This window comes from Pseudoalteromonas sp. T1lg22, from assembly GCF_002964645.1.
GTDB lineage: Bacteria > Pseudomonadota > Gammaproteobacteria > Enterobacterales > Alteromonadaceae > Pseudoalteromonas.
The window spans coordinates 57,672-115,342 of the sequence record NZ_PQBY01000002.1; the positions used below are offsets into that span (position 1 = coordinate 57,672).

At 50.1% G+C, this 57,671-nt stretch carries 50 protein-coding genes, 3 tRNA genes and 2 pseudogenes (1 of these 55 only partly in view); 34 read left to right on the forward strand and 21 right to left on the reverse strand.

Going from position 1 to position 57,671, the window contains the following annotated elements; all coding sequences use genetic code 11:
* Positions 1 to 130 precede the first annotated feature (130 nt).
* Genes C2M24_RS00230 through trpA form a run of 6 tightly spaced genes read left to right on the forward strand, consistent with a single transcriptional unit; the run spans position 131 to position 6,673 of the window.
* Positions 131 to 1,726 (forward strand): anthranilate synthase component 1, encoded by a 1,596-nt coding sequence (locus C2M24_RS00230; RefSeq protein WP_105212912.1) that lies wholly within the window; start codon positions 131 to 133, stop codon positions 1,724 to 1,726.
* Positions 1,723 to 2,313 carry an aminodeoxychorismate/anthranilate synthase component II gene (locus C2M24_RS00235; protein ID WP_105212913.1) on the forward strand — a complete coding sequence of 197 codons (591 nt, stop codon included), beginning with the start codon at positions 1,723 to 1,725 and terminating at the stop codon, positions 2,311 to 2,313. The genes C2M24_RS00230 and C2M24_RS00235 overlap by 4 nt, the downstream gene beginning before the upstream one ends.
* A gap of 3 nt (positions 2,314 to 2,316) precedes the next feature.
* Positions 2,317 to 3,321 (forward strand): anthranilate phosphoribosyltransferase, encoded by a 1,005-nt coding sequence (trpD, locus tag C2M24_RS00240; protein WP_105212914.1) that lies wholly within the window; start codon positions 2,317 to 2,319, stop codon positions 3,319 to 3,321.
* Complete coding sequence (gene trpCF / locus C2M24_RS00245) at positions 3,314 to 4,678, forward strand: bifunctional indole-3-glycerol-phosphate synthase TrpC/phosphoribosylanthranilate isomerase TrpF (protein WP_105212915.1); 1,365 nt, start codon at positions 3,314 to 3,316, stop codon at positions 4,676 to 4,678. The genes trpD and trpCF overlap by 8 nt, the downstream gene beginning before the upstream one ends.
* Positions 4,679 to 4,685: 7 nt before the next feature.
* Entirely contained in the window at positions 4,686 to 5,870 is a 1,185-nt protein-coding gene (gene trpB / locus C2M24_RS00250) for a tryptophan synthase subunit beta (protein ID WP_105212916.1), read from the forward strand.
* Positions 5,870 to 6,673, forward strand: coding sequence for a tryptophan synthase subunit alpha (gene trpA, locus C2M24_RS00255; protein ID WP_105199199.1), 804 nt, complete (start codon positions 5,870 to 5,872; stop codon positions 6,671 to 6,673). The genes trpB and trpA overlap by 1 nt, the downstream gene beginning before the upstream one ends.
* Here the strand turns inward: trpA and C2M24_RS00260 are convergent.
* Entirely contained in the window at positions 6,670 to 6,945 is a 276-nt protein-coding gene (locus C2M24_RS00260; protein ID WP_105212917.1) for an HU family DNA-binding protein, read from the reverse strand. The two genes, trpA and C2M24_RS00260, sit on opposite strands and share 4 nt — an antisense overlap.
* Before the next feature lie 134 nt (positions 6,946 to 7,079).
* On the opposite strand from C2M24_RS00260, the gene C2M24_RS00265 reads away from it, so the two are divergent.
* The gene (locus C2M24_RS00265) at positions 7,080 to 7,688 is read left to right on the forward strand and encodes an inner membrane-spanning protein YciB (protein WP_105213133.1); all 609 of its coding nucleotides are present in this window, start codon (positions 7,080 to 7,082) and stop codon (positions 7,686 to 7,688) included.
* A gap of 58 nt (positions 7,689 to 7,746) precedes the next feature.
* A pseudogene (locus C2M24_RS00270) lies at positions 7,747 to 8,384 on the forward strand (CPBP family intramembrane glutamic endopeptidase).
* Positions 8,385 to 8,399: 15 nt separating this feature from the next.
* On the opposite strand, the gene C2M24_RS00275 reads toward C2M24_RS00270, so the two are convergent.
* The gene (locus tag C2M24_RS00275; RefSeq protein ID WP_105212918.1) at positions 8,400 to 9,824 is read right to left on the reverse strand and encodes a sodium-dependent transporter; all 1,425 of its coding nucleotides are present in this window, start codon (positions 9,822 to 9,824) and stop codon (positions 8,400 to 8,402) included.
* A gap of 244 nt (positions 9,825 to 10,068) precedes the next feature.
* Here C2M24_RS00275 and C2M24_RS00280 point away from each other — a divergent pair, with 244 nt between their 5' ends.
* From C2M24_RS00280 to C2M24_RS00295, 4 genes and pseudogenes are all read left to right on the forward strand, one after another.
* On the forward strand, positions 10,069 to 10,371 hold the full coding sequence (locus C2M24_RS00280) for a YciI family protein (RefSeq protein ID WP_105199251.1): 303 nt from the start codon (positions 10,069 to 10,071) through the stop codon (positions 10,369 to 10,371).
* A 164-nt stretch (positions 10,372 to 10,535) separates the two neighbouring features.
* Positions 10,536 to 10,787 carry a PepSY domain-containing protein gene (locus C2M24_RS00285; protein WP_105199195.1) on the forward strand — a complete coding sequence of 84 codons (252 nt, stop codon included), beginning with the start codon at positions 10,536 to 10,538 and terminating at the stop codon, positions 10,785 to 10,787.
* Positions 10,787 to 11,461 (forward strand): response regulator transcription factor, encoded by a 675-nt coding sequence (locus C2M24_RS00290; RefSeq protein WP_105199194.1) that lies wholly within the window; start codon positions 10,787 to 10,789, stop codon positions 11,459 to 11,461. Before C2M24_RS00285 ends, C2M24_RS00290 begins: the two co-directional genes overlap by 1 nt.
* Positions 11,455 to 12,793, forward strand: a pseudogene (locus C2M24_RS00295) (ATP-binding protein). The gene C2M24_RS00290 and the pseudogene C2M24_RS00295 overlap by 7 nt, the downstream one beginning before the upstream one ends.
* Before the next feature lie 244 nt (positions 12,794 to 13,037).
* Here C2M24_RS00295 and C2M24_RS00300 read toward each other — a convergent pair.
* The gene (locus C2M24_RS00300) at positions 13,038 to 14,054 is read right to left on the reverse strand and encodes an AI-2E family transporter (protein ID WP_442792495.1); all 1,017 of its coding nucleotides are present in this window, start codon (positions 14,052 to 14,054) and stop codon (positions 13,038 to 13,040) included.
* A 264-nt stretch (positions 14,055 to 14,318) separates the two neighbouring features.
* On the opposite strand from C2M24_RS00300, the gene C2M24_RS00305 reads away from it, so the two are divergent.
* A complete protein-coding gene (locus C2M24_RS00305; protein ID WP_105212919.1) occupies positions 14,319 to 15,209 on the forward strand; it encodes a TIGR01777 family oxidoreductase in 891 nt (296 codons plus the stop codon).
* A 23-nt stretch (positions 15,210 to 15,232) separates the two neighbouring features.
* Here C2M24_RS00305 and C2M24_RS00310 read toward each other — a convergent pair whose 3' ends face one another.
* The gene (locus C2M24_RS00310) at positions 15,233 to 17,734 is read right to left on the reverse strand and encodes an ABC transporter permease (protein WP_105212920.1); all 2,502 of its coding nucleotides are present in this window, start codon (positions 17,732 to 17,734) and stop codon (positions 15,233 to 15,235) included.
* Complete coding sequence (locus C2M24_RS00315; RefSeq protein ID WP_105212921.1) at positions 17,724 to 18,440, reverse strand: ABC transporter ATP-binding protein; 717 nt, start codon at positions 18,438 to 18,440, stop codon at positions 17,724 to 17,726. The genes C2M24_RS00310 and C2M24_RS00315 overlap by 11 nt, the downstream gene beginning before the upstream one ends.
* Between C2M24_RS00315 and C2M24_RS00320 the strand changes: the two genes are divergently transcribed.
* The 12 genes from C2M24_RS00320 (at position 18,441) to C2M24_RS00375 (ending at position 28,054) form a co-directional block, all read left to right on the forward strand.
* Entirely contained in the window at positions 18,441 to 19,091 is a 651-nt protein-coding gene (locus C2M24_RS00320; RefSeq protein ID WP_105212922.1) for an arylesterase, read from the forward strand.
* A 135-nt stretch (positions 19,092 to 19,226) separates the two neighbouring features.
* A tRNA-Pro gene (locus C2M24_RS00325) sits at positions 19,227 to 19,303 on the forward strand.
* A 214-nt stretch (positions 19,304 to 19,517) separates the two neighbouring features.
* Entirely contained in the window at positions 19,518 to 20,003 is a 486-nt protein-coding gene (locus tag C2M24_RS00330; protein ID WP_158683668.1) for a hypothetical protein, read from the forward strand.
* A gap of 293 nt (positions 20,004 to 20,296) precedes the next feature.
* Entirely contained in the window at positions 20,297 to 20,929 is a 633-nt protein-coding gene (locus tag C2M24_RS00335) for a hypothetical protein (protein WP_105212924.1), read from the forward strand.
* 118 nt (positions 20,930 to 21,047) lie between these two features.
* Complete coding sequence (locus C2M24_RS00340) at positions 21,048 to 21,962, forward strand: zinc dependent phospholipase C family protein (protein WP_105212925.1); 915 nt, start codon at positions 21,048 to 21,050, stop codon at positions 21,960 to 21,962.
* Position 21,963: 1 nt separating this feature from the next.
* The gene (locus C2M24_RS00345; RefSeq protein ID WP_105212926.1) at positions 21,964 to 22,368 is read left to right on the forward strand and encodes a hypothetical protein; all 405 of its coding nucleotides are present in this window, start codon (positions 21,964 to 21,966) and stop codon (positions 22,366 to 22,368) included.
* Between the two features lie 220 nt (positions 22,369 to 22,588).
* A complete protein-coding gene (locus C2M24_RS00350; protein ID WP_105212927.1) occupies positions 22,589 to 23,095 on the forward strand; it encodes a hypothetical protein in 507 nt (168 codons plus the stop codon).
* A 14-nt stretch (positions 23,096 to 23,109) separates the two neighbouring features.
* On the forward strand, positions 23,110 to 23,994 hold the full coding sequence (locus tag C2M24_RS00355) for a LysR family transcriptional regulator (protein ID WP_158683669.1): 885 nt from the start codon (positions 23,110 to 23,112) through the stop codon (positions 23,992 to 23,994).
* Positions 23,995 to 24,079: 85 nt separating this feature from the next.
* Complete coding sequence (locus C2M24_RS00360) at positions 24,080 to 25,108, forward strand: CNNM domain-containing protein (protein WP_105212929.1); 1,029 nt, start codon at positions 24,080 to 24,082, stop codon at positions 25,106 to 25,108.
* Between the two features lie 242 nt (positions 25,109 to 25,350).
* Positions 25,351 to 25,887: a helix-turn-helix domain-containing protein gene (locus tag C2M24_RS00365; protein ID WP_233999470.1), complete on the forward strand. Its 537-nt coding sequence runs from the start codon at positions 25,351 to 25,353 to the stop codon at positions 25,885 to 25,887.
* Positions 25,888 to 25,952: 65 nt separating this feature from the next.
* The gene (locus C2M24_RS00370; protein ID WP_105212930.1) at positions 25,953 to 26,372 is read left to right on the forward strand and encodes a hypothetical protein; all 420 of its coding nucleotides are present in this window, start codon (positions 25,953 to 25,955) and stop codon (positions 26,370 to 26,372) included.
* A gap of 173 nt (positions 26,373 to 26,545) precedes the next feature.
* Positions 26,546 to 28,054 (forward strand): leucyl aminopeptidase, encoded by a 1,509-nt coding sequence (locus C2M24_RS00375; protein ID WP_105212931.1) that lies wholly within the window; start codon positions 26,546 to 26,548, stop codon positions 28,052 to 28,054.
* A gap of 82 nt (positions 28,055 to 28,136) precedes the next feature.
* Here C2M24_RS00375 and exaC read toward each other — a convergent pair whose 3' ends face one another.
* The gene (gene exaC, locus C2M24_RS00380; protein ID WP_105212932.1) at positions 28,137 to 29,657 is read right to left on the reverse strand and encodes an acetaldehyde dehydrogenase ExaC; all 1,521 of its coding nucleotides are present in this window, start codon (positions 29,655 to 29,657) and stop codon (positions 28,137 to 28,139) included.
* Positions 29,658 to 29,813: 156 nt separating this feature from the next.
* On the opposite strand from exaC, the gene C2M24_RS00385 reads away from it, so the two are divergent.
* Positions 29,814 to 30,707 (forward strand): helix-turn-helix domain-containing protein, encoded by an 894-nt coding sequence (locus tag C2M24_RS00385; protein WP_105212933.1) that lies wholly within the window; start codon positions 29,814 to 29,816, stop codon positions 30,705 to 30,707.
* 49 nt (positions 30,708 to 30,756) lie between these two features.
* On the opposite strand, the gene C2M24_RS00390 is transcribed toward C2M24_RS00385, so the two are convergent.
* The 3 genes from C2M24_RS00390 to C2M24_RS00400 form a co-directional block, all read right to left on the reverse strand.
* Positions 30,757 to 31,590, reverse strand: a complete 834-nt coding sequence (locus C2M24_RS00390; RefSeq protein ID WP_105212934.1) for a Tim44 domain-containing protein — start codon at positions 31,588 to 31,590, stop codon at positions 30,757 to 30,759.
* Positions 31,591 to 31,743: 153 nt separating this feature from the next.
* Positions 31,744 to 34,938 (reverse strand): amidohydrolase family protein, encoded by a 3,195-nt coding sequence (locus tag C2M24_RS00395; RefSeq protein ID WP_105212935.1) that lies wholly within the window; start codon positions 34,936 to 34,938, stop codon positions 31,744 to 31,746.
* Positions 34,939 to 35,147: 209 nt separating this feature from the next.
* Positions 35,148 to 35,975, reverse strand: a complete 828-nt coding sequence (locus C2M24_RS00400) for a M90 family metallopeptidase (protein WP_105212936.1) — start codon at positions 35,973 to 35,975, stop codon at positions 35,148 to 35,150.
* Positions 35,976 to 36,066: 91 nt separating this feature from the next.
* Here C2M24_RS00400 and C2M24_RS00405 point away from each other — a divergent pair, with 91 nt between their 5' ends.
* A complete protein-coding gene (locus C2M24_RS00405; RefSeq protein WP_105212937.1) occupies positions 36,067 to 38,433 on the forward strand; it encodes a DEAD/DEAH box helicase in 2,367 nt (788 codons plus the stop codon).
* Here C2M24_RS00405 and C2M24_RS00410 read toward each other — a convergent pair.
* The 6 genes from C2M24_RS00410 to C2M24_RS00435 form a co-directional block, all read right to left on the reverse strand.
* Positions 38,430 to 40,595 carry a ligand-binding sensor domain-containing diguanylate cyclase gene (locus C2M24_RS00410; RefSeq protein WP_105212938.1) on the reverse strand — a complete coding sequence of 722 codons (2,166 nt, stop codon included), beginning with the start codon at positions 40,593 to 40,595 and terminating at the stop codon, positions 38,430 to 38,432. The two genes, C2M24_RS00405 and C2M24_RS00410, sit on opposite strands and share 4 nt — an antisense overlap.
* A complete protein-coding gene (locus C2M24_RS00415) occupies positions 40,583 to 41,287 on the reverse strand; it encodes a ligand-binding sensor domain-containing protein (protein WP_158683670.1) in 705 nt (234 codons plus the stop codon). The genes C2M24_RS00410 and C2M24_RS00415 overlap by 13 nt, the downstream gene beginning before the upstream one ends.
* Before the next feature lie 274 nt (positions 41,288 to 41,561).
* Positions 41,562 to 42,221: a CatA-like O-acetyltransferase gene (locus C2M24_RS00420; protein ID WP_105212940.1), complete on the reverse strand. Its 660-nt coding sequence runs from the start codon at positions 42,219 to 42,221 to the stop codon at positions 41,562 to 41,564.
* Positions 42,222 to 42,471: 250 nt separating this feature from the next.
* A complete protein-coding gene (locus tag C2M24_RS00425) occupies positions 42,472 to 43,512 on the reverse strand; it encodes a Leu/Phe/Val dehydrogenase (protein ID WP_105199175.1) in 1,041 nt (346 codons plus the stop codon).
* 366 nt (positions 43,513 to 43,878) lie between these two features.
* Positions 43,879 to 45,951 (reverse strand): S9 family peptidase, encoded by a 2,073-nt coding sequence (locus C2M24_RS00430; protein WP_105212941.1) that lies wholly within the window; start codon positions 45,949 to 45,951, stop codon positions 43,879 to 43,881.
* 54 nt (positions 45,952 to 46,005) lie between these two features.
* Complete coding sequence (locus tag C2M24_RS00435) at positions 46,006 to 47,532, reverse strand: fumarate hydratase (protein ID WP_105199173.1); 1,527 nt, start codon at positions 47,530 to 47,532, stop codon at positions 46,006 to 46,008.
* A gap of 157 nt (positions 47,533 to 47,689) precedes the next feature.
* Between C2M24_RS00435 and pabB the strand changes: the two genes are divergently transcribed.
* The 3 genes from pabB (at position 47,690) to C2M24_RS00450 (ending at position 51,105) form a co-directional block, all read left to right on the forward strand.
* Positions 47,690 to 49,042: an aminodeoxychorismate synthase component I gene (gene pabB / locus C2M24_RS00440; RefSeq protein ID WP_105212942.1), complete on the forward strand. Its 1,353-nt coding sequence runs from the start codon at positions 47,690 to 47,692 to the stop codon at positions 49,040 to 49,042.
* Between the two features lie 10 nt (positions 49,043 to 49,052).
* Positions 49,053 to 49,631, forward strand: a complete 579-nt coding sequence (locus C2M24_RS00445) for an NUDIX hydrolase (protein WP_105212943.1) — start codon at positions 49,053 to 49,055, stop codon at positions 49,629 to 49,631.
* Positions 49,632 to 49,728: 97 nt separating this feature from the next.
* The gene (locus tag C2M24_RS00450) at positions 49,729 to 51,105 is read left to right on the forward strand and encodes an L-serine ammonia-lyase (RefSeq protein ID WP_105199170.1); all 1,377 of its coding nucleotides are present in this window, start codon (positions 49,729 to 49,731) and stop codon (positions 51,103 to 51,105) included.
* Between the two features lie 72 nt (positions 51,106 to 51,177).
* Here the strand turns inward: C2M24_RS00450 and cysB are convergent, their stop codons facing one another.
* Positions 51,178 to 52,155 carry an HTH-type transcriptional regulator CysB gene (gene cysB, locus C2M24_RS00455; protein WP_105199169.1) on the reverse strand — a complete coding sequence of 326 codons (978 nt, stop codon included), beginning with the start codon at positions 52,153 to 52,155 and terminating at the stop codon, positions 51,178 to 51,180.
* 305 nt (positions 52,156 to 52,460) lie between these two features.
* Entirely contained in the window at positions 52,461 to 53,753 is a 1,293-nt protein-coding gene (locus C2M24_RS00460; protein ID WP_105199168.1) for an NCS2 family permease, read from the reverse strand.
* Positions 53,754 to 53,985: 232 nt separating this feature from the next.
* On the opposite strand from C2M24_RS00460, the gene C2M24_RS00465 reads away from it, so the two are divergent.
* Both C2M24_RS00465 and C2M24_RS16055 read left to right on the forward strand, forming a co-directional pair.
* Complete coding sequence (locus tag C2M24_RS00465) at positions 53,986 to 54,444, forward strand: hypothetical protein (RefSeq protein ID WP_105212944.1); 459 nt, start codon at positions 53,986 to 53,988, stop codon at positions 54,442 to 54,444.
* Positions 54,445 to 54,637: 193 nt separating this feature from the next.
* Positions 54,638 to 55,096 (forward strand): YchJ family protein, encoded by a 459-nt coding sequence (locus tag C2M24_RS16055; protein WP_105212945.1) that lies wholly within the window; start codon positions 54,638 to 54,640, stop codon positions 55,094 to 55,096.
* Positions 55,097 to 55,143: 47 nt separating this feature from the next.
* On the opposite strand, the gene C2M24_RS00475 is transcribed toward C2M24_RS16055, so the two are convergent.
* Complete coding sequence (locus C2M24_RS00475; protein ID WP_105199165.1) at positions 55,144 to 55,680, reverse strand: hypothetical protein; 537 nt, start codon at positions 55,678 to 55,680, stop codon at positions 55,144 to 55,146.
* Between the two features lie 285 nt (positions 55,681 to 55,965).
* On the opposite strand from C2M24_RS00475, the gene C2M24_RS00480 reads away from it, so the two are divergent.
* Positions 55,966 to 56,050 (forward strand) — tRNA-Tyr (locus C2M24_RS00480).
* 38 nt (positions 56,051 to 56,088) lie between these two features.
* A tRNA-Tyr gene (locus tag C2M24_RS00485) sits at positions 56,089 to 56,173 on the forward strand.
* Positions 56,174 to 56,262: 89 nt separating this feature from the next.
* Here C2M24_RS00485 and C2M24_RS00490 read toward each other — a convergent pair.
* The 3 genes from C2M24_RS00490 to C2M24_RS00500 form a co-directional block, all read right to left on the reverse strand.
* On the reverse strand, positions 56,263 to 56,973 hold the full coding sequence (locus tag C2M24_RS00490) for a M48 family metallopeptidase (RefSeq protein ID WP_158683671.1): 711 nt from the start codon (positions 56,971 to 56,973) through the stop codon (positions 56,263 to 56,265).
* Between the two features lie 88 nt (positions 56,974 to 57,061).
* Positions 57,062 to 57,460 (reverse strand): VOC family protein, encoded by a 399-nt coding sequence (locus tag C2M24_RS00495; RefSeq protein ID WP_105199163.1) that lies wholly within the window; start codon positions 57,458 to 57,460, stop codon positions 57,062 to 57,064.
* Positions 57,453 to 57,671, reverse strand: the 3' portion of a protein-coding gene (locus C2M24_RS00500; RefSeq protein ID WP_199774401.1) for an HD domain-containing protein. 420 nt of this gene lie beyond the right edge of the window; only the last 219 of its 639 coding nucleotides appear in the window; its start codon lies beyond the right edge, outside the window — the gene reads right to left on this strand; the stop codon is at positions 57,453 to 57,455. The genes C2M24_RS00495 and C2M24_RS00500 overlap by 8 nt, the downstream gene beginning before the upstream one ends.

Consider the following 57,671-nt stretch of genomic DNA (forward strand, 5'->3'; position numbering starts at 1 on the left):
GCGGGTGGGCCTGATCATGGCTGAGCAATTTTCAAACCCGCTGCTTATCCTTAAGTCAGCGGGTTTTTTATTATGTAGCGTTTAAAACCGAACAAATCGGTTAAAACAAAAGGGAATGAGGACCTTTTTTATGATATTTAGTCACATCTCGACGACCGCCGGGCAAGTGACCAGCATTAGTTTGCGACGGGATTATATTCCGTCGGCGCTAAGCCTGTTTGCCAAGCTGGATAAGAGCAATGCCTTATTGCTGGAATCGGCGGAAATCGACTCCAAAGCCAATTTAAAAAGCCTGGTGCTGGTCGATGCGGCGCTGCGCATCGAGTGCAACGGCAACCAGGTGCAGGTTCAGGCCTTGTCCAATAATGGTGCCCAACTACTGCCTTATTTGCAGCAACACCTAAGCGATGCCAGCACAGAGTTGCAAAATGATACCCTGAATATTTGCTACCCAAGTGTTAACCAAAACCTTGATGAGCATGCCAAACTCAAGGCCGCCAATGCCTTCGATACCCTAAGACAATGTATTGAGCGTATCGACAGCAACGGTGACAACCCCTTCTCGGTATTTCTCGGTGGCGTAATGGGTTATGACATGGTCGCCAATGCGGAGGCTTTACCGAGCGTGCCCACCAAGGAAAACACCTGTCCCGACTATGTTTTTTATCTGGCAGAAACCCTGGTGGTGATTGACCATCAACAAAAAAGCACAGAAATTATCGGCAATGTCTTTAATGGCCCCGAGGTTCATGCCAATTGTTTTGAGGTTGGGCAACAGGTTGAGCGCCTTAATGCGCTCTGTGACGACCTGAACGAATTCACGCTAGCGAGTACAACAAATCCCTTATCGCCAAGCCAGGCTCAGGTCGATATTGACGACGCCCTTTTTATGGCCCAGGTTAGCCAATTGCAGCAGCATATTATCGATGGCGATATTTTCCAGGTCGTGCCTTCGCGCACCTTTACCCTGCCCTGCACTGAGCCGCTGGCCGCCTACGCCAGATTGAAGCAGCAAAACCCCAGCCCTTATATGTTTTACCTGCGCGATCAGGATTTCAGCCTGTTTGGCGCTTCGCCTGAGTCAGCACTGAAATATTGCGCCAGCAGCAACCAGGTTGAGGTCTACCCTATTGCCGGTACCCGACCACGTGGTAAAAACGCCGACGGCAGTATCAATCTCGACCTCGACTCACGTATCGAGCTGGATCTTCGTGATGATGCCAAGGAACGCGCCGAGCATATTATGCTGGTTGATTTGGCTCGTAACGATGTCGCCCGCATCAGTAAGGCCGGCACCCGTTATGTTAAGGAGCTGCTTAAGGTCGACCGCTATTCTCATGTGATGCACCTAGTATCGCGCGTTGTCGGTCAATTAAAGGATGATTTAGATGCCCTGCATGCCTATCAGGCCTGCATGAATATGGGCACCCTGGTCGGCGCCCCCAAAGTCAGCGCCGCCCGTCTTATTCGTGAGGTAGAGCAAAAACGCCGTGGCAGTTATGGCGGTGCCGTGGGTTATCTTACCGGCGATGGCTCCATGGACTCCTGTATCGTCATTCGCAGTGCCTTTGTAAAAGACGGCTATGCCCATGTCCAAGCTGGTGCCGGCGTGGTGTTTGACTCAGACCCACAAAGCGAAGCGGATGAAACCCGTGCCAAGGCCAGTGCCGTGCTAAGCGCTATTGCGGCTAGTCAATCTGCTCGCGAAAAGGAGACAAGGGCATGAAATATAAGATTTACTTCTTAGATAATATCGACTCATTCAGTTATAACCTGGTAGATGAGTTTGCCCAGCTAGGACAAGACCTGGTGGTGTATCGCAATACCGTCGATGCCCAGAGCATTTATCAGCGCATGTGCGCCGAAACCCAGCCCGTGGTACTGGTGCTCTCTCCCGGCCCTGGTGCGCCAAGCGATGCAGGTTGCCTGATGGCCTTAATTGAGCTGTGCCGTGGTCAATTTCCCATACTTGGCATTTGCCTTGGCCAGCAGGCATTGACTCAGGCCTATGGCGGCACTGTCGGTCACGCCAAGGAAACGGTGCACGGTAAGTCATCGGCTATTTCCTTGGCACCACATCCGGCGTTTAGCGGATTTGGCGATACCCTGGTGGTGGCCCGTTATCACTCCTTGGTGGCAACCAGCGTACCACCCCAGCTTGAAGTGATCGCCGAGTACGACGGCATGACCATGGCCATTTGCCAGGCGCAGGATAAGGTGCTCGGGTATCAATTCCACCCGGAGTCGATCCTCACGCCCAATGGCGCCCAATTACTGCGCCAAAGCCTAGACTATTTGACCGCTAAGGAGTAAGCCATGGACCTGTTAGCACAATTATACCAACAGCAGGACCTGAGCTTTGCCCAGGCAGAAGCGCTGTTTAACGACATTATGCAAGGACGTGTGGACGATATTACCCTGGCGGCCATCCTCACGGCACTCAAAATCAAGGGCGAATGCAGTGACGAAATCGCCGGTGCGGCCTCGGCCATGCGCGCCAATGCGGTGCCCTTTCACACCCAGGCCAAGGACTTAATCGACAGCTGCGGTACCGGCGGCGATGGCGCCAATACCATAAATATCAGTACCACCGCCTCTTTAGTAGCCGCTGCCTGTGGCCTTAATGTGGTCAAACACGGAAATCGCAGCGTCTCCAGCAACAGCGGCTCTTCCGACTTGCTTGCAAGCCTGGGCGTCAATATTAATATGACCCCAGAGCAAGCCGCTAATTTGCTTGAGCAAACCGGTTTTACATTTTTGTTTGCGCCCCTGTATCACAGCGGTGTAAAACACGCCATGGCGGTGCGCACCACCTTAAAAACCCGCACCCTGTTCAACCTGCTTGGCCCCTTGGCAAACCCGGCCAAACCTCAGGCACAACTGCTTGGCGTGTACGACCCGGCCTTATGCCTGCCGATGGCAAAAACCCTAAAGCAACTGGGGTGCCAACGCGCCATGGTAGTGCACGGCAGTGGGACCGATGAAATTGCCCTGCACGGCGACACTAAAGTCGTAGAGCTAAATGATGGCCAGTTGCGCGAATATACCTTAAGCCCCAGCGACTTTGGCTTGGCACACTTTATCCTGGACGAACTCAGCGGCCAGGGCCCAGAATATAATGCCAAGGCCACGCGCGCGATTTTAGCCGGCCAAGGGAGCGACGCGCATAACGGAGCCATTATTGCCAATGTCGCCGCCCTGTTGGTTATCAATAATAAGGCGAGCAGCTTTAAGGAGGCCGCCGAGCAGGCGCGCCAGGTTTTGGCCAGCGGCCAGGCACAACACACACTTAATGCCATTATCGAGGTGAGCCATGGCTAATGTTTTAGAAAAAATCGTCGCCGACAAGCGCATCGAAGTGGAAGCGCTTAAACAGGCACGCCCGCTGGCAAGCTTTAGCGCGCAAATCGTGCCAAGTCAGCGCGATTTTTATGCCGCCTTGAGTGCGGCGCCAACGAGTTTTATTCTCGAATGTAAAAAGGCCTCGCCCTCAAAGGGCTTGATCCGCGAGGTGTTTGACCTTGATGCCATCACCTCAGTGTACAAGCACTATGCCAGCTGCATCAGTGTGCTGACCGATGAAAAGTATTTTCAAGGCAGCTATGATTATCTGACCAAGGTACGTACCCTTGTGGATCAACCGCTGATCTGTAAAGACTTCTTTATCGACCCCTACCAGGTTTATCTGGCGCGCCTGCACGGCGGCGATGCCATTTTACTCATGCTTTCGGTGCTTGATGATGACACCTATCAGGAGTTGGCAGCGCTGGCGCACTCCTTAAATATGGCGGTGCTGACCGAGGTCAGTAACGAAGAAGAAGTCACTCGTGCTCTGGCCCTAGATGCCAAGATTATCGGCATCAATAACCGTGATCTTAGGGACTTAAGCACGGACTTGGCCACCACGGAGCGCCTGCGCTCACTTATTCCTGAAGATAAATTGGTGATCTCCGAGTCCGGTATCTACAGCCATCAGGATATTAAGCGCCTAAGTCCCTTGGTGGATGGCTTCCTGGTAGGCAGCTCACTGATGGCCCAGGCAGATTTAGAAGGCGCCTGTCGCAGCCTGATCCTTGGCGAGAATAAGGTCTGTGGCCTGACTCGCATTCAGGATGCCCAGGCCGTGTACCAGGCCGGTGCCTATTATGGTGGCCTTATTTTCTACCCGGGCTCGCCCCGATATGTTGATATCGACTGCGCCTGTGCCATAGTCGACAGCGCGCCGCTGCGCTATGTTGGCGTGTTTGTCGATGCCGATATCGAGCAGGTCAGCGAGTACGCCAATCGCCTTAAATTAGCTGCGGTGCAGTTACATGGTCATGAAGATGAGGCTTATATTCGCACCCTGCGTAACACCTTGCCCCTGACCTGCCAGATCTGGAAGGCCCAGGCGGTGGCCGACACCCTCCCCGTGGGTATTCAAGGGGTGGACAGAGTGCTGTACGACACCTATAGCAAAGCCGCCAAGGGCGGTACAGGCGTGCAATTTGATTGGAGCTTACTCGGCGGCGCCACGGCGCCCTATATGCTCGCCGGCGGTATTCAGGCCGACAATATCCAAAGCGCCCAGCAAACCCAGGCTTTGGGCTTAGATTTAAATTCCGGAGTGGAGTCCACCCCCGGGAAAAAATGTATTAATAAGATTAACGCAGCCTTTGCGGCAATTAGGAATTACTGAGGTAGTTATGAAAAATTCAGCCTATTTTGGCGACTTCGGTGGCATGTATGTGCCGCAACTTTTGATCCCGGCGCTCAAGCAGCTAGAAGATGAATTTAACAAGGCGCAACTGGATGCCAGCTTCCAGAAAGAGTTCCACTCATTGCTAAACGAATATGCCGGCAGGCCAACACCCCTGACTCTGACCCGCAATCTGGTCAAAAACCCTAAGGTAAAGCTCTACCTTAAGCGAGAAGATCTGCTCCATGGCGGCGCCCATAAAACCAACCAGGTGCTTGGCCAGGCCCTGCTTACCAAGCGTATGGGCAAAAATGAGGTGATAGCGGAAACCGGTGCCGGACAGCACGGTGTGGCCACGGCCCTGGCCTGCGCCTTACTGGGCCTTAAATGCCGCATTTATATGGGTGCCAAGGACGTCGAGCGCCAGCAACCCAATGTGTTTCGCATGCGTTTAATGGGCGCCGAAGTGATCCCGGTCACCGCCGGCTCCGGCACCTTGAAGGATGCGGTTAACGAGGCGCTGCGCGACTGGTCTGCCAACTATAAAACCGCGCACTATCTATTGGGCACAGCGGCGGGGCCGCATCCCTTCCCGACCCTGGTGCGTGAGTTCCAAAAAATGATCGGTGAAGAAGCCAAACAACAGGTATTGGCGGCGGAAGGCCGTTTGCCAGATGCGGTGATCGCCTGTGTTGGCGGCGGCTCTAATGCCATCGGCATGTTTAATGACTTTATCGATGAGCCTGGCGTTAAACTAATCGGCGTTGAGCCTGCGGGTAAGGGCCTGGACAGTGGCGAGCACGGTGCCACCTTGTGTAAGGGCACCAAGGGTGTGCTGCACGGTGCCTACACCTATATTATGCAAACCGAGCAGGGGCAAATTGAAGAGTCCTACTCGGTATCCGCAGGCCTGGATTACCCTGCGGTGGGACCGCAGCACGCCTATTTACATGAAACCGGGCGCGCCCAGTATGTGGGCATTACCGATGATGAAGCCCTGGATGCTTTTAAGGCATTGGCTCGCAATGAAGGGATCATTCCGGCGCTTGAGTCCAGCCATGCCCTGGCCTACGCCTTAAAGTATGCCGAGCAGCAAGAGCAGGACACCATTTTAGTGGTTAACCTCAGTGGTCGCGGAGATAAGGATCTGGCCCATGTCCACACTGTGTTACAAGCAAAAGGAGAGCAGTAATGAACCGCTATAGCACCACCTTCGCCAACCTAAGCGCCAACAACGAAGGTGCCTTTGTGCCCTTTGTCACCATAGGCGATCCCAACAAGGAGCAAAGCCTGGCGATTATTAAAAGCCTTATCGATGGCGGCGCCGATGCCCTGGAGCTGGGCATTCCCTTCTCCGATCCCATTGCCGACGGCCCGGTGATACAACAGGCCAATATTCGCGCCTTGGCGGCAAATATCGATACCGATACCTGCTTCGATATCATCAAGCAGGTGCGCGAGTATAACGCCGATATTCCCATCGGCCTGCTGCTGTATTCAAATCTGGTGTTTGCCAAGGGCATAGATAATTTTTATCGGTTGGCCAAAGAAGCGGGTGTGGACTCCATTTTGGTTGCGGATGTGCCTTTGCATGAGTCCAAGGTCTTTCGCCGTGCGGCGATGAGCCAGGGCATAGCGCCTATTTTTATCGCCACGCCCAATGCCGATGATGACACCTTGCGCCAATGTGCCTCCTATGGCCGCGGCTACACCTATTTGCTCTCTCGCGCCGGGGTCACAGGCACAGAAACCAAAGCGCAGATGCCGCCCCAGGAGTTAGTCACTAAGTTGAGTGAGTATCACGCCGCTCCAGCCTTGCTGGGCTTTGGGATCAGCACCCCGGAGGATGTAAGGCAAGCACTGCAAAGCGGTGCAAGCGGTGCCATCAGTGGCTCGGCCGTGGTTAAAATCATTGCCCAGCATCTGGATGATGAAGCGGCCATGTGCCAGGCACTGCGCGAATTTTGCGCCGAGATGAAGGCGGCGACCCGCTAAGCTTGTAATCGGTCTTTAAGTGCCTTGGCGCACTTAAAGGCCACCTTGTTTTGCCCGGCAATTTCAATTTGTTCGCCGGTTTGCGGATTGCGGCCCATCTTGGTCGGATGATAGCTTAAGGAGAAGTTGCCAAATTTGGGAATAAATACCGCATCACCTTCGTGTAATGAACGACTAATGGCATCGAGCATGGCCGTAAGTGCCGCAGCGCATTGCTTTTTCGTTAAACCGCTGTGTTGCCCCATGGCATCAATAAGCTGTTTTTTGTTCACTTGAATCCCTACTAAAAACTTTAAAGGCGCGCAGCCTAAAAGCGCAGCCGTTAAATGTCAAACCCAGCCTTTGCCCTTGAGCTTAGGCGCCGATGCTGGTAAAACACCTGCTACCAGAAGTAATGGATGTGGCTATGAGCACACTAATCGAATATATCCCGCTAATTTTATTTTTTGCCGTTTATAAAATGGTCGATATCTATTGGGCCACTGGGGTCTTGGTCGCTGCCAGCGCCATACAAATGGCCTACGCCTATTTTAAGGAAGGAAAAATCGGCACCCGCCACTGGGTGTTTTTCGCCATAGCCCTGGTGCTTGGCACCATGACCATCTTGTTTCGCGACGAGCACTTTATTCAGTGGAAGGCGACCTTCATCTACGCCATCTTGGCACTGACGCTTGTTATTTCGCGCTGTTTTTTCAAAAAGAACCTGGTACAAAAAGCCTTGGTTGGGCTCTTAAATTCCGTGGCCGAAAAGCAAAATGACAGCAGTGCCGACAGTAACGCCGGCAGCAGTGATGCCAACAACATCTTGGTACCGCAAAAAGTGTGGGAGCAATTGAATATTTTTTGGGTGGTGTTGTTTAGTGCCATTGCCGCCCTCAATATCTATGTGGCCTATAACTTCTCCCTTGATTTTTGGGTGAATTTTAAGGTCTTTGGGCTGATGGGGATCACCTTTGTTGCCATCATCTTTACCATAGTGCGCGTCTACCCCTATTTTCCTGACGAACAGTCATAACCCTGCCTCAATCCATTGCTACACTTAATGCATCACGCTGTAGCAATGGAGCGTTTCCTTGACTAATACCCAGTATCGCTGGCTTGAGCTTTTCTGCGTTTTTATCATATTGCCCCTGGTGGGCCTTGGCTTGCGTGAACATTTACAAAACTGGCTGATCCGGCGCTGATCATTCTCACCGCTGTGTGTTGTTTTATTCTACTGACCGACCCTCATTTTAAACGCTTTCGCATTACCTCCATGGGCCAGTTTCCGGTAGTGAAAAAGCGCATGGCCACGTTTTTTCTGACCGGCGCCCTGCTCTCAGGTGTGTTGTACGGCATTATCAATCAGGAAAACTGGTTTAGTTACCCACTGCAATCGCCCATGAGCTGGTTGATGCTGCTCATCCTCTACCCCTTGCTCTCAGTCTTGCCGCAGGAATTAATTTTTCGCACTTATTTCTTTCATCGCTATAAACCGATTATTCCCAATAAGACCAAACGGGTGTGGCTAAGCGCCGCCGTATTTGCCCTGGCCCATGTGGTCTATGGCAATCTGGTGGCCGTGCTGTTGGCGTTTTTTGGCGGCTTATTGTTTTCTTACACCTATGCGCATTCGCGCTCGACTATCGCCTGCGTGCTTGAACATAGTTTATGGGGCTTGTGGATGTTTACGATTGGGGCGGGCAGTTATTTGGATGCGGGCGCCATATAGGCACCCGCGCTTGATTTAGAAACCAAAGATACTTACGGCGAAGAACTTGGTTGCCACGGTATTAATAAAGATCAGCAATAAGATCACTGGGATAAAGGTCGACAGTGAAAAGTTCACGTACTTTTCCATAAAGCTGCCGGCATAGCCGTCAGAGCCTTGTGAAAGCTCTTCGCTTAGCTTGGCCTTCTTCCAGCGATACATAACGAAAATACAGACCATCAGACCGTTGAGCGGCAATATGGTGTCATAAAAAACATCATAAACCACATCGAACATGCTCTTGTCGCTGCCGCCATAATTGGTCAATTGTGTCAGCCAATCAACCATGCCAAAGGACAGGGTGCAGCCCACGGTCAGAATACCTATGGCGCCGGCTAACACCACAAGCGCTTTTTTACGGCTGTAGCCCTTTTCTTCAATCAAGGTCGCGGTAGGTACTTCAACGATCGACACCAAAGAAGTGATAGCGGCGAAGAACACCAATAAGAAGAATACAAAGGCGACGATGGATGCACCCACGTAACCTATATCGGTTTGCAGTGCCAGCAGAATTTTCGGCAGGTAAACGAAAATCATGGATACAGAAGAGTCGGATAACTCGCTTGGATCCGTGTTCGGATTAAAGCTGAAGATAGCCGGAAGCACCATAAGACCTGCGGTAAAGGCCACCAAGGAATCGGTGATCGCCACCATTTTCGCGCCACTGACGATATCATCTTTTTTCGAGATATAAGAGGCGTAGGTCATCAGGATACCCATGCCCAGCGACAGTGAGAAAAACGCCTGAGATAACGCGCCGTTTAACACACTGGCATTCATTTTAGAAAAATCAGGTACCACATAGTAACGCACCCCGGCCATGGCGTTGTCCAAGGTCAGTACATAGGCCACCAGGGCAATCAATAAAACAAACAGCGCGGGCATTAAAAACTTTGCCGCCTTTTCGATGCCGTCTTTTACGCCACCGACTAGGATAAGGTTGACCACCACGGCCACCACCAGCATATAGGCAAAAACGCTGTATTCATTAATAAAGCGCCCAAAGTTACCCGGATCGGCCAGGGCTTCAAGGTTACCGAAGGCAGTTTGTGCCAGATAGCCGAAGATCCATACGGTGATAACCATATAGAAAACGGCAATCATAAAGGGAGTCAATACTGCTAAAATGCCGGCACCACGCCAACGGGGTGAATTTCCCGATAGCTGGCGATAAGCACCGTAAGGGTCTTTTTGCGCCTTACGACCCATGGCCATTTCCGCCATCATCACAGGAAGACAGATAAAGGCCACAAACAGGGCATAGACGATTAAGAAGGCACCACCACCATTCTTAGTGGCCGATACAGGGAAACCAACCAGGTTACCGATACCAACCGCCGAACCGGCGGCTGCGAGAATAAAGCCCAGTCGCGAGCTAAAGTGTTCACGTTTTTCGCTCATAGAAAAACCTTGTTATTGTTTTAACCCGACTCTAGCAGTGTTAAACCGGCCTTTTCAAGCTTTATAGACGTATTTGCCCGAGTAAATCGGTGTGCATTTGTTTACAGCGTAAATTACGTGCATTCGTGTTAATACATGCCCTTTTATTCGTCAAGCGACTATGTCATTGCACGATAAAAATTTACAAGCGCCCTCAATGCTGGCTATCATAAAAGTAATTCATACCAAATACTTGGTTTTATTTATGTTGTACATGATTTACTCAACCGATGTTGAAAATTCGCTGGAAAAACGCCTTGCTGCTCGCCCTGCTCATTTAGCCCGTTTACAGGAGCTTGATAGCCAGGGTCGCTTGTATGTAGCCGGTCCGCTGCCTGCTGTTGACAGTAACGACCCAGGTGACGCCGGCTTTACCGGCTCACTGGTTATTGCCGAGTTCGACTCGCTGCAACAGGCACGGGAATGGGCCGCCGAAGACCCGTATATCGCCGCAGGCGTTTACGACAATTCTGTGGTTAAACCATTTAAAAAAGTACTCGGCGCATAAGTTCAGTAAAGGTTAATTGGTGTTTCGTATGCTAACCAATATGCCACCGCCTGTAGCTATGCCTACGGCTTAGCCTTTGGGATTATCCTCGGACTAATCCAAAGGATAAACCACAGGTTAACCCATATTAGGTTACCGAAGATTCACCGGGAGCTCTTTGAATCATGTTAAGACTAATCGCAGCCATCTTTATCACATTTACACTGTCTCTCTCTGCGGCCCACGCTGGTTCGCCCGCTAAGGTGGTCGATAAGAAGCAGGCAGTGGCGATTGCGAAAGAAGCCGAAAACGGTAAAGTTTTAAAGATTTCGGAACAAAAGGATAAATTTGTTGTTCGAATCTTAAACCCCAAAGGCCGAGTTATCGACATTATTGTCTCTAAACGCACGGGACAAGTTGAGAAGGAAAATAATTAATGCGTATTTTAGTCATCGAAGACGATTTGCATTTAGCAGATAACTTACGTAGCGCTTTAGAAAAAGAGCGTTATAGCGTGGATTTATGTAATGACGGCGAAGCCGGTTTATTCCACATTTGCGAATATCCGCTGGATATGGCGGTGGTCGACCTGGGTCTGCCAAAAATTGATGGTATCGAAGTAATTAAACAAGCCCGTAAAAACGGCGTTGATATTCCTATTCTAATTTTGACCGCTCGCGACCGCTGGCAGGACAAGGTAGAAGGCCTGGATGCCGGTGCCGACGATTACCTGACCAAGCCTTTCCATGTTGAAGAGTTGATCGCCCGTTGTAATGCCTTAATTCGCCGCAGCGCCGGACAGGCCAACCCGGAAATTAAAAATGGTCCTATCCGTATTCATACCCGCTCGCAGCAGGTCTGGGTTGACGACCGTGAGCTTAATTTAACCGCTTACGAATACAAGGTGTTGGAATACCTTATGGTTAATCCGCAAAAGGTAATTTCAAAATCGGAATTGACCGAGCACATTTACGATCAGGACTTTGACCTGGACTCCAACGTTATCGAGGTATTCGTACTGAGGTTACGTAAAAAGCTTGACCCTGAAGGCACGCTAAACCCTGTTGAGACCCTGCGTGGTCGAGGATACAGGTTGCGCTCCCAGTGGTAGTCAATCAGGTTTCACTGAAAATAAGACAAGGATTTATCCTTGTCTTTTTGTTGATCGTGGCAATGCCAATTCTCTTTGTCTCCATCGGCAATGCCTATCGCGCCTCCTTGATTGAGGCCACCGAAAAAACCCTCGAAGCACACCTCTACTCCTTAATTTCCGAAGTCGAATACTCGGAGCAAGGGGTGGAAATGCCACGCAGTATTCTTGCCCCAGAGCTCAACCGCGTTACCTCAGACACCTATGCGATGATCTACGCCGGTGAGCAACAGCTCTGGCAAAGTGAATCGGCGCTCAATACCGACTTTAAACCGGATCTCTTTATCACAGAAACCGGCAAGTCCGATTTTCGCCTGGTCACCCACAAGGGTAAAAAATATTGGCAGTTATCGCTTACCGGCATTCTTGGCAATCTCGACCAGGATATAGAAGCGCGCTTTATCCTGGTAAAAAGCAATGATGCCATTTTGCGCCTGATGGAAGGCTTTAAACAAACTTCCATTAACTGGATGCTGATCATGGGTGTGGTGATCACTGTATTGATGATTATCAGCTTTATCTGGAGCTCTCGTCCCCTGCAACGTCTGGATAAAGAAATTAAGGCCATAGAAAGCGGCGACAGCATGAGCATTAAGGGCCATTATCCGGTGGAGCTGCAAACCATTAAGGCGGATCTGAATCTGCTACTGGAATCACAGCTGCGACAGAAAGAACGTTATCGCGCTTCCTTAAGCGACCTCCGCCCATGCCCTGAAAACCCCATTGGCGGTATTAAAGTCCAGCCCGCTGGCACAAGATAGTGATGCCCAGGAGCAACTCGACCGCATTAATGTGATGATCGAACACCAATTAAAGCGGGCCGCCACCGGCGCCTCCGATACCTGGAAAAAACAAACCCTGATCAAACCGGTTGCTGACTCCATCTTTAACGCCATGAGCAAGGTATATCGCGATAAAAATATCCAATTTAGCGTCGAGGTTAACAATAACCACTTCTTCCTTGGCGATAAAACAGATTTAATGGAACTGCTTGGCAACCTGGTGGATAACGCCTGTAAGGCCTGCGACTCAAAGGTGAGCCTTAAGGTAGTGCAGAAGAAAAAGCGCCTGCGCCTGATTATTGAAGACGATGGTCCCGGCGTTCCAGAGAATAAGCGTGAATTATTATTGCAGCGCGGTACCCGCCTGGATAGCTATGAAAGCGGGCACGGTGTCGGTATGGCCATAGTTGCCGATTTGGTCAATGGTTACCATGGTCACTTAACCATAGGCGACAGCCCTCTTGGCGGCGCCCTGTTCGAACTAGAGTTTGATTATCAGGAAACCAGTTAAGCGCGGTGACACCCTATACACAGCGCTTTGTAGCTTTCCTGGCCAGCCACAAACTGGAATAAGCGTACTAGGCCAATAAGTCGATGCTATCTAGCTCGACTTATACCAGTTCTGTTAAGTATGTGATCAGAGATAGCGTTGGATAAATGATATGCTAACAAGGCGGAATTTTTCTTATGTAGTTATTCTCCATAGAAAAATTCCAACGCAGTTAGCATGATATTTAGCCCACTAGAATGATTAGCTATTTAAGTGAATTGGTATTATTGGCAACTTGTGCATCGCTGCCTAACAAGGTGGCTATCCAGCGCCCTTCTTCACTCTCTTCAAGGGCAATCTTCACCACCATGGTCAGCGGCACCGACAACAGCATGCCGACACTGCCAAGCAGCCAACCCCAGAAAATTAACGATAAAAACACCACCAAGGCCGACAAGCCCAGGCCTCGCCCCATAAAACGCGGCTCTATCATGTTACCCATCACAGTATTGATAAGGATATAACCACCACCCACTATGGCTGCGGTCAGCGGACTTTGGGTAATAAGCGCCAGCAACACCGCGGGTACGGCGGCAATAATAGAACCTATATTGGGAATATAGTTAAACATAAAGGCAACCACACCCCAAAGCAGGAAGTAGTCGATATCAAGCAGCCACAGCATAAAGGTGACTAAGATACCAGTGGCCAGACTCACCAGGGTTTTAATCGCCAAATAGGAATTGATAGAGGCAAGAAAGCGGTCTATTTGCGCCATTTTCATGTCCGGATCATCCATCGCCAGGTGGATTTTATTGCCTATGCTTGGCCCTTCAAACAGCATAAACACTACAGTGACTATGATTAAAAACAGGTTCGCCATCACGCCACCGAAGCCGGTGAGCATATTGGTGGCTACATCTATCATTTTGGCCGGGTCGAACATGGCCATAATTTGCGCCTTATCAAGAAAAATATTGTATTGCGCCAGGGTATTGACCAGCCATTCAAACTCGTTTTTTAGCTGCTCTTTGTATTGAGGTAATTGCGCCGAAAAGTCATTAACCGACTGCCCTACCAAGCCTGCCAGGCTCAGAATCAAGCCAAAAACCAACATGATCACCAGAACAATGGCCAGCCCTTTAGGAATACGATAACGCCCCAAGGCATTGATCAGGGGGCTGCAGATCACCGCAATAAATACCGAGAGAATAAAGGGCACCACCAAGGGGCTGGCAATTTTAATCCCGGCCAAAACGATCACCAGGGACGCCAACACCATTAAACTTTTACTTGCTCCAATAAAGCTAGGCACAGTTAATTCCTTTTTGTTTTTCTGGGGGTTAATTTGCGGTTTTTGAGCGCTAAATCGAAACAAACCTGATCGCGAAGCGACCTAGGCCCGTATACATCTTTCTTATTAACGCCTAGTTTAGGCGACTTACTAATGAAAATAAACTCTTGATATGGGACAAAAAATAGACGTAATCTACACAGAGCCAGAAATGTCCTACACTTGTATAGAGCGGCTTGGCGTTATAGCGACATGAACATTCTTATTACCGGGGCCACCGGACTAATTGGCTCCGAGCTTTATAAACATCTGTTAAACCATCACAGCGTGACGGTGCTTACGCGCACGCCCGCTAATGCCTATTTGAAACTTGGGCACCGCATCGAAGCGGTACGCAGCCTGGACAAGGTTGATTTCAATGATACCGATGTGGTGATCAACCTGGCCGGTGAGCCCATAGTCAACAAACGTTGGACGCCAGAGCAAAAACAGCGGGTCTATGACTCTCGTATTGCCCTCACAGAGGAAATTGCCGAGCGTATAAACCAGGCCGAGAAAAAGCCAAAAACCCTGATCTCCGGCAGTGCCATAGGCTATTACGGCCGCCAGGGCGAACAGGTGATTGGCGAAGATTATGAACATTGTTATGACGAGTTCAGCCACCAGCTGTGCAAAGACTGGGAGCAAGCGGCACAAAAGGCACAAACCCGAGTCTGTTTGCTGCGTACCGGCATTGTGCTTTCCGCCCGTGGCGGCGCGCTGACAAAAATGTTGCCGGCATTTCGCTGTGGTCTCGGTGGGCCTTTGGGCGATGGTCACCAGTATATGTCCTGGATCCACCTTGATGATATGGTGCAGGTGATCATGTATTTAATCAAATACGACCATATCAGCGGCCCCATCAATGCCACAGCCCCACACCCGGTGAGTAATGAAGAATTCAGCAAAACCCTGGCACAAATACTGCGCCGTCCTGCCTTTTTGCGCATGCCCAAAGCAGTGCTGCGACTGTTAATGGGAGAAATGGCCGATCTTATGCTGTACGGACAAAATGTGCAGCCCAAACGCATGCTCAAAGAAGGCTTTCGCTTTCGCCATCCCGAACTAAGACCGGCTCTTGCCCAAATCCTCAGCCGCCATTAGCGGCCTAGGCAAAAACAACCCCACTACATGATTTTACGCAGCAAACCACTGGTGTTTTTATTCAGTGTGCGGGCGATCATGGTGTAGCCCAGCACAGCCACAAATAAGGCACCGGATAAGGGGCCAATCAACCAGATATCCGGATGCAGCTTGCCCGGCAGTTCAAACAGGGTGCGCTGCACTACAAACAAGGCTAGATCGCTGGAGAGCGCCGCCACCACACCGGCCACCAAGCCGAGCAATAAGAACTCATACAGGGTTGCATGGCGAATAAGTTGTCCACGCGCGCCCAGGGTGCGCAATATCACCACCTCTTGCATGCGTTCGCCCAAGCTCGCCTGCACCTGGGAGATAAGCACCAGGGCGCCACAGACCACAACTATGGCAAGCACAAAGCCAATGGCCAAGGAAACCTGCTCTATGGTCGAGCGAATTTGGTCAACAAAGTTATCGACATCAATGGCGGTGATGGTCGGATACTGGCGCAGCAACTGGGTAAAAGCCTTGCTCTCCCCCTCGTCAATGCGCGCCGCAGCAATATAGGTTGCGGGGAAATCCGCCAGCACATCCGGGCTTAAAATCATAAAGAAATTCGGCTTTAAGGTAGACCAGTTTACCTCTCGGAAGCTGGTGACCTTGGCCTCAAAGCTTTGCGCGCCAATTAAGAAGCTCAGGGTATCGCCAAGTTTTATATCCAAACGTTCGGCCATAGACTGCTCCACCGACACCTCGCCCCGGCTTTCGTCGCTAAACCATTGCCCACCGCTCAAGGTATTATGGTTCGGCATCTCACTGACCCAGGTCAGATTGAGCTCGCGTCCCACGCCGGAGCGCGCTTCCTCGTCTTTTTTCTCATTGTCCTCTAACGACACCTCACGGGCCACCAGCTCGCCATTAATGGCATTAACACGACCGCGAATGGTGGGATAAAAACGCGACACCTCAATGTCTTTAGCCGCCAAATAGTCACTGACCGGCTGTTTCTCTTCCTCGGTGATGTTTACCAAAAATGCGTTGGGCGCATCCGCCGGCAGCTGAGATTGCCAGTCATTGATCATGTCGTTTTTAAGCACGATTAGAAACAGCAGCAGCTTGATGGCCAGCGCAAAACTGATCAGTTGCACCGCATTGGCATTGGCCCGTTTTTGAATGGAAGCAATGGCCAAAGACCAGCTATTTCCAGGGCTTAAACCTAGCTTACGACCCCCGCCAAAGATCAATTTAGAAAGGATAAAGAGCACCAGGACTACGGCCGCCGAGGATAAGAACAAGATAAGGGTGATCATAATCTTACCGCTGAACAGCCACATCAAGGCAAAGACGGTGAAGGCAGACAGGGCCAGATGAATCTTGCTCACCAATAAACGGTCACCCAGGTTACGGCGCAAGACCCGCAGCGGTGGAATATCGAAAAGATCAAGCAGCGGTTTAATGGAGAACATCACCGCACACACCACGCCGATAAACACCGCACTCAACCAGGGGCGCAACGATGCCGGCGGCAATTGTACATCCATGTTGGCGGCCATGTAATTGCCTGCCGCATACTGCAGCCCATAACCTACCGCCAAACCAAGCGCCAGGGAGAAGCCACACACCAATGCCAGATGCAGCAGATAGATATTACGGATTTGCGAGCGCGCTCCCCCCAAGGTTTTCATCATAGCCACTGGGTCGTACTGGCGCTCACAATAACGCTTCGCCGAAACCGCGATAGCCACCGCCGCGAGGATAATGCCCAGCAGGCCCGCCAGCAGTAAAAAGCGCTCCGAGCGCTCCAATGAATTGGAAATGGGCGACTGCCTGTCTTTAACCCCATACCAGCGTTGATTCTCGGCCAGTTGGGGTTTTAACCACTGATAAAAGGCCTCAATCTTGTCGCTCTCGCCGGCATACAACTGGCGATAAAACACCCGACTTCCGGGCTGGATGACCTTGGTTTTTTCAATGTCTGCTTCGTTGAGCAGCACACGACGACTGCCGGAGAAAATATTAAAGGGCGCGTCCGGCTCTTCACTTAAAATGGCACTGACCGTAAAGGTCGCGGCGCCAAGCTCTAGGCTATCGCCCACCGCCAAGTCCAGTGAATACATCACCGACTCATTGAGCCAAACCGTGCCTGGCTCTGGGCCACCTTTGGCCACCTGCTCCTGGGCGTCGAAATCACGCTTGATCAACAGCTCGCCCTTGAGAGGATAGTTTACTGATGCCGCCTTGATGGCCGCCAATTGCATGCGCTCATTGGCAAAGAGCATGGTATCGAAAAAGGTCAGCCGGGCGGTTTGCAACCCCATATTTTGCGCCTGCTCCTGATAATTCTCAGGCAAGGCATGGTTACTGGCTAAGGCACGGTCGGCGGCGATAAAGGCGTTAGACTTTTGCAAAATAGCCTGACCGATACGGTCGGTCACCGACGACAGGGTTAACACTGTCATCACCGCCAGAGCAATGGCGGCACAGATCACAGTCAGCTCGCCACGGCGCAACTCTCTAAAAAATAATCGTATCGCTAACTTAGCCCACATGCGCGCGCTCCTGAGGCTCACGTAGTTGGGTTAGCTCACCGCCCTCAATATGCAAGATGCGCTCACAGCGATGGGCCAGAGCTTCATCATGGGTTACCAGCACTAAGGTGGTGCCCTGCTGCTGATTGAGCTCAAATAATAATTCTTCAATCAGCTTGCCGTTTTTGCTGTCAAGGTTGGCCGAGGGCTCATCGGCAAATAGAATTTTTGGAGTGCCAACAAAGGCGCGGGCAATAGCCACCCTTTGCTGCTCACCACCGCTGAGTTGCGATGGGTAATGTTCAATACGATGACTCAAGCCCACTTTTTCAAGCAGTGCCAAGGCCTGCTCTTTGGCGTCTTTTTGATTGGCCAGCTCCGCCGGTAACATCACGTTCTCAAGGGCACTTAGGCTTTGTACCAGCATAAAAGACTGAAACACAAAACCGACCTTTTGCGCCCGCAAGGCTGCACGGCCTTCTTCATCAAGACTCTCAAGGGCGTCGCCATCTACAATAATGCTTCCGGATGTGGCTCTATCCAGCCCCGCCAACAGGCTTAGCAAGGTTGATTTACCCGAGCCCGAGGCGCCTACTATGGCCACCGACTCGCCCGGCTTGACATTAAAGCTGATGTCGCTGAGGATCGTTAAATCGCCGTCAAGCGTATTAACGGACTTGGTTAATTCTTTGACTTGAATAATGTTTAATTGAGATAACGCTGACATATGAATGCTTTAACCCTACGTATTTTGCTCGTCCTATTAGTTGTCACTAAACCATTTATGGCTTGGGCTGACAACCAAATACTGATCCTAGGAGACAGCTTAAGCGCTGCCTATGGTCTAAAACAACACCAAGGTTGGGTGCAATTGTTACAAGATACGTATGAAGAGCAAAAAAAGCCCATTAAATTAATCAATGCCAGTATCAGCGGCGAAACTACCGGTGGCGCACTAAGGCGCCTAGAGGGAATTTTAGCCAGCCACCAGCCCAGCCATGTGCTGATTGAACTGGGCGGTAACGACGGCCTGCGTGGATTCCCTATTCCCAAGATGCAGCAAAATCTCACTGCCCTGATCAAACAAAGCCAGGCCGCCGGCGCCGAAGTGGCGGTGATGGCCATTCGCATCCCGCCCAATTATGGTCCCCGCTACACACAAATGTTTGAGGCCAGCTTCGCCACCGTGGCCGAACAACAGGGCGCTCATCTGCTGCCATTTTTTGTCGAGCAAGTCGCTACCAAGGGCTCCTTGATGCAAAACGACAATATTCACCCCAATGCCGAGGCTCAGCCGCTGCTGCGCGATATTATGGCCGAGCATATCGAGACCTGGTTAGCCGCTCCCCGATTAAGTTCAACTAACGCGACTAAATAAGACGCAAAAAGCGCTGTGATAACAGCGCTTTTTCAATAGAGGATAAAAAACCTTATCGATATGAATAATTTATAGGCAAACGATTCAACACCCACTTGCAATTGCAAAAATTATCCGTACTATTGCAGTCCTAGTCGGCATATAGCGCAGCTTGGTAGCGCACTGTCATGGGGTGTCAGGGGTCGCAGGTTCAAATCCTGCTATGCCGACCATTCTTCTCCCCCTAAAATCAATAAGTTATATCAAATTCTACCTTCTCAAAGTTATTCAATTTGTAGCTCTAATCTTTGCTGTGTAGCCAGTAACAGCCTATTATTTTTTACAAGCTAATCAATATCTATACACCCTTATATCTTTGGGGTAACCTCTAAAAAGAACATCACCATTACTTTTTCATCTTCTAGTGTGATTTTTTTAAATGAAGTAATGGCGGTAAATGGCGAAACTGCCTTTTTAGGGAAAAATAATATGAATACTTTCGCGATCGTTAAAAACAACGTAGGTGAAATTATAGCTATTGAAGCAGGTAAGGCCGAAAATAGGATTGTTTATGGCACATACGAAGCCATAAACTCAATAGATGCCATATCCCAACATGTAACAAAGACAGGCGGTGGGCTTAAAACCAAAGAAAATATGCCTGATAAGACAGAGCACAAACAAAATAAGCTTCATGAATCCAGTTTACGCATGGTTCTTTTACATATTATTCATTTGATAGCACTTGTTGGGGTCAACTTCGATAGGCAAATCGAAGTATCAGGGACGTACTTCAAATCTACATCAACATCTTGGGAATTTATAATTAACCCTGTAGGAATTTTAGCGGTAATAATATCGTGGATAGTTTGCAGCATCATAGGTTCAATATTGAAACGTGTGACAATGACTTACAACAACTCACTCAGATAACAAACAAGACACCCACTCTAAAATTGAGCTTTCACAGTGGGCTCTACCTCATGCCTTTCAATCGGATTTGGCTCAGTTAGTCGACCTGCATATCGACAATTCTCCTTTAGTTTTATCGTCTTCGTGACTTTTGGGCGTGCGAAATCACCACTGTAGTTAAGAGCTCAGACATAAGAAAGAAATGCAGTGATAATAAGGGGTATCGCCAGACTGGTCTGATATTTTCGGGGCGTTGCCATGATTCATTCCTCCTTGAGCTAAGCTATCAAAGTGTAGCTAAAAGGCCTGGAAATATGGAATCTAAAAGTGGGTGTCTTACTTATTTTTTCTTTTTGATAAATGACACGATATTTTATAACATTTTGAAAAAATTGCTAATTGATTTGGCCAAAGCAAAGGTTATTTGGCAAAGTAATAGTCATCAAAGGATTGTACGGGCGACAAAGGAAATGAAGAAGTCTGCTAAACCAAAACTCTTATTCAATGAATGTATATCCGCCATTATATTGGGCTCAGTCCCCTGTACTATTGTAATGTACTTTGACGGCATAGAAGCGCTAATTAGCTTCCTCAAGTCCATTACTCCCCCCAATATAATCACCTACTACTTCTTATTCCTTGTGGCAGTTCACTTTTTAATATGGGGGATAAATCGATATTTCTATTCGCCCAACGCTAAAGTAACCAAACTTAAGCGCCGACTACACCAAATCTCAGAGCAAGTAGGCTTTAGTCTATTGGGTATGTACAGGGTACTTGCTGGCTCTCTTTTTACGGTCGCTTTATCCTCTACCCTTGCCGAACCCACAATAGAAACTTTGAACTGGACATATAAATCAGCATTGTTGTCTCTTGCAAGCCTAATGACCGCGTACATCTTGTCTGGCTGGCAAATTAAAACCGCTGCTCGAAAGCCTATCTTTTAAACCAGAGCTTCCGGAACATAAATTAAGAAGAGACTAGATTGGCTATTAATTAGGCCATTGCAAGCAGAGCTAGTTACCAATATATTGGGGAAAAGCTAATAATTAAAAGGAGTTACGTATGCCTGGTGCATTTGCTCATATAACTGCAGCTAATTTAGCTACTGCAAATAACGCCCTCATGACTATGGATATTCCAAACAGGGCAAAACTCATATTAAGTAAAAATCAAAAATATGTTGAGCTGGGATGCGTCTCTCCTGACTATCCTTATTTAGCCGTAGGTAAATCACAGCAAAACAAATGGGCTGATTTAATGCATTACGAAAAAACCGGTGATGTAATTAAAGAAGCCGTTACCTATTGCAAAAGTCTCGAGGGGTCAGCACAAGAAAAATGTTTTGCTTGGCTTTGCGGATATATGTCACATGTAGCAGCCGATATCACAATACATCCAGTGGTGGAACGCAAGGTTGGCCCGTATGAGCAAAACCAGGCAGCACATCGCACCTGTGAAATGAATCAAGACTCCTTTATTTGGCAAAGATTGAATATCGGTGAAATCGGCCTTGCCGACAGAGTCGAACTCAATATCGGCTCGTGCACAAGCCAAGACAACTGCCTGGATAAGGATATCAAAGGCATCTGGCAGCATATTTTAATTTCTATACACCCAGATTACGCAAAATCAGCTGCCCCCGACTTCGATGCCTGGCATGCTGGATTTCAAATGATTGTGAATAATGCGGAAGAAGGCTATCGACTTTTCCCATGGGCTAGGCACGTTGCCGCCAATAGCGGCCTTCTCTACCCTCGCCCCGATGAAATCGATTATGACTACATAGAGAATCTCAATACGCCTAAAAGCCCTATGCATTATGATGAGATATTTGATTTAGCCATTGAAAACATCAAGCATTTTATAACGATTCTTGCCAATGCCGTTTTTGAAAATGAGGAATGTTCCCAAATCTGCAATTGGAATTTAGACAACGGACAAGATGAAGCCGGTAACTTAACTGCATGGAATATTTAAAATGAAATACCTTTCTTTACTCATCACCACTTTGTTTGCCGTCGGTTGCTCCAGCTTTGCTCATAGCCATGATCCAGAAAGAATGGCCGACCTTGCATCACAGCTGAAAGATATCTCTGCAGCCGTTGATGGCACGTTAAAGTTTAGCTCTGAAAAATATCTCAGCTCACAAGCGCTCCTTTTGGCTGCTATTGATAATGACAAAACCAGACTCCAGGCGTTTCAAAACTATCAACTGATCATTGAAATCCAGGATAATAACGCCATTTTGTTGTTGTGTGAGAATGAAATCGCCTTGATCGAAGATGCAGGCTGCACCGCGCAATCGGATATTCAACACTGGCAGTCGCTAAATAAGGTCGCCTGTACCGTAAGCATTAATTCAAGCGAGGTTTGCGATTTTTAGTCCAACAAACAAAACCTATGAGGGCTAAGCCTCTTTTGCAGTCGCCGTTTACTAACTCAACTAATGGCAACTCCAAAATATTTAGCTCAATGAGAGCTTAACCGAATCCTTGGCTTAGCATTGTTGCAAATCCGCACCAGGGTAACGACAAAACAATCCACACCCTTGCATCATTAAGTTGGTACGCTTAAACGGTCAATTTTGCTCCAAGGGGAACCTGATGCGTTTACCTAACTTACTGTTTCTACTCTTAACACTATTTTTAGCGCCGCTGTTTTGCTCGCAGGCTTCGGCCACTGGCTCGGCGCAGCAAGCAGAGGACGAGGCCGCTATTAAAGCCCTCTTTGCCAGCTATATGAATAAGTACAATGGCTATATACAAGGCAAGTCGCTGGAACATGTGGAGCAGTTATATATGCCTCAGGTCATGCTCATGTCCAGTGCCAACCCACCGGTGGCCATGCCCGCCAAAGACTTCAGCAAACAGGTGGTGGTCTTTCTCGATGGTTTAAAGTCCAAGGGGGTGGCCTCGGTCAACTGGCAACAGGTTAATGTGCGCCTGATAGATACAAACATTGCCATCGCCACCAATCTGGCTGTTCGCTATCGCGATAATGGCGAGGTATTCAATAAAGTCGGAGCAACCTACTTCTTGTACAAAACAGATGAAAATTGGCGTATTGCTAGTTTTGCGGTACATGAGCATACTGGAGTGCAAACTCTTTGATGTGATACATGGTTATGGAAGATTGGGATGCATATCGCCTGATACTGGCAATTCACCGGGGCAAGACGCTACGCAATGCGGCAAAAATACTGGCGGTGAACCACAGCACGGTGGCAAGACGATTAGCACAACTCAATCACAGCCATGGCTATACCCTAGCGGAGTCTGCCCCCTCAGGGTACGCACTCACTCTGGCAGGGCATGCCTTATTGCAAACCGCGCAGCAAGTTGAGGCACTGGTACTCGCAGATAGGCATGCACAACGCGCAAAACACCTAGAACACAGCGGTCAAATTACCCTGTCTCTTCCCCCTGCCATTGCCCAGTACCTGCTTCTTGAAGATTTGGGAGCCTTTGCTAAACGCTACCCACAGATTCGCCTGGTGATGCAATGCAGTTATCACCTTGTTGATATCGATAACTGCGAGGCGGATATTGTCATTCGCGTCGCCAATGAACCATGTGAGCATCTGGTTGGCCATCGCGCCGGCGCCGTGTATTTAAATTACTACGCCCAACGGGATTACCTCCTTAACAAAACCAGTGACGAGTACGCATGGCTGGTTGGCACAGCCGATAGTGCTCAAACAGATTGGATTAAGAACAGTCCATTTCCACACGCACCGGTGAGCTTAGTGATTGATGATTTAATAGTGCGCCATGATGCCGCCAGCAAAGGGCTTGGGCTTATACGCGGAGCCTGTTATATCGCCGATACCATGGAACAACTTACGGTAGTTGGAGATTCTGAGCCCCATGAATTTGCCCAAATATGGGTTTTAACACATCCATCGCTTGTTGATGTTCCCAGAATCAAATTGCTAATGGGCGAACTCTACACTTTACTTAAGCAGAGACAGCATCGATTAATGGGGCGCGCCGCAAAGTTTATCTCTTAGGACCCTTTATTTATGGGTTTTAACCCAAAGATCGTTAACTAAACTAACAATAAGTCACTTTGCTAACAGGCCTATACAACCTACTATGCTATTGCTCATTGCTTTCGCCGTACTCTCTATTGCCGTGTCGTTTATGTGCTCTATTTTAGAAGCCGCATTGCTCTCCATTACACCCAGCTATATTGCTAAACAAAAATTAGAGAACCCGGGTCGCTATCAGGCACTGAAAAATCTCAAAGAAAGGATTGATCAACCGCTGGCGGCAATTCTCACCCTCAATACGGTGGCGCATACGGTCGGGGCTGCCGGGGTTGGCGCCCAGGTCACGGTCGTCTTCGGTAATGGCTATCTGGGTATCGCCTCAGCGGTCATGACAATTCTTATTCTCGTGCTATCAGAAATTATCCCAAAAACCATAGGCGCCCTGTTCTGGCGCCAGCTAGCCGTGGTATTGCCGCCAATACTCGCCTTCTTAATCTGGATACTCAAACCCTTTATTTGGATTTCTGACAAAATAACGCGTTTACTCGGTGGCAGTGCCAGTGAAGAAGATCTGCGCTCAGAAATTAAAGCTCTGTCCTCTCTTGGCACCGAGCTTGGTAGTGTCGATGAGACCGAGCACAGAGCGATAAGCAACATTCTCGATTTACATACCATCAAGGTGCGCGAGGTTATGACGCCTCGCATCGTCTGTGAAACGCTAAAACCTGACTTGCCCCTTGATGACATTCGCGACAAGGTGCTCAAAAGCCAGTTCACCCGCTTTCCCATCCTGGATGAAGAGGAGGCTCCCCACGGCATGCTTTTTAAGTCAGATCTGATTATGGTAGGCGACAAAAAATTCGCGATTGAGTTTGCTCGACCAGCTAAGGTCGTCTCTGACAACACCAGCTTGGAGCAATTGCTTACCCAACTCCTAGAAGATCAGCATCATATGTGTTTGGTGTATGACGAGTACGGCTCGTGGCAAGGATTAATAACCATGGAAGATATTATTGAGACCATTATCGGCCGCTCAATTGTCGATGAAACGGATCAAATTGCCAACATGCGTCGCTATGCCCGACGACGCTGGCAGAAGCAGAAAAAAGCACAAAAGAAATCACAGGAATAGTGTTTAAGGCAGGTCATCTCGCCAATTAGGATAAGTTGTCGATAACTAAAGCGTTTAAAAATGGCATTTTGGGGCGCTGATTTATTGTGCGTAAAATTTAAAAAATCTTTTTAAAACAACATTCATCACCTATAGTGTCGTATTCGTTACGTAATGATTTCGGGTGCATGTCGCAACCCTAACGTATTGCTGGAGAGGGTCTCTTGCTAATTTGAAGTCCAGTTAGCAAGGAGACCCACAAGATGAAAATGAAAGTAAATGTTCAGGTCATAAAAACCCTGCGTGATAGCCGCTGTTACTCGCAAGAGCAGCTGGCGGAGATGGCAGGATTGAGTTTACGCACGGTACAACGAATCGAGGCGAAGGGCGTTGCCTCATTGGAGTCGATAAAAAGCATGGCCGCGGCGCTGGATATCGATTGCCAGCAATTATTGGCTTTGGATCACAGTGTCCATATGCAAGACAGCGCATGTGCTGCCGGTGCGCCTGAGCACACTCAACCCTCTTCCACAGAGACTGGCTCAGAACCTGTCGCTGTGCAGGCTTCACAAGACCCGACTGCCGCTAAGCCGAAAACCAACAGGCACACCTATCTGTGGAGTATACTATTGGTCATTGCCGCCAATGCCTTCGGCTTTTGGGGCATTTTTGATGCCTACAATGCCGGGCGCATAGATCAGGATACCATGCGTTTACTAAAAAACCTGGTGTCGCTGGCGCTGCTCTTTTCGGTGGGCCTGCTGGCCTACAAGGGCTACAAAGAAGGTATCTTTAAGTAATAGTCGCTTAACCAAAGCATCGGCGTTCTCCTTGCTAACTCCACTTTAACCAAAGGAGAAAACCCATGTTTAACAATAAATTAAATATAAAACTTATCAGCGTAACCCTAGCAGCCTTTTTCATATACGTGCTTGTTGCAGGCATAGTATTGGTTCAGTTATGGCTACCCGATGGCATCGCCCAAGAGCAAGCCATGATACTGGCCGAGCAGGACGTAGGCTTGCAAATTCAGAGCATGCTTGCAGGCCTTATTGGTTGTCTGCTTGTTGCTGCGATGAGTGTGCGTTTTGGTAAGGAGCTGGGATATAAAAATACCCTGGTGTGTGGCATCTTCCTCACCCTTTACGGAATCTTAGGAGTGTATTTGCACCCGCAACATGCTCTTTGGGCGCAATTTATAAAGGTGCTGGCACCATTGCCTATTACCCTGCTCACGGCCATGCTGCTTTGCAACATGCGTAAATGCTCCCTCAAAACCGCATAATACTTTATCCGCCCAACTAGGTGGCGACACAAGATGGCATAGCCATGTGTCGCCCCGCTCGCACACCCAGCACCGACGTTAAACTGTAATTCTCGTTCATTCACCGCCAATTGGTTAATTTTAATAGTGAAATAAGGTAAAAAGGCGCAACTTTGCGAATCTAGGAGAGCAATATGTCGCGTATTTTTAGTCTTAGTGCGGTTGCCGCCACACTCTTGAGTGCTCATGTTTATGCAGCAGATTTTAATTTTACTGGCCTAAGCGGCGCAAAAACCTTAGTGGTTATGCAAACCAAAGGGCAAGACTTACCTGCGGGTCAATTATCTGCAGCAACTCAGGCGCAACTGAAAAAAGCAGCGGACGCCGCTCAATTTGATGCCAGCCAGGGTAGTACATTTGAGCTTCTAGCACCTATTGACTCGAACTATGAGCGCATTTTGGTTGTGGGTTTGGGTGACAAGGATGAGTTAAACGCTGCCAATCTGGCAAAGCTGGGTGGTGATATTCATGGCCAACTTAAAGCCGATAAAATCACTCAGGTTGACTTGGCCTTTGCCGAGGTACAAGGCCAATTAAGCAATGCGCAACTGGCAGCCCAGTTTGCCCACGGTGCCAACCTTCGCGATCACAGCTTCGATGTCTATAAAAAAGACGCCGATAAAACCACCGTCAGCTACCACTTTAGCGTTGCCAACGCCGAGCGCGCTCAAGCGGCCTACCAAGCCCTGAGTCATATCGAGCAAGGCGTATTTCTAGCCCGCGATCTAACCTCAGAAGTGGCCACAGAAATGACCCCGGTCGAATTTGCCAAAGCCGCTAAAGAGCTTGAGCAATACGGTGTCAAGGTAACTGTACTCGGACCAAAACAGCTTAAAAAGCTGGGCATGGGTGCCTTAGAAGGCGTTGGCCGTGGCAGTGAGCATGGCGCTCGCCTTGTTGTTGCCCATTACAAGGGGTCAGATGAAGCGCCTATCGCCCTGGTAGGTAAAGGCATTACCTTTGATTCCGGCGGCTACAGCATTAAAAGCGGCCCGTCTATCGCACGCATGAAGTCAGATATGGCCGGTGCCGCCGCGGTACTGGGCACGGTTAAAGCCATGGCGCTGAGCAAGGCCGATGTCAATGTCGTTGCCGTCATGGGTATGGCAGCGAACATGGTTTCTCAATACGCCATTGCCCCGGGTGATGTACTGCGCACCGCCGAAGGCTTAAGCGTTGAAGTGGTGAACACCGACGCCGAAGGCCGCCTGGTGCTAAGCGATGCCATGTGGTACGCCCGCGAGCATTATAAGCCGGAGATCATGGTGGATGTAGCCACATTAACCGGCTCTAAGGTACGCGCCCTTGGCGATCGCTACAGTGCCGTATTCTCTGAAGATGATCAGCTTATCAGCGAGCTTACCGCCGCCGGTAAGGTAGTGAATGAGCAGGTATGGCGTCTGCCGCTGGGCTACAAAGACATGCTGAAGTCGGATATTGCCGACTTACAAAATGTCGGCTCGGGCGGTCCGGGTGCAACTACTGCCGCTTCTTTCTTACAACACTTTGCCGGTGACACCCGTTGGGTACATATAGATATCGCCGGTAATGCCCTGTCCAGCAAGGCCAAAGGCGAAGTGAATGTGGGCGGCACAGGTTACGGTGTGCGCCTGCTGAGCGAGTGGATTTTAAAAACCAAATAAGCGCACAGATGAAAAAGGTGGCTAAGGCCACCTTTTTTGTTGGTTGGGTAACCAGCTGGAAAGCCTAGCTAAAAAGCCCGGGTTAGAAGAAACCCAAGGCATTGTCTGAGTAGCTGACCAAGAGGTTTTTGGTCTGCTGATAATGTTCCAACATCATCTTGTGGGTTTCTCGCCCTACTCCGGACTTCTTGTAACCACCAAAGGCCGCATGAGCAGGATAATGGTGATAACAGTTAGTCCAAACGCGACCCGCTTCTATGGCGCGGCCCATGCGATAAGCGCGGTTCATATCCCGTGTCCATAAACCGGCGCCCAGACCAAACTCGGTGTCATTAGCGATGGCAATGGCATCGGCTTCATCCTTAAAGGTGGTAACACTCACTACCGGGCCGAAGATTTCTTCACGGAATACCCGCATCTGATTGGTGCCCTTAAACAGAGTCGGCTGAATATAGTAACCCTGACTAAACTCGTTATCGAAACGCTCCGCATCACCGCCAATAAGCACCTCAGCGCCCTCGTCGCGGCCAATGCTAAAGTAGCTCATGATCTTATCGAATTGCTGCTGCGATGCCTGGGCACCGACCATGGTTTCGGTATCAAGCGGATTACCGCGCTTAATTTGTTTGGTCCGCTCGACCACCTTGGCGATAAACTCATCATAGATACTCTCTTGCACCAATAAACGCGATGGACAAGTACAGACCTCGCCCTGGTTGAAAAACGCCAGCACAGCGCCTTCCACACATTTATCGATAAACTCATCCGATTGCTCAAGCACATCTTCAAAGTAGATATTGGGTGATTTACCGCCAAGCTCCACCGTTGACGGGATAATGTTTTCGGCGGCACATTTTAGGATATGCGCACCCACAGGGGTGGAGCCAGTAAAGGCGATTTTGGCGATGCGGGTACTGGTGGCCAGGGCTTGGCCGGCCTCGGCGCCATAGCCGTTAACCACGTTAAGTACACCCGGGGGCAGCAAATCGCCAATTACCTCGACCAGCTTTAAAATCGACGCCGGAGTTTGCTCGGCGGGTTTTAGCACCACACAGTTACCAGCAGCCAGGGCCGGCGCAAGTTTCCATGCTGCCATCAGCAGCGGGAAGTTCCACGGGATGATCTGTCCGACGACACCCAGGGGCTCATAGAAATGATAGGCCACGGTGTTTTCGTCGATATCACCGATACTGCCCTCCTGAGCACGAATACAACCGGCAAAATAACGGAAGTGATCCACCACCAAAGGAATATCCGCATTCAGGGTTTCTCGCACCGCCTTGCCGTTATCCCAGGTTTCCGCCACCGCCAACTGTTCCAGATTGGCCTCGATACGGTCGGCAATTTTCAGCAGCAGATTGCTGCGCTCGGTGACAGAGGTTTTGCCCCAGGCGGCTCTGGCCTGATGCGCCGCATCCAATGCCAGCTCTATGTCTTTGTCGTTCGAGCGCGGCACGCGGCAGAAGACCTCACCGGTAACCGGCGTGGTGTTATCAAAATAATTACCATCCACAGGCGGCACCCAGGCCCCACCAATGTAATTCTCGTATTGGGCGGCAAAAGACACCAGGGCGTCGGTTGAATTAGGTTTTGCATAGATCATTGTTATTGTCCTTCTTTGCTGCAATCCCTTTAACGCTAGACCAATTTGCCGATAAAAACTTGATTGTCATTCCATCTTGCTTGACTCCAAGTACACTTTTGGGCCATGCTAGAGCACGCCTTAAACAAGCTATGGTCATAGCAAAGGAGCCTAGCCATGCCAGCAGCCACACACCCAGATGCACTCGAGCGCCTCGATACCTTGGTCGATCACCGCTCGGTGTTTAACGCCGATGGCGTGCAACTGTGTTTATACGACACCTATGAGCACAGTGACGGTGTGCCCTTTAAGGCAGACGAAATTATGTTTTGCGCCATGATCCAAGGGCGTAAGGTGATGCACCATTCGAGCCTGAGTCAGGGCCAGGACTTTATCCCCGGACAGAGCTTTGTAATTGCGCCACAAGAGCATGTAGCCATAGACTTCCCCGACGCCACCTTGAGCACACCGACCCGTTGTTTGACCATAGAAATAGACACCCAAAAGCTGCATCAGGTAGCCGGGCAAATGCGCCTGCAAAGCGATAGTGAGGCGTCCACGCAAACCGCCACCTTGCAACTGAATCACAGCGCCAGCACCCAGGGCGTGTATCAAAGATTAATTGAGGCATTTAGTGAAAATGAGAAAGACAGAGGCTTACTCATTGAGCTTGCCAGCACCGAATTACTGGTGCGCTTACTGCGTGAGCAAGAGCATAGCAAGTTACTAAGCTGTGCCCAGCAAGACCCTCAAGCCACCCTATGGCATGCTGTGGTCGCTCATATTGAGCACAACCTCGGCGGCCTTATTGATGTCGATACCCTGTGCAGCCTGGCCTGTATGTGCCGCAGCAAGTTTTTTAACGCCTTTCGCCAGCGCTTTGGGGTCAGCCCTCAAGCCTATATTCTTAAGCGCCGCTTAGAGCGGGCGCAGCTGTTGCTCAATCAGGGCAAGTCGGTGACCAATGCCTGCTTTGAAACCGGCTTTAACAGCGTCAGTCATTTTAGCCGTAGCTTTAAGGGCCATTTTGGGGTGTCGCCGCGAGGCTACCGCCAGCAAGGTGTGAGTTAAACGAAAAAGGCCGCAGATGCGGCCTTTTTAAAGCAAATTAGCGCTTGGCTTAGTCAACCAAGTCTTCGGTGCCGACAATCAACCAAGGCGCCGCTTCGCTGTTTTTACGCTCCATATGCCAAATCTCATCGATACGCTCCTTGGCATGGGCAATACGGTCCTGATACTGGCCGCTAAAGTGGATGCTGATAGCCCACACATCATTGTCGCAGCTGGCGCGAACAATATTGGCATCAACAAACAACACTTCGGTCAGTACTTCGCCCTGCTCGGCGCGCAGCGCCTTAAATTCCTCGATAAGCTCGGGAGCCAAATACTCCGACACCACGCCAAAGTTATTGTCATTCCATGCCTGTTGAATGGTGACATAGTGCTCTTTGGCAGCGCGTATAAAGCCGACCTGGTCAAAGTTTGGCGGTAGTTGCATGGGCACAGAGCTAGGTTGCGGCTGAGGCTGAGCCGAGGCGCTGCTTTGCTGCCACTGACCCTGGCTCGCATAGGCCTGGCCATGCGGCGTCGCCATCATGGGACGCGGCTGGTTTTTACGCATCGCCGAGCGAATAAACTTAAAGAGTAAAAATCCGATACCTGCAAGTAATAGAATTTCCAGCAGTTGCACGCCTTCAAAGTCATCACCCATCATGGCGGCAATTAGACCACCGGCCAGCAGGCCGCCAAGCACACCGGCCATAATGCCTTTTTTGCTCGAGGTTTTCTTCGACGCCACCGTGCTGGTGTCCGTGGTTTGCTGTTTTTGTGTGGTCTGAGTTTGCTCGGTCTTACCGGTCGTGCGTTTCGAGCCAAACTTTTTACGCGCCTGGGCATCGAAGCTGGCGGTAAACAACACGCTCAATAGCGTTAACATAATTACCAGATTTTTCATGGTTATCCTTAAAAATAAATACTGGCGTCAGTGTACCTTAGCAGCCCCCTAAGGCAAGCAATTCGGGATGTCTGGCAAGCTATATGCCCAGTTTTTAAGCATAAAAAGGCCCGTAAAATACGGGCCTAAATGCTCTGAAAAACCTAGAAGGAGTTATTCAAAAAACAGCTTAGTACGTGCTTTTTTACCCACTTCCGTCATGGTTTCGGAGTCATATAAACGACCGTTTATCATGGTGTATTGCACCTTATCGGACTGACGAATATCGCTGAGGATATCGCCGTCAATCACAATTAAGTCCGCCAGTTTACCTGCTTCCAAAGAGCCCAGGTTTTTATCCAAACCTAAGGTTTTGGCTGGGTCTATGGTGGCGGTGCGGATCACCTCAAGGGGCGTCATGCCGCCTTGGGCAAACATCCACATTTCCCAATGCGCTGCCAGGCCTTCACGTTGACCGTGGGCACCCACATTCACTAACACCCCCTGGTCTTGCAACTCGCCGGCAACACGGGCGTTATTGAAGTGGTTGTAGTGATGTTCAGGCGCCTTGGTGCGACGCATAGAGCGTGGCAATAACTGGTTTTTAGGGACAAATTTACTTAGACGCGGGTGGTTCCACACCTCGGTTTTATCGTACCAGTAGTTCTCACCCCAGATACCGCCGTAAGCCACGCCAAGCGTAGGCGTATAAGCCACGTCGCTTTGCGACCACAGCTGACGAATATCATCATAGATATTGGCCGCCGGAATAGAGTGCTCTATGGTGGTATGGCCATCGATCACCATGGTGAGGTTATGCTGCAATAGTGAGCCCCCTTCAGGTACCACCATCATGCCCAATTCGCGTCCTGCTTCAACCACCTGCTGGCGCTGATCGCGGCGCGGCTGGTTGTAGGATTTGACGCTAAAGGCACCGACCTTCTGCAAGCGCTCAAGATGGAATTTGGCATCATCCAGAGAATCAACGTGCGAGGTGTAACCCGGCATATTAGCACCATAGAGGATAGTACCGGTCGAGAAGATACGCGGACCGACGATCTCGCCGGCTTTTTGCATTTCGCTGGCAGCGAAGATTTCCGTGGTGTCGTTACTTGGGTCGTGAATAGTGGTGACACCCAGGGATAGACCGGCCAGGTTTTTCCAGTTCTGCTCGGGAATAATTTCATCACTACCCTGGCCGCCGTGGGCGTGGGCATCGATGATCCCCGGCATAATAGTTTTTCCGGCCACATCAATTATCTTAGCGCCTTCAGGGATCTGCACATCGGCCTGTGCACCTACGGCTTTAATATGCTTGCCATCTGTTAGCACCACGCCGTTTTCGATAACCTGCTCACCCTTCATGGTGATCACCTTGGCACCAACCAGGGCAATCATACCCTTAGGCTCGGCCATGGCTTTTTTGAAACCAATATTTTCGCCGCTTTTCACCTTAAAGTCGGCATCGGCATCGCCTTTAATATTGAACATACCGTCGAGAGAGGCATGGTAAAGCTCAGGGCCTAAGCTCCAGTACAGGCGATCGCTGCTACCGCTCCAGCTGATGTTCTCACCAGCGCGCACAGAAAGCTGTTCAACCGGGAACTGGCTGTCTTTCGGGCCTATACTGATGGTTTTGCCACGCTCAACGAAAGGCGTTACATATACCTTGAAGCGCTCGGCAAATGCCAGGTACTGACCATCGGGCGAGATGCGGAATTCGGTGGCATGCTCGGACTCATACAGCTTACGAATTTTCTTACTCTTAAGCTCAACCACGCTGAAGGTCGGCTTAGGCCAAGGGCTCATCACATAAACGCGGTCATTGTCTTTACCGAATTGCGGCTGATAGCCGTGCTCGGTGATTAGCTCAGGCTTTTTCGGCTTATCTATATTGACCGCATAGATACCCGGTTTAAGCGACCATTCTGGCGCCAGCAAACTGCTGCCGGATGACTTTCTAAAGACCAGGGTTTCACCATCCGGGCTAAATGCCGGTTCCACATATTTGCCCGGCTCTGTGGTTAGGGTATCACCGCGGCCCGAGCGTGCAGAAACAACACGCACACTGCCCTGCTTTTCGTCGTCCCAGGTAACATAGGCGATTTGCTTACCATCACGTGAGAAGGTTGGGAAAAACTCAAAGTGATCGTCTTGCTTGGTCAGGCGTTTAACCTTGCCCGATTCTAGGTCGCGCTTGTAGATATGACCCATGGCCTCGAAAATCGCGGTTTCACCGTCCGGCGACACCTGCACATTGCGCAGCATTTTTACGTCAAATTCATCGGTATCCAGGTTTTGCGTAAAACGCAGCGCCTTTTGAATCGACTTGGTGGTTTCAACCTCAAAAGCGATTTCTTCGCTCTCGCCATTGTCTACGTCCAGCTTATGGATTTTACCGCCGGCCCAAAATACCAGTGAGTCATTATCCGGCGTCCAGGCCATGGTTGGATACACGCCGTGAATGGCCCAGGTTTCCTGCATATCACGCTCAAGCTTATCGTACAGCTTGGTTTCTTTACCTGACTCTAAATCATACAGATAAAGCGTGCTTTGGAAGTCATCGCGCTTGATATAAGCCAAGGTCTTGCCATCGGGCGATGGCGTTGGACGAATGGCGCCGCCTGTGCCGCTTAGTATGGTCTCGATTTCACCGGTTTCGCGGTCATAACGCTTAATTTTGTAGATGCCTTGCACCGAGTCTTTGGAATAGTGGAAGGTCTTACCTGGGGTGTCATCCTGAGAGAAATACACATAACGGCCATCCGGTGAAAACGCCGGCTCGCCCAGGTCTTTTTGGTCATTTGGGCGCTCCGTTAACTGCACGCCCGAGCCACCGGCCTTGTGATACATCCATACTTCACCGGCACCCAGCGAACGACTGGCGGTAAAGTGTTTGCGGGCAACGATAAAGTCGCCGTCCGGGCTCCAAGCGGGGCTGTTCAGGAGGCGGAAGGATTCTTTGGTCACTTGAGTTTGGTCTGAGCCATCGACCTTCATCACCCAAATATTGTCGCCACCGCCTTGGTCTGAGGTAAAGGCGATATGTTGGCCATCAGGGCTAAAGCGCGGCTGCATTTGCCAGCCTATATCCGAGGTCAGCTGAGTGGCCTTACCGCCGCTAATGGGCATGGTGTAAATATCACCGAGCAGGTCAAATACCAGAGTTTGACCATCTGGGCTGATATCCACGTTCATCCAGGTGCCCTGGTTGACGCTGATTTTCGCATCCAAAAATTCGCCCTGTGGGCTGTCTACTTGCCATTTTTGTTCTTCTTTTGCGGCTTCCTCGGCAAACGCACTTGGTTGTGCCAAGGGCAGCGCCAGAGAAATAGCCAGTGCCAGCGCACTGTATAATGGAGTCTTCATAGAGTTCTCATCGGATTTAGTTATTATCACCCCCTACTAAAGCAAAATGTGTGACAAAGGGAAAGTCAGTTGGGGTTAATGGGCGAAAATGAGGGATGGATGTCCCCCCATTGCTCTCATTGCTAGGTTTGTGTTTAATCAAGCTTAGCTTATGCGTCAACCGTCAACCGTCAACCGTCAACCGTCAACCGTCAACCGTCAACCGTCAACTAACGCTGCCAGTCACTGGGATCAAACTGATAGTAGTCTTTAAGGACATTAAAAAGCTCGGCATCAAACTGGCGCATGGCGGCGGGCTTCTCGATAAAGGTTTCGGTGGCCACGGCAAAGAATTCCGCCTCATTGGTGGCACCATAACCGTGCATCACATGCGGCATATTGTAGGCGATATGGCTCTTAAGCTTATTAAAGGCACGTGAACACACCTCGCCCCAACGCTGGTAGCTTTGCTTATCTGCCAATAAGGGAGTGCCATTGGTTTGTCCGGTCACCTGGTCGAGTTGATGGGCAAATTCATGAAACACCAGGTTGTGACCATCGCCGGGTAAGCGATTGCCCTCAAGCACATCATGCCAGCTTAAAACCAGGGTGCCGCCAGGCCAGGATTCGCCTTCACGTACCACCTGGTGGTAACTGACCAGACCCGCCATATCGCGCTCGGTCACATCGGCATAATAGGCACTGGGGTACAGCAATATCTCTTTAACATTGGGATACAGCGGCCAGGGTTTATTGAGCATAAGCAGACTGGCATTGGCCGCCACTACCAGCTTCATGGCCTCATTGACCCTTAAGCCATCGCGACCTAAAAAACGTTTTTCCCCTAAAAACCAACAGATATGACGCTCCAGCTTAGCCCTGTCCGCATCCGTCATGGCGCGATAGATGGGCATGGCCCTTTGCAGTAACTGCTGTTGTGCCTGGTTTAAAGCGGCACCTTGATATTTACGTCGCCATAGACGCAAACGCAACTCGTCCTGGCGCCAATACACAAGCACAAACACCAGCATCAGGCCTATCAATACGACATTTATCATCTGTTAATTCCTTGACATAGTTACTTGTAAATATGACCCTTAGCCCGCTATTTCAATCTCAACGACACAAATTCACGTATAAAAACACATCATGACGCTTCCCATCTACGCGATAGAGCAGGCCTTTTTAGCCGCCCTAGAAAACCACAATGTCATAGTTCATGCTCCCACAGGCAGTGGTAAATCAACCTGCTTACCCCTTTGGGCCAAGGCTCGAGGGCGCGTTTTGGTGGTGCAGCCTAGACGCATCGCCGCCACTTCTCTGGCGGACTATCTGGCGATGCAAAGGCAGCAAAAGCCTGGGCAAGACATTGGCTTTGCCATTCGCTTTGAGGCCCAACTGAGTGAGCAGACTCAGGTGGTGTTTGCCACTCCAGGGGTGGCCTTGCGCTGGTTTTTCGAAAATAAACTAAGCGATTATGATGTGGTGATGCTGGACGAATTCCACGAGCGTCGCTGGGATACAGATCTGTTATTGGCACTGCTAAAGCAGCATAACAGCCATCGCCTAATTGTCACCTCGGCCACCCTCAATGATGATCGATTGGCCGGCTATTTAGGCGCCAAAACCCTGTACAGTGAAGGCCGAATTTTCCCAATAGACTGTGAATTTCTGGCTGACAACAGCCAAAGTATGCCCTCGCGTTTTGACTTGGCCCCACGGGTGCGCCAGGCCTGCGCTTATGCGTTAGAGCACAGCAACAAAGATATCCTGGTATTTTTACCCGGCCGCGCGGAAATTAACAGCTGCCTCAGTGCCTGTCGCGACCTGCCCGCCGAGGGCATTGCCCTGCATGGTGCCAGCCCAGTGAGCGAGCAACGCTGCGCCATGCAAGAAGGCACGCTGCGCCGCATTATATTCGCCACTAACGTCGCCGAAACCTCACTGACGGTACCGGGAATAGAGTGTGTGATAGACTCCGGCCTTGAACGGCGCACTCATCTACGCAAAGGCAAAACCGTGCTTGGGCTCGATGCCATAGCCAGAGACTCGCAGCTACAGCGCAAGGGGCGGTGTGGGCGCACCGCACCGGGTCTTTATATCGCGCTTTTTGGTGAGCATGCGCCGCTATTGGCACAGACGCCGGTAGAGATAGAGCGCGAAGCTCTGGATGAGCTGGTTTTGGCCAGCGCCTGTGCTGGTATCGCCATAGATAATCTTGAGCTGCTGACGCCGCCGGCACCTTCCAGTCTGGCTCGGGCAAAACAGACCTTGAGCAAGCTCGATGCCATTGATGCCCAAGGCCTGGCCACCGAGTTGGGGCGACGCATTTATCCCCTGCCCGTGGATGCAGAGCTAGGTTACTTGATAGAAAAAATGCCCAGCTCCACCTTGCGCCAGGCCATGATAGACTTGGCTGCGGTTATCGCCACACCGGCGCAGCTTTATTCGCTGCCAAACCAAGACACACTTGCCGAGTTAGCCAAGGCCTTGGGTGAGCACCTTAAACACAGTGATATCGCCCTGTGCATTGCCGTGCTACGCGGACAGTGCAATGAGCACCTGCACATAGAAGAGACGGCTCTGACTGAAGCACAAACCTACAGCAATTATTTACGCTCGGCCTATCAATTGCCCGAGATTGAACGCTGCGCCCGTTTCGATTATCAGGCGCTGATACAGGCCATAGCCAGGGCGCGCCCGGATTGTATTTTTGTGCGCCGAGATAACCGCCGCGGCGGCTTTGGCAATGGCGAACTGGAAATTCGCCCGGCAAAAAACTCCTTGTTAACCGAGGACCAAGAAGCTGCTCTGGTCCTGGCCACCTTTGCACTGGCGGGCAAAGGCAAAAAACACGCCGATACTTTGGCAACCTTATGCGCGCCTTTGACCTTAAAGCAGGTGTTGGAATTTGCCCCGACCACACCAAGACTCAGCAACTATTACTGGCATCCTGATGAGGTAAATACGGACGAAGGACTGGCGGGTGAAATAAGAGCCACCCTGACATACAGCTACGCCCAAGTTACCCTTACAAGCATGGATACCCGGGTAGACGATGAGCAGCTACTGCCAGCGCTAACCGAGTTGATATCAGATGGCAGCTTATTTCCCGGGGTTGCTCAGCAGGTGAGCGACGCCCTTGCCTACCATAATCTCTATCTGCTTTATCACCAGCAGGAGCAAGGCCTTGCCACCGCTGGCGAGCATTTACGAGCCAGACTTGTTGAATTAGGAATTCAAAGCCAGGAAGATTTAATGCTTATTGAGGCGGAAGATCTATATTACCAAGGGCTTGAACCCTGGCAGAGCAAGGAGTTTATGGAGCGTTTTCCGCTGCAACTGGTGTTGCCGGGGATGACTCTAGATATTGAGTATTTATTTAAGGCCAAGCGGGTCATAGTCCATTATCACAGCGGTGAGCGCAAAGAACCACCCAAACGCTGGGAGTTACCCAGTTGGAGTGGTCTGCAAATTCGTTATAAAAAAGCCAGTAAGGTGGTAGATATTCGCTAGGGCAGCTCTTCGCACAAGAGGTAATCCCGGCGATGACCCAGGCAGCGATTGCGGCCTTGCTCTTTGGCCAGATACAGGGCTTTATCGGCGTGTGATAACAATCTATCGGCATTGACCGCGCAGTCGATATCGGCGGCGCCAATACTGACACTGACCTGCAGACCGTGGGCCAGCACCGAGTAATCATAACTGGCTATCTGATGGCGAATGCGTTGTGCCCAGCACAGCGCCCCATCCTCATCAAGGCCTGGGAATAAGATGGTGAACTCTTCACCGCCCCAGCGCGCAAACAGGGCTTGTGGCGGTAAACAGCGGGCGATAATCTGCACCACGGTGGCAATGACCTGATCACCAACCAGGTGCGAATAATGATCGTTAATTTGCTTAAAGTGATCTATGTCTAATAACAGCAGGCTCAGCGGCTGCCCGTCACGTTGAGCTTGGACAAAATGCACCACCAGCCACTGGTCGAAGGCACGGCGGTTAGCAATGCCGGTCAGCTGGTCGTGAGTGGCCTGATGCTCAAAGGCCTGCGCTTGCTTCGCCAGCACCTGAGTTTGCTCCTTCACCCGCTTTTTCAATCTCGCTTCGGAGCGTTTAAGGTGATAAAAACGCAGTCGATAAACAAGCAGCAAGAGCAATAACAAGAGCGCCACAACAAATATTTTGAAGCCTAAAGTTTGCCAGACCTTGGGCGCTACCTTAATCTCTACCGCAGCACCGCTTGCTTGCCAGATGCCATACGGATATCGGGCGCGCACCTCGAAGCGATAACTTCCCGGTGGCAAGTTAGTGTATTCGGTAATATGCAGGTTGCCACGGTCAACCCAGTGTTGCTCGTAGCCCAATAAGCGGGTTTGATATTCAATACGCTCGGTCATCACATAACCGAGTCCCGCATAGGTAAAAGAAATACGGTTATGCTCCGGGGGCACATCAACCACGGTATTTTGATAGGCCTGTTGCGGATGGCTATCGAACTGCACCGCCTCTATGCTCACTGGCAACGCCATATTAGCCATACGGGTGAGTTTATTGGGGTCCACCATGACGGCGCCACGCGCAGTGGCTACCCAGACATTATTGTCGTTATGCAAAATAGCCGGATACTGAGAACCGCCATTGGCTTGCGAGCTCAGCATGCCATCCCCCTGATCAAACAAGGTGTATTCCATTTGCCGCGCGGGCTGCTCCATACTGGCGATGATACTTGCACGGCTAACGCGCATAACGCCTCGGTTACTGCTGAGCCAGAAGTAATCGAATTCGTCCACCACCACGGCAAACAGTTTATCAACGGGTAAGCCTTGCTCCTTGCCCACCTTCTGCAATTGTCCGGTCTCGCCGTTATAGCGTACCAGGCCGCGGTCAGTGGCCATCCATACCTGCCCTGGCTCCATTAGAAAGCCAAAGGCATACTCTGTATCGAATTGCTCATCTAACGACAACCGATAAAACTGGCCCTGCTCGAAGTAGCCCAAGCCAACCCCAGTACCAACCCAAATACGCCCCTTATAATCTTCGCTTAAGGCCATAATAAAGTTGCCCGGCAAACCGTCCTCATCGGTAAAGAACTGCAACTGCCCGTGCCTATCTCGGTGCACTAACCCCCCTGCGGTGCCTATCCAAACACCACCGTCATCCTGCTCCAAAACGGCGCGCACTTCATTGCTGGGCAAGCCGGTATCACGGTTTAAATAGCTGGTTAACTTCCGCCCATCGAAATACATCAGGCCGTCGGTATAGGTGCCGACAAAAATACCGCCGTCACTGCCCGAGGTCAGACTTAATACCGAAATGGGCGCGCCAGGGCGCTGTCCCAGGGGCGTGGCTCGGCCATTTTGATAGCGATTTAAACCATTGCTGGTGCCTAGATACAGATATCCGTCGCTATGACTTAACAGGGTTCTTACATAATCGCCGGAGAGCCCCCGCGAGTGGCTTAGAGTGGTAAAAGGAGCCTGACGCAGGCGAAATAGTCCGGCATTGGTGCCAATCCAGATACTGCGTTCCTGGTCTTCTAATAAAGAAAGAATACGGTTGCTCGGCAGGCCAACATTGGCATCGAGTTTTTCTAGGCCGAACTCACTGTAGCGAAACAAACCGTGGTTAATGGTGCCAAACCAAATATCACCACGGTAATCGACCATCACCGCCGACACAGACTCATGCTAAGCGCTTTATCCAACAACTTGAAGCCTCTGTTCTCCTCACGCCAAATGCCCTGCTCAGCACCCACAAGCAAGCGCTGGTTATGATCCAACGCCAGCTTATAAGTCATGCCATTGAGGGCATTGTTAGTCGTTTCAGGGCGCTGCATTTGCCCGTTTTGATAAACATATAAGCCATCACTGCTGGCCACCCACACCTTATCGCCCTGCTCGAGAACATGGTAAGTGCTGGCTCCGGTGAGAAAATGCAGATCTTGCCCTTGATAGCGACGCACTACGCCTCCGTCTTCAAGCGCCAGCCATAATGCGCCATCGCTTACACGCAGCGCAAAGTTGATCATATAGGCTGCAGCAGGCAAGGCCTGCCAAAAGTTGCCCTTGACGCTGCTCACACCGCCGCGAGAGCCGGCTACATACAACTCATGAGTTTGACTATCCAGGCTCAGGCTGCGTATCCCGGAATCGGGTAAACCCGTTTCCTCACCGCGAGTAAACAAGGTGAATTTACGGCCATTAAAGCGCGCCACCCCTTCCCAGGTACCAGCCCAAATATAGCCATCAGGAGTCTGTGCTAGGGCATTAATACTGTTGTGAGGGAGGCCATCACGGGTATCCCAGGTTTCAGCAAAATAATGACTCAGGGGGACATTTTCAGGGACGTTAACAGCCGCATTTGCAAACACGGGGGCAACTTCAGAGCCGGGGGAGCTCGTAGGGATCTGCTCAACTGCCTGTAAAGAAGCAGCAAGAGTCAAAAATACAAAAGTAAATATGCTGAAAATTAACGTCATGGAAATAAAAGTAAAGCGCACCTAGCCTATTTGAATTCTTAATTCTTGGTTTGAGGCAACATTAACATAAGATGAACGTATCACTTTACACGCTTGTGGCTTAATTACAAAGGATTACCTGATCATTTAGCGTCCACCTTCACATTTTTAATGGCTTAACTGTTAACTAGCCGGTTAGGTAGCGCTGCGGATCGCGAAATTTTTGCTGTAATTGTCCAATAAACTGGCCGCTATGCAGGCCATCCATGAGCGCATGGTGCACATCTAAAGATAAGGTCATGCTGCCCGTGCCCTTATCATATTGGCCAAATACCAGCTTAGGCACACCGCTGGCATTACCCTCATGGGTGGCATGAGAAAAGGCGGAAAAGTTAAGCCAAGGCAGCACAGACACATGAATTAAATCACAGCGCCCTTCACTTTCGGCAAAGCCTTCACTAAACAAGGGCTGTTGTAAGGCTCGGGTCTTTGCCTGAGCGTGCTGCTGACAATACTCGCTAAAACCTTGCACCGAAGGCAAATAACTAAAACGAAAGGTGTCATCGTCCGCCAATTGCACCACGCTGATACTGGGGTTGGCACAATGCACCGGACGGCCATCGACAATGCGCAGACCCATGGGCCAATATTCGGCGGCGCTAATATGTGCTAAATAAAGATAGGCTAAGAAAAAAGACTTTTGCTGAACACGACAATAATCGTACAAGGGTTCGGCCCTGAGGCTGACGCACACATTAAAGTAAGGTTGTTGGAAATCTTTAAAAAAGGAAAAGTGCTGCTGCCTTTCCCAGTTATCTAAATCGACATAAGTGTAGGATGTTGACATAAGGTAATTACGTATAAAAAAGGCACGCTCTGGAGCATGCCTTATTCATCATTGCGGCGCAATCTATTACGCGCAAGTAATACCAATTCACTTAAATAGCTAATCATTCTAGCGGGCTAAATATCGTGCTAACTGCGTTGGAATTTTTCTATGGAGAATAACTACATAAGAACAGTTCCGCCTTGTTATCACATCATTTATCCAGCGCTATATCTGATCACATACTTAACAGAATTGGCATAAGAAAAGATTAAAGCCCGTTGGCAATAATTTCTTCAGCCAGTTCGTCAGCAACCACGTGCGTAGAAACCTGTTCAACGTCTGAACGTTGGAAGATTTCGATAAGGGTATCGTAAATGCCCTCAACGTGCTTGGTAGCCGCTTCTGCGCTGTAACCTTCTTCTTTCGTCTCGTAGTATACGTTGATGATACCACCAGCGTTGATCACGTAATCCGGTGCGTAAAGAACGCCCTTCTCACGCAGAATTTCACCGTGACGAGACTCGGCTAGCTGGTTGTTTGCACAACCGGCAATGATGCCAGCCTTAAGGCGTGGAATGGTATTGTCGTTTACCGTTGCGCCCAGGGCACAAGGTGCGTATACGTCTACATCCAGGTCATAGATTTCATCGATGCCCACGGCAGTCGCATTGAACGCATTAACAACACGGGCAACAGACTCTTCATTGATGTCTGTTACGAATAGCTCAGCACCGGCATTGTGCAGGTGTTTACATAGGTCGTAAGCAACCGCGCCCAAACCTTGTACTGCAACCTTGACGCCCTCAAGGTTTTGGTGACCGTGCTTGTGCTGATACGCTGCTTTAATACCTAGGAATGTACCTAGCGCGGTGAAAGGCGAAGGGTTACCACTTTTACCTTCAAGACCCATTACATAGTTGGTCTCTTTGTGCATAACCATCACATCACCTGTGGTGATGTTTACGTCTTCGGCCGAGTAGTAGCTACCACCCATACGCTCTAGTTGCTTACCAAAGGCACGGAACAAAGCTTCCGATTTAATCGTTTTCGCATCACCTATGATCACCGACTTACCACCGCCGAACGGTAAACGCGCTACCGCGTTTTTGTAAGTCATACCCTTAGACAGGCGCAGAACGTCTGTTACTGCGTCTTCATCACTGGCGTAGTTCCACAGACGACAACCGCCTACCGCTGGACCTAGCTTGGTGTTGTGAACTGCGATAATTGCCTTAAGGCCTGATTCTTTATCGCTACAAAATACCACCTGCTCGTGGTTATCGAAGTCAACTTGATTAAAAACAGCCACTATTATTCTCCGAACTTTATACCCGAGATACGGGTGCGCTGAAATTGCCGCTGACTCTATCACTAAGTCACGTCTCTTACCACTCAATGAGATGATAAAGTCTCGACTGGTTAACAATGCAAATATTGCTTCCCACTTACCTTAATTATTTGAAAAAATTATGCAGGTAAATACCAAAAAGCAAATTTAGGAACCACTTCAAGCCAGCTTAGTAATAACATCTACCCCTTAGCTAGTGACGTTTACGTCAACGGCAATAATGATGTAAATATTTTAATACGCATTGGGGAATTGTCTAACCCCGAGGTGGCGGGAGCTGGCGCCGAAAAAGCGCCAGCCCAAGGTTACTGGTCAGACTAGGTGATATTACTGAGTGTATTTCGCCATCCAGGTAAATACTTGCTCATACCAGTGTTTAAGATTATCCGGATTGCGGATCCAATGGTTTTCATCCGGGTAAACCACCAGGCGCGAGTCGATGCCCTTGCGCTGCAAGGTAGTAAAGGCACCCAGGCTTTGCGCATAAGGCACACGATAGTCCTTCAGGCCCTGAATCACCAACATAGGAGTTTGCCAGTTTTCAACAAAGTTGGCCGGGTTATAACGCTTATAGTCCGCGTCTTTAGCCCAAAATGGCCCGCCCATTTCATGCTCGGCAAACCATAGCTCTTCGGTGCTTTGGTGGAAACTCGGCATATCGAACAAACCGGCGTGGTTTACCAGGCAGTTAAAGCCGGTCGGCCAGTTGCCTGCTATCCAGTTCATCATATAACCGCCGTAAGAGGCGCCGAGCGCACAACCATTATCGGTATCAAGCCACTTATAGTTGCTCTTCACATAGGCCAGACCTTTTTGTAAGTCCTCAAGCGGCTTACCGCCCCAATCCCGGGAGATAGAGTTGGTGAATTCCTGGCCGTAGCCCACCGAGCCATGGAAATCTATCATCACCACGCCATAACCTTGTGCCGCCCACAACTGCGCATTCCAACGGCTATGGAACATATTGCCGAATGAACCCTGCGGGCCGCCGTGCACTAAAAACGCCAGCGGGTAACGTTGCTGCGGGTCGAATAAGGCCGGTTTAACCAAATAGCCATACACCTGCTCATCGTTGGCGCCGGTAAACGAAAATTGCTCCGTCTCACCCAGTTGCAGGGTTTCTAGGTTGGCTTTATTCACCTGAGTCAGTTGACTTAATCCGGCACCATCGCGATTAATACGATACAGCTCTTTGGGAGAATTAAGGGCGTGGCGGGAGAAGATGATCTGCTGACCCTGCACCTGCACATCGCCGACGTAACCGTCGGAGAACAGGCTGCGCACATCGCCAAAGGCGGTGCTGATTTCAAATAAGCTGGTTTGTCCTAAATCTTTGGCGGTGGCATAGATTGCACGGCCATTAGGGCCAAAGCTAAAGCTGTCGACGCTTCTGTCCCACTGCTGTGCCATGGACTGGCGCTCACCAGTGCGCAGGTCAATCAATTGCAGGGTAAACTTATCCGCTTCAAAGCCGGGTTTACTCATGGCCTTATAGGCAAGATAACGACCATCACTGGAAAACTGCGGGCTTGAGTCCCAGGCTTTATTTTCCTCGGTCAGGTTACGCACCGCACCGCCTTCAATGGCTACTTCAAACAGATCGAAGTTGGTGCTCCAGGCATTGTCCTTGGCCTTCACCTTGGCGCTAAACACCACCTTTTGCCCATCCGGACTGATGGCTACTTCTTCCATGCCGGAAAATGGTTTGGCCGGCACATCAGTTTGCCATTGCGGCGTCAGGTCTTTGGCATCTTTAATGATCTCCTTGCCCATGCTGGCAACAAATAAATGTCTGACCTTATCATCATTCCAGTGATCCCAATGACGCACCATCAGGCTATCGTAGACCTGTGCATTATGGGCAACACTCTGCTGTTGCTTTTCTTTGTCGAGTGAGCAGGCAAGCGTGTCGCATTCGGGATACACATCAAACGTCACCACCAAGGAGCGGTTATCAGCGCTCAAACGATAGCCTTCGATATCCAGCGGGAATTGGGTGATAGGCTTGGCTTCACCGCCGGCTAATGGCAAATACCAAAGTTGCTGTGAGCCGGAACGCGACGATAGAAAATAGATGCCCTTGCCGTCGGCGCTAAAGCTGACATCCGACTCGGTGCCGGCGCTGTAGGTTAATTGCTTTACTTGTGGCGGTTGCGCTTGCAGCGACGAGGCCATCGCACCAATTGCATTTAGCGTCTGGGCGTAAAGCTCACTACCCTCAGGCGTTTTAATGGCGTAGATCAGGGTATTACCATCGGGTGACAGCGCCACGCTGTGAATTTTGTTTAGGTTATTAAGTTTATCTACCGTCAGTACATCGGCCTGAGCACTTTGACTGAAACCACTGAGGCTGAGACCACTTAGCGCCAATGCGGCGGCGATACGAGTTGTTGTTATCATTATTTTACTCCATAAAAAAGAGCGCAAAAGCGCTCTTTTTCTAAGGTTTAGACATTACTTTAAAGCGCCGTCCAATTCTTCGATTTTTGCTTTCCAAATAGCTGGACCTTGAGTGTGCGCATTGGCACCTTCGCTGTCTACCGCTACGGTTACAGGCATGTCTTCCACTTCAAATTCGTAGATGGCTTCCATACCCAGGTCTTCAAACGCCACCACGCGGGCTTTCTTGATTGCTTTAGCAACCAGGTAAGCGGCACCGCCGACGGCCATCAGGTAAACCGCTTTGTTTTCTTTGATTGACTCAACGGTTGCCGGGCCACGCTCTGCTTTACCTATCATGCCGATAAGGCCGGTTTTCTCCAGCATCAGGTCGGTGAATTTATCCATACGCGTTGAAGTTGTTGGGCCTGCTGGGCCTACCACTTCGTCGCCAACGGCATCAACCGGGCCCACGTAGTAGATAAACTTGTTGGTGAAATCCACCCCCTCTGGCATGCCTTCACCGCTTTCGATCATGCCTTGCAGGCGTTTGTGCGCAGCATCACGACCGGTGAGGATTTTACCGCTTAGTAGCACGGTCTCACCCATTTTCCACTCTTTGATATCGTCTTTGGTCAGGGTATCAAGGTTTACGCGACGCGTGTCTGCACCCACTTCCCAAGTCACTTCTGGCCAGTCTTCAAGCTTTGGCGCTTTAAGGTCGGCCGGGCCGCTGCCATCTAGCGTGAAGTGTACGTGACGGGTCGCCGCACAGTTAGGGATCATCACCACCGGCTTAGAGGCCGCGTGCGTTGGCGCAGTTTTAACCTTGATATCAACAACCGTGGTTAAACCGCCCAGACCTTGTGCGCCAATACCGGTTTTGTTAGCGCGCTCGAAGATTTCCAGACGCAGTTTTTCTTCTGTAGTCTCGGCGCCACGCTCCATTAGCTCGTGAATATCAACCGGGTCCATAAGAGATTCTTTTGCCAGTACCGCGGCTTTTTCTGCGGTACCGCCGATACCTATACCCAGCATGCCCGGCGGACACCAGCCTGCGCCCATGGTTGGTAAGGTTTTTTCAACCCACTCGGCGACATCGTCAGACGGGTTAAGCATGACCATCTTGGTTTTGTTTTCAGAGCCGCCACCCTTAGCAGCGATCATCACTTCCACTTCACCACCTGGTACCAGGTCGATGTGCACAACAGATGGCGTATTGTCCTTGGTGTTCTTACGTGAACCAGCAGGATCGGCAACGATAGAGGCACGCAGTGGATTATCCGGATTTAGGTAAGCGCGACGGGTACCTTCGTCAACCATTTGCTGCACCGTCATGTCCGTTTTATCCCACTTCACGTCCATACCCACTTTTACGAAACAGGTCACGATACCCGTATCCTGACACAGTGGACGTTTGCCTTCAGCAGACATACGAGAGTTAATTAGGATTTGTGCAATAGCATCTTTTGCCGCTTTGTTTTGCTCTTTGTTATATGCTTTTTCAAGCGCCTGAACAAAATCCAATGGGTGATAAAACGAAATGTACTGCAACGCATCGGCAATGCTGTCGATGAAGTCTTGCTGACGAATAGTGCTCATAAATCTTCCTTCATACTGGGTCGTGGTGCCATTAACAAGCAATGGCAGGCACGACAACTCGGTGACGTGCGCACGGTGAGAGACCGCGACTTCTGAAAAAGTGTAACTTATGATACCCTCCCAGCCCGTTTCGGGCTAGCTCTTCGAGTTGAAGATAATGACAAAATCGCAATTGCACTGCATCAAGGCGCCAATACAGGCACAACCCTGTGATGTTTTTACCCATTTTCACCATTTGCCGGGGGCTATTTTCCTCGACTCGGCAAGCGATAGCCATGTCAATAGTCGCTATGACATCATCGCCTTTGCCCCCACCAAGTGGCTCAGTGTTGAAGATGGCAAGGCTATGTTGGACAACCAGCCCCTAGAACAAGACGTTTTTGTGCAAATGCAGGCCGAGCTCGGCGCACTCTGTCAGGACAGAGCCCCTTATGGCCTGCCCTTTAACGGCGGTTGGCTCGGCTATTTTGGCTACGACCTGGGTCGCTTATTGGAGCGTCTGCCCGAAACCGCCGAAAAAGATATTCACCTGCCCGAGATGCAAATTGGTTTGTATCTCGATGCGCTTATTTTTGATAAGACCGCCAAGCAATGGTATTACCTGGCGCAGCCTAGTATCGACGCCGAAGCCGGATTACAAAAATACCTCAACCAGCTTGAAAAGACCCCAAAGGCCGGTGGCTTTGCCCTGAGCTCAAAGTGGCAATCGAATATGAGTTATGCGTTTTATGCGCAGCAATTTGCGAAAATTCAGGACTATTTGCGCAGCGGCGATTGTTATCAAATCAACCTGGCACAGCGCTTCTGCGCCCAGTACCAGGGCTGCGAATGGCAAGCCTATCAGCGTCTGCGCGAGCATAACAAAGCACCCTTTTCCGCTTTTATTCGCCTAACCCAAGGCGCCATTTTGTCCATCTCGCCGGAGCGCTTTATCGAGGTAAAAGGCAAGCAGGTGGAAACCAAGCCCATCAAGGGCACACTGCCGCGCAGTAAGGACGCGCAAGAAGACAAGGCGCTGGCCGAGCAACTTGCCAGCTCGCCAAAGGATCGCGCCGAAAATGTCATGATAGTGGATTTGCTGCGTAACGATTTAGGTAAGGTGGCTAAACCCGGCAGCGTCACCGTGCCCTCACTGTTTGCTATCGAGAGCTTCCCGGCGGTACACCACCTGGTCAGCACGGTGCAATCCCAACTGGCCGAAGGTAAAACCGCCATAGATCAGCTGCGCGCCGCTTTTCCAGGAGGCTCGATCACCGGAGCGCCGAAAATCCGCGCCATGGAGATCATCGAAGAGCTGGAGCCACACAGACGCAGCGCCTATTGCGGCTCTATCGGTTATCTCAGCGCCTGCGGCGATATGGACACCAGCATTACCATTCGCACCTTGGTTGCGAACGAAAATAAGCTCTACTGCTGGGCCGGCGGCGGCATAGTCGCGGACTCAAATGTTGATTTGGAATACCAGGAAACCTACCATAAGGTAAATAAAATCTTACCCGTATTAGAGTGAGTATCGCCTTTTGCCAGCCAGTACCTGTGCCCAGTTGATCAGCCGCTTTAACCTCTCGCAGGTTACAGATCCGCAGCCCAAGCGCCACCCAAAACGTCGCAGCGCTGTGGTTATGCTGCTTAGCGACTCGCCCCAGGGCGCTCAGGTCCTGCTGTGTAAACGCCCTCGCCATTTACGCAGTCACCCCAGTCAACTATGTTTTCCCGGCGGCAAGCAGGAGCGCCAGGACGCCAGTCTCAGGCACACGGCACTGCGAGAATTGCATGAAGAACTCAATATTGCCCCGCGCGAGGTGGATATTATCGGTCACCTCGAGGACATCGAAACCCTGGGCGGCATGGTCATTACCCCCTATCTGGCCTATCTGCACCCAGGTGCCCATTGGCAACTGGATCGCAATGAAGTGGATGCCGCATTTTTTATGCCCTTTTCAACCCTGGTTGAGCGCCAAAACTGGTACCCTCTTCGCGTTGAGCGCAGCGGTTCCCCCTTAGAATTCCCTTTACTGAACACGCCCTACGGAGTGCTATGGGGCGCTACCGAGCGCATCATCAACCAATTCATTCAACAGCTTGGCCTGAACAGCTAAAAAACACCGCAAAGAAAATCAGTTCCCGGGATTACATCTATAATTATTTAACGTTATCATGGCCGACCGTTCAAAGGTTATGTGAGTAATAGGTTATATGATCAGTGCATTCGATATGTTCAGCATTGGTATTGGACCCTCCTCGTCGCACACAGTAGGCCCTATGCGTGCCTCGCGACTGTTTGTCCAAGCTCTTGAGCAGCAAGGTAAGCTTAAGGATGTTACCGAAGTTAAAGCCGAGCTGTTTGGCTCGTTAGGCCAAACGGGGGTCGGCCACGGCTCGGGTAAGGCGGTGATCTTAGGATTAGCCGGCTATGATCCTGAAACCGTTGATGCCGATGCGGTACCGGATATCCTAGACAAAATCGAGCAAGAGCAAGTCATTCACCTCGACAAAAAGCATCAGGTCAAATTTCCCAAGCAAGGCGCGATTGTCTTCCATCGCCGTAAAACCTTGCCCAAGCATTCGAATGCCATGGAGCTGATAGCCTTTAAAGACAAAGAGATTATCGCCTCCCAGGTGTACTACTCCATCGGCGGCGGCTTTATCGTCAGCGATGAAGATTTCGATAAAGAAAAACAGGCGGCACTGGATATTCGCGAGCAAAATCCGGCGCCCTACCTCTTTGATAGCGCCCAGGAGCTTTTAGAGCTGTGTAAAGAGTCAGGGCTAAGCGTCTCCAGCCTGATGATGGCCAATGAAAAAACGCTGCGCAGCGAGAGCGATATTCGCGATGAACTCTTCCATATCTGGGAAGTAATGAAAGCCTGTACCGAGCGCGGCATACGCACGGAAGGTATTTTACCCGGTGGTCTTAAGGTACGCCGTCGTGCCCCAAGCCTGTATTTAAAGCTCAATGTTGAGAGCAATAACGACCCACTGCGTGCCATGGACTGGGTTGATTTATTCGCCTTGGCGGTGAATGAAGAAAACGCCGCCGGTGGCCGTGTGGTTACGGCACCGACCAATGGTGCGGCGGGTATTTTGCCTGCGGTGCTTATGTACTACCACACCTTTATCAAGGAAGTGGATAAGGAAATCGCCACCCGTTACCTGCTCACCGCAGCGGCTATTGGCATCCTGTATAAGAAAAACGCTTCTATCTCCGGCGCCGAAGTAGGCTGTCAGGGCGAAGTGGGCGTGGCCTGCTCCATGGCCGCCGGTGCACTCACCGAAATCATGGGTGGCAATGCCACTCAGGTTGAGAATGCTGCGGAAATCGGCATGGAACACAACCTGGGCCTAACCTGCGATCCGGTTGGTGGTCTGGTGCAAGTACCTTGTATCGAGCGTAACGCCATGGGCGCGGTGAAAGCCATTAATGCCTCTCGTCTGGCCATGCGTGGCAGCGGCGAGCAAAAAGTGTCCCTGGACAAGGTGATTAAGACCATGTGGGATACGGGCAATGATATGAAAACCAAGTACAAGGAAACCGCCCGTGGTGGTCTTGCGGTTAATATTATTGAGTGTTAATTCGGCTTCGAGTTACAAATAAAAAAGGCGACCTAAGGTCGCCTTTTTTAATACGCTCAAAAGCGCCAGCGCTTAGCGTACCGGCAGCTCAATATTGGCAAACATGGCATCCACATCGTCCTGGTTGCGCAACAAACAGGCTTTTTCTACTCTGTCTTTAGTCAGATGCGGGGCAAAACGCTCGATAAAGTCGTACATATAGCCGCGCAGGAAGGTGCCCTTTCTAAAGCCAATCTTAGTGGTGCTGGCTTCAAACAAATGACTGGCATCGATACAGACCAGATCTGTGTCGCTCACCTGATCTATGGCCATAGAGGCAACCACACCCACTCCCAATCCTAAACGCACATAGGTTTTAATCACATCCGCATCGGTGGCGGTAAAGACGATATGCGGCTCGTGACCATGGGCGTTAAAGGCCTTGTCCAGCTCGGAGCGACCGGTGAAACCAAAGACATAGGTGATAAGTGGATATTGGGCAATATCGGCTATGGTGAGGCTATGGGCCTTTTTCGCCAAGGGGTGATCCTTAGCCACGACAATACTGCGATTCCAGTGATAACAAGGCAGCATCACTAGATCCGAATACAAATGCAATGCCTCGGTGGCAATGGCAAAATCCGCATCACCGCGGGCGGCGGCGTCAGAGATTTGCTGTGGCGTGCCCTGATGCATATGCAAGGACACCGCCGGATACTTTTTCATAAAGCCCTGGATCACACCGGGTAAGGCATAGCGGGCTTGAGTATGGGTGGTGGCAATATTGAGTTTACCCTGATCCGGCAAGGTATGCTCATTGGCCACGGCTTTAATGCCCTCAACCTTAGAAAGAATTTCTCGAGCAATATTAATAATGTCGTTACCGGCGCTGGTAACATGGGTCAAATGCTTACCACTGCGGCCAAATATCTGCACACCGAGCTCGTCTTCAAGCATACGAACTTGCTTAGAAATCCCCGGCTGGGAGGTATAAAGACTCTCTGCGGTGGCGGACACATTGAGGTTATGATTAAGCACCTCAACTATGTACTTTAGCTGCTGTAATTTCATGATATTTACTTTCTTTTATTATTTTACTTAAAAACAAACACAAGCAGCGGCCACAAGGGGCAGCGCTGGGCGCCGCAACATGTCAATTTAGACAGCCAAACGACGAATCGGTAAACGTCAAAATGAGCCAACTATTGCGGAGGGTTAGGCTAGCATATTTAATTGCCACTCGGTACTGTTGATTTAGCTGTCAGCTCCAGAGGTCTTACCATTACGCACACTGTGCTTACGCTAACACCCTCATGTTAACAGCGAGTGCATTATCGCAAGGGAAGAAAAAAGCCGCTTAACAGCGGCCTTCTTAATTAAGACAGGAAGATAAACTTGAGCACAAATAAGGCACTGAGTATCCAGACACTGATACTGACCTCGTTGGCCTTATTACAAACCACCTTCACGGCCGTATAAGCGATAAAGCCTAGCGCAATACCATGGGCAATCGAGAAGGTCAGCGGCGTCATTAGTAATACAACGGCCACAGGGATGGCGTCTGTCATATCGTCCCAATCAACCAGTTTCAGGTTTTGCAGCATCAAGATAGAAACATACAAAATCGCCCCCGCAGTGGCATAGGCCGGCACCATGGAGGCTAATGGCGCAAAGAACATCATCAATAAGAAACACAGGCCCACCACAACGGCGGTTAAACCCGTGCGTCCACCGACGGAAACACCGGCCACCGACTCAATATAAGAAGTCGTAGTTGAGGTGCCCAGCATGGAGCCGGCTATGGTAGCGCTACTGTCGGCGCTTAATGCACGACCCAAGCGCGGCATACGCCCTTCATCATCGGCTAGGCCCGCTTTTTGCGTTACCGCAACCAAGGTGCCCGAGGTATCAAATAAATCAACGAATAGGAATGCAAAGACCACGCTGAGCATAGAGAGCTCAAGGGCACCGGCGAAATCCAGTTGCATAAAGGTCGGCATAATAGAAGGCGGCGCCGAGACAACACCCTGATACTCAACCAAGTCCAACCCAAGGGCCACCAAGGTAACCAGCATAATACTGATCAAAACACCGCTTTTGATATCGCGATACAGCAAGGCGGCAATAATAAAGAAGCTCAAAATAGCCAAAAGCGGACCACTGCTGGTGATATCGCCCATCTGCACCAGGGTCGCCGGGCTGGCAACAACAATGCCGGCATTTTTTAAGGCGATCAAGGCTAGAAATGCACCGATACCCGTGGCGATGGCTCTTTTCAACACTAAGGGAATGGCGTTGATAATCCATTCCCGCACCTTAAACAGGCTTAGCAGTAAAAAGATACTGCCCGACATAAAGACCGCGCCCAATGCCGCTTGCCAGGTGTAACCCATGCCCAGCACCACACCATAAGTGAAAAAGGCGTTCAGCCCCATTCCCGGCGCCAAGGCCAGCGGGTAATTGGCCCAAAAACCCATAATAAAACAGCCAATTGCTGCGGCAATACAGGTAGCGACAAAGGCCGCGCCTTGGTCCATCCCCGCTTCCGCCAGCATCGCCGGGTTAACAAAAACAATGTACACCATGGTGATAAAGGTAGTGATACCGGCAATCACCTCACGTTTCACAGAGCTTCCATGCGCTTTGATCTTAAAAACACTCTCTAGCATTGGTCTTTTTCGAGCTAATAAACAAGCCGGCAATGCTAGCACAAATACGGACAAATGACCGCATAAATAGCGGCTTTAACCCATATTTCCGTGCAAACTTTTAATCTCGGCTAAAAAATACCGTTTAAAAAAGAGGAAAAAAAAGCTTGCACCCAACAACTGTATAAACTACTGTATATGAATACTGTATAAAACACTGTATATCGTTTACTTTACCCCCAGCGAGGCAATTATGTTACATACAGCAGCGGTTCGACACGTAAAAAGCTATCAGCAAGAAAACCCGGCGGCCATTAACCTGGTACATACAGAAGATGAGATCTCGGCGTCTTTTGAATTACTGAAAATTATCCACCGCTACAATAGCAGTAATGGTTGGACCCTGCTGGTTGCACCGGATCATATCCCCAGCCGCGACCTGCTAGATTCTTGCTCTATCGACACCAGTAAGCTCTTGGTGATCCGCCGCAAACACATTGTTGATTGCGAATATATGCTTAATTGTGCACTGCAAAACGGTCGCTTCGCCGCCATTGTTACTTGGACGGATATTGTTACCTTGGAGCAACTTGAAGCCATGCAACTCAATACCCATCAGGCCAAGGCGCAATTATATTGCTTTGCCTCCGATGCTGACGCGGATTCCGATGCCGTTCAGACCACGCTGCCCCAAGCCATGCAAATTTGCTAATACCAATTCTGTTAAGTATGTGATCGGGTATAGCGCTGGATAAATGATACGCTAACAAGGCGAAATTTTTCTTATGTAGTTATTCTCCATAGAAAAATCACAACGCCGTAAGCATGATATTTACCCCGCCAGAGCGATTAGCTATTTAAGTGAATTGGTATAAAATGCGGCTTTTGCCTTTGTGGGATCATGTATGTGTTATTGTGGGTCTGAGAAACAGTATGCCGATTGTTGTGGCCGCTTTATCAGCGGGAGTGAACAAGCTGGTGATGCCCTTACTCTGATGAAATCGCGCTACAGCGCCTTTTGCACCCAAGCCATTGAGTATTTAGTTGCCACTTGCTCGGCGGCAGCCCTCAAGAAGAATCAGGCAGAAGATGTCGCCGAATTTGCCGAAGCGGCTAAATTCACCAAACTTGAGATAGTCGACACCGACCTCTCTGCCTATCCAGCCGAGGTTGAATTTAAGGCCTATTATCTATTTGCTAATAGCCTGTGCTGTATTCATGAGCGCTCGACCTTTATCCAACAAGATGGTCATTGGCTTTACGACGCGGGCACCCTGATGCCCACACCAGAACGTAAACTCAGTCGCAATGACTCCTGCCCCTGTGGCAGCGAAAAGAAATTTAAAAAGTGTTGTGGAAGCTAGAATAAAAAACGCCCTCACTGGGGTTGTGTGGGCGTTGAGAAGAGCACTTATTCTCTTGGGCCAACCGGCACCATAATGTGCGCATAGGGAGTTCCTTTCCACATAACATAGGGGCCACCTGCATAGGGATCTGTGGGTAAGCTATCCAAAAGAGCGTTATCCGGCATAATAATCATCAAATGTGGACCTTCTACGATCCATTGATTATCTTCCGTCTCCCCTTCTGCATAAGGGTCGGTATTACTGGCACCACCATCTCCGGCCAGCATATAGGAAATACCTACCGCTTTAGCCTGAAACGGCTTTTTATTGGTCCAGGCATCCGCCCACTCCATCCAAGGCCCATCCATACACATGGGTGCGGTGCCGCTTAGGCTAGGTGGTGTAGGAAAACAGGTGTAATTACTGCTGCCTTCTTGCAACACATTTTGTTGCCAGTCCATCACTGTTACCTTATCTCTTAACGTCGGCGGTGCGGCGCTCAAAGCATCCTCTAATAAGGCTTGTTTATCTTCATCAGCAATGGCTGAGCCGGCCAAAGCGGCCAGTGAAGCACTCAGCAGTAGAGCGTTTGTTTTGTTCATAACACTATCCTCAGGTGAGTTTTACTACCTTTAATACTGCCTTAATGAGTATAGACCTACCTGACCCAGTGCCCAGTATTTATGGTTTGTGTTGGCGTGTTATGCGCTGACAAATTGTTTCTGTGCTTTCATATCGTGATTTTATCTTAAAAAGCGACAACCTTGATTTGCATAAACTTTCGACAAGATGACTTATATCTATGCGGTTATCGGCATAATTTAGTATTTCTTTAGTTTTTTTCTTTACTTGAAAGCTCAGTTTGCTATTATCGCCGCCGTTGCTTAGGAGGGGTTCCCGAGCGGCCAAAGGGATCAGACTGTAAATCTGACGGCATTGCCTTCGCTGGTTCGAATCCAGCCCCCTCCACCACTTTTCTAAAGTTTAATAAGCGCGCATCCATTTTTAGTGGAGGGGTTCCCGAGCGGCCAAAGGGATCAGACTGTAAATCTGACGGCACTGCCTTCGCTGGTTCGAATCCAGCTCCCTCCACCACTTCTTTCTTACTAGTTTCCAGTAAATAAAGCCTAGCTCATCGGTAACGTGCTATAACGCATCGAGCCTAACCATGGCATCGCTTGGTATTAAAACGCCAATTCTAAACTCGTTCCCTGCTCTCGTAACCAGGCCTTAGCTTCTTGCGTCTGTGCACAATGTTGATTAACCAAATGCCAAAACCTTGGACCATGATCCATATATCGAATATGGGCCAGCTCATGCACTAAAACATAATCGATCACCCAGGTTGGTGCCCCCGCCAGCAGAGTATTAAAGGTCAGCCTGTGCCGACGATCACAACTGCCCCAGCGGCGTTTATATACACGTACCTTAATGTCCACAGCCTTTACGCCCATGCGCGATTGCCAATAATCTAATCGCATATAAATAAAGCGCGCTAACTCCTCGGCCATAAATGCCAGTAAGAGCTCTTTGGCTTTCTCCTGCTGATGTCGGACTCGAGCGCTAATACACAGCTCAATGCTGTTATCTTGTAATCTCACCGAGCTGGCCTTAGCACCTTTGATCACCACAGGCACAGACCTACCGAATAAACTTAAGGTTCCATCATCCAGGGGGCGACTTTTAAGCCTGTACAGTTCACCCTGACGATCTAGTTGTTTGCTGATCCAATCTCGTTTACTGGCGACAAACTCGGCGATAAAGCGCTCACAGGTGCCCGTTGGCGCCTTAACCAGAAGTTGTTGGCGTTTGACTATGATGGCGACGGTCGAGCGTTTCCCGCTGTAGGTGATTTGATAGTCCATCGGCACATCGGGTGCCAAATTTCGGAGCACAATAAGGCCTTGTCTAAAATGTTAGCTAATCGTTCAGATGAATGATATCAGGCTTTTGCAGACAGTGGTTAGCCGCTCCAAGCCAAGGTTAAAGCAATTTATGCACCGCTTCATATTCAAAGCAGGTGATCTCATGCATATTGGCACTGGGATCGCGAAAATAGAGTGAATGTGAAACCTGGTGATCCGCCAAAGTTACCTTAACGTCCTGCCCTTCAAGGTGGCGAAGCCAGTGGACAAAGGCCTGCGCATCAGCGGCAAAGGCAATACCATTGCTGCTGCGGCTGCCTTCAAACAATGCCAGGCAAATGGTCTTTGCCTGATCTTGCAACATAAGTGGACCATCGTCCTGATGGTGATACCAAAATTCCAGCTCCGGGACTATCTCAAAGCCCATCACATTACGATAAAACACCAGGGCCTGCTGCATGTCTTTTACCTGCAGGTGACAATGATGTACTCCTCGTAGTAATGGTGCCTTAGTCATAACTCATCCCAATCTCGTGTCCGAGTTGACGTAAAAAGTCCTGCATATAGGCGGTGCGATGCTCGGCTTCAATGCGAGCACTGTGAGTGTTCATGGTGCTGGCTAAACCCAGTAACTTAACGAAGAAATGATCGAGCGTGTATTTGCCATCATCCGCCTCGCGCTCATGGCAAAAAGGATCGTTAGGATGATACAAACCGCGGCAAATGGC

Coding starts and splice junctions, on each gene's coding strand:
- C2M24_RS00230 (WP_105212912.1), top strand. CDS start 131: ATGATATTTAGTCACATCTCGACGACCGCCGGGCAAGTGACCAGCATT.
- C2M24_RS00235 (WP_105212913.1), top strand. CDS start 1,723: ATGAAATATAAGATTTACTTCTTAGATAATATCGACTCATTCAGTTAT.
- trpD (WP_105212914.1), top strand. CDS start 2,317: ATGGACCTGTTAGCACAATTATACCAACAGCAGGACCTGAGCTTTGCC.
- trpCF (WP_105212915.1), top strand. CDS start 3,314: ATGGCTAATGTTTTAGAAAAAATCGTCGCCGACAAGCGCATCGAAGTG.
- trpB (WP_105212916.1), top strand. CDS start 4,686: ATGAAAAATTCAGCCTATTTTGGCGACTTCGGTGGCATGTATGTGCCG.
- trpA (WP_105199199.1), top strand. CDS start 5,870: ATGAACCGCTATAGCACCACCTTCGCCAACCTAAGCGCCAACAACGAA.
- C2M24_RS00265 (WP_105213133.1), top strand. CDS start 7,080: ATGAGCACACTAATCGAATATATCCCGCTAATTTTATTTTTTGCCGTT.
- C2M24_RS00275 (WP_105212918.1), bottom strand. CDS start 9,824: ATGAGCGAAAAACGTGAACACTTTAGCTCGCGACTGGGCTTTATTCTC.
- C2M24_RS00280 (WP_105199251.1), top strand. CDS start 10,069: ATGTTGTACATGATTTACTCAACCGATGTTGAAAATTCGCTGGAAAAA.
- C2M24_RS00285 (WP_105199195.1), top strand. CDS start 10,536: ATGTTAAGACTAATCGCAGCCATCTTTATCACATTTACACTGTCTCTC.
- C2M24_RS00290 (WP_105199194.1), top strand. CDS start 10,787: ATGCGTATTTTAGTCATCGAAGACGATTTGCATTTAGCAGATAACTTA.
- C2M24_RS00300 (WP_442792495.1), bottom strand. CDS start 14,054: ATGGTGTTGGCGTCCCTGGTGATCGTTTTGGCCGGGATTAAAATTGCC.
- C2M24_RS00305 (WP_105212919.1), top strand. CDS start 14,319: ATGAACATTCTTATTACCGGGGCCACCGGACTAATTGGCTCCGAGCTT.
- C2M24_RS00310 (WP_105212920.1), bottom strand. CDS start 17,734: ATGTGGGCTAAGTTAGCGATACGATTATTTTTTAGAGAGTTGCGCCGT.
- C2M24_RS00315 (WP_105212921.1), bottom strand. CDS start 18,440: ATGTCAGCGTTATCTCAATTAAACATTATTCAAGTCAAAGAATTAACC.
- C2M24_RS00320 (WP_105212922.1), top strand. CDS start 18,441: ATGAATGCTTTAACCCTACGTATTTTGCTCGTCCTATTAGTTGTCACT.
- C2M24_RS00330 (WP_158683668.1), top strand. CDS start 19,518: ATGGCGGTAAATGGCGAAACTGCCTTTTTAGGGAAAAATAATATGAAT.
- C2M24_RS00335 (WP_105212924.1), top strand. CDS start 20,297: ATGGAATCTAAAAGTGGGTGTCTTACTTATTTTTTCTTTTTGATAAAT.
- C2M24_RS00340 (WP_105212925.1), top strand. CDS start 21,048: ATGCCTGGTGCATTTGCTCATATAACTGCAGCTAATTTAGCTACTGCA.
- C2M24_RS00345 (WP_105212926.1), top strand. CDS start 21,964: ATGAAATACCTTTCTTTACTCATCACCACTTTGTTTGCCGTCGGTTGC.
- C2M24_RS00350 (WP_105212927.1), top strand. CDS start 22,589: ATGCGTTTACCTAACTTACTGTTTCTACTCTTAACACTATTTTTAGCG.
- C2M24_RS00355 (WP_158683669.1), top strand. CDS start 23,110: ATGGAAGATTGGGATGCATATCGCCTGATACTGGCAATTCACCGGGGC.
- C2M24_RS00360 (WP_105212929.1), top strand. CDS start 24,080: ATGCTATTGCTCATTGCTTTCGCCGTACTCTCTATTGCCGTGTCGTTT.
- C2M24_RS00365 (WP_233999470.1), top strand. CDS start 25,351: ATGAAAATGAAAGTAAATGTTCAGGTCATAAAAACCCTGCGTGATAGC.
- C2M24_RS00370 (WP_105212930.1), top strand. CDS start 25,953: ATGTTTAACAATAAATTAAATATAAAACTTATCAGCGTAACCCTAGCA.
- C2M24_RS00375 (WP_105212931.1), top strand. CDS start 26,546: ATGTCGCGTATTTTTAGTCTTAGTGCGGTTGCCGCCACACTCTTGAGT.
- exaC (WP_105212932.1), bottom strand. CDS start 29,657: ATGATCTATGCAAAACCTAATTCAACCGACGCCCTGGTGTCTTTTGCC.
- C2M24_RS00385 (WP_105212933.1), top strand. CDS start 29,814: ATGCCAGCAGCCACACACCCAGATGCACTCGAGCGCCTCGATACCTTG.
- C2M24_RS00390 (WP_105212934.1), bottom strand. CDS start 31,590: ATGAAAAATCTGGTAATTATGTTAACGCTATTGAGCGTGTTGTTTACC.
- C2M24_RS00395 (WP_105212935.1), bottom strand. CDS start 34,938: ATGAAGACTCCATTATACAGTGCGCTGGCACTGGCTATTTCTCTGGCG.
- C2M24_RS00400 (WP_105212936.1), bottom strand. CDS start 35,975: ATGATAAATGTCGTATTGATAGGCCTGATGCTGGTGTTTGTGCTTGTG.
- C2M24_RS00405 (WP_105212937.1), top strand. CDS start 36,067: ATGACGCTTCCCATCTACGCGATAGAGCAGGCCTTTTTAGCCGCCCTA.
- C2M24_RS00420 (WP_105212940.1), bottom strand. CDS start 42,221: ATGTCAACATCCTACACTTATGTCGATTTAGATAACTGGGAAAGGCAG.
- C2M24_RS00430 (WP_105212941.1), bottom strand. CDS start 45,951: ATGATAACAACAACTCGTATCGCCGCCGCATTGGCGCTAAGTGGTCTC.
- C2M24_RS00435 (WP_105199173.1), bottom strand. CDS start 47,532: ATGAGCACTATTCGTCAGCAAGACTTCATCGACAGCATTGCCGATGCG.
- pabB (WP_105212942.1), top strand. CDS start 47,690: ATGACAAAATCGCAATTGCACTGCATCAAGGCGCCAATACAGGCACAA.
- C2M24_RS00450 (WP_105199170.1), top strand. CDS start 49,729: ATGATCAGTGCATTCGATATGTTCAGCATTGGTATTGGACCCTCCTCG.
- cysB (WP_105199169.1), bottom strand. CDS start 52,155: ATGAAATTACAGCAGCTAAAGTACATAGTTGAGGTGCTTAATCATAAC.
- C2M24_RS00460 (WP_105199168.1), bottom strand. CDS start 53,753: ATGCTAGAGAGTGTTTTTAAGATCAAAGCGCATGGAAGCTCTGTGAAA.
- C2M24_RS00465 (WP_105212944.1), top strand. CDS start 53,986: ATGTTACATACAGCAGCGGTTCGACACGTAAAAAGCTATCAGCAAGAA.
- C2M24_RS16055 (WP_105212945.1), top strand. CDS start 54,638: ATGTGTTATTGTGGGTCTGAGAAACAGTATGCCGATTGTTGTGGCCGC.
- C2M24_RS00475 (WP_105199165.1), bottom strand. CDS start 55,680: ATGAACAAAACAAACGCTCTACTGCTGAGTGCTTCACTGGCCGCTTTG.
- C2M24_RS00495 (WP_105199163.1), bottom strand. CDS start 57,460: ATGACTAAGGCACCATTACTACGAGGAGTACATCATTGTCACCTGCAG.